The organism is Mycobacterium sp. Soil_C_30 (assembly GCF_057656995.1).
Window position 1 is genome coordinate 1 of record NZ_JBDGJH010000007.1, and the last position, 55,764, is coordinate 55,764.

The 55,764-nt window shown below is 66.4% G+C and carries 57 protein-coding genes and 2 pseudogenes (1 of these 59 only partly in view); 30 read left to right on the forward strand and 29 right to left on the reverse strand.

The window, feature by feature from the left end; all coding sequences use genetic code 11:
• From infB to AC3A6P_RS14750, 4 genes are all read left to right on the forward strand, one after another.
• Window positions 1-2,214: translation initiation factor IF-2 (gene infB / locus AC3A6P_RS14735; RefSeq protein WP_487692359.1), on the forward strand; the 2,214-nt coding region annotated here is incomplete at its 5' end.
• A complete protein-coding gene (gene rbfA, locus AC3A6P_RS14740; protein ID WP_487692360.1) occupies window positions 2,215-2,712 on the forward strand; it encodes a 30S ribosome-binding factor RbfA in 498 nt (165 codons plus the stop codon).
• Entirely contained in the window at window positions 2,687-3,688 is a 1,002-nt protein-coding gene (locus AC3A6P_RS14745; protein WP_487692361.1) for a DHH family phosphoesterase, read from the forward strand. The genes rbfA and AC3A6P_RS14745 overlap by 26 nt, the downstream gene beginning before the upstream one ends.
• Complete coding sequence (locus AC3A6P_RS14750) at window positions 3,681-5,006, forward strand: MATE family efflux transporter (RefSeq protein ID WP_487692362.1); 1,326 nt, start codon at window positions 3,681-3,683, stop codon at window positions 5,004-5,006. Before AC3A6P_RS14745 ends, AC3A6P_RS14750 begins: the two co-directional genes overlap by 8 nt.
• Here the strand turns inward: AC3A6P_RS14750 and AC3A6P_RS14755 are convergent.
• The 10 genes from AC3A6P_RS14755 to AC3A6P_RS14800 form a co-directional block, all read right to left on the reverse strand.
• On the reverse strand, window positions 5,003-5,827 hold the full coding sequence (locus tag AC3A6P_RS14755; RefSeq protein WP_487692363.1) for an HpcH/HpaI aldolase/citrate lyase family protein: 825 nt from the start codon (window positions 5,825-5,827) through the stop codon (window positions 5,003-5,005). The two genes, AC3A6P_RS14750 and AC3A6P_RS14755, sit on opposite strands and share 4 nt — an antisense overlap.
• Entirely contained in the window at window positions 5,824-6,684 is an 861-nt protein-coding gene (locus AC3A6P_RS14760) for an HTD2 family dehydratase (RefSeq protein WP_487692364.1), read from the reverse strand. Before AC3A6P_RS14760 ends, AC3A6P_RS14755 begins: the two co-directional genes overlap by 4 nt.
• A 4-nt stretch (window positions 6,685-6,688) precedes the next feature.
• Complete coding sequence (locus tag AC3A6P_RS14765; protein WP_487692366.1) at window positions 6,689-8,143, reverse strand: ester cyclase; 1,455 nt, start codon at window positions 8,141-8,143, stop codon at window positions 6,689-6,691.
• On the reverse strand, window positions 8,144-8,692 hold the full coding sequence (locus tag AC3A6P_RS14770) for an NAD(P)-binding domain-containing protein (protein ID WP_487692367.1): 549 nt from the start codon (window positions 8,690-8,692) through the stop codon (window positions 8,144-8,146).
• A 76-nt stretch (window positions 8,693-8,768) separates the two neighbouring features.
• Window positions 8,769-9,695, reverse strand: coding sequence for a DUF7064 domain-containing protein (locus AC3A6P_RS14775; protein ID WP_487692368.1), 927 nt, complete (start codon window positions 9,693-9,695; stop codon window positions 8,769-8,771).
• A complete protein-coding gene (locus AC3A6P_RS14780) occupies window positions 9,695-10,690 on the reverse strand; it encodes an ABC transporter permease (RefSeq protein ID WP_487692370.1) in 996 nt (331 codons plus the stop codon). Before AC3A6P_RS14780 ends, AC3A6P_RS14775 begins: the two co-directional genes overlap by 1 nt.
• Window positions 10,680-12,206 (reverse strand): sugar ABC transporter ATP-binding protein, encoded by a 1,527-nt coding sequence (locus tag AC3A6P_RS14785; RefSeq protein ID WP_487692371.1) that lies wholly within the window; start codon window positions 12,204-12,206, stop codon window positions 10,680-10,682. Before AC3A6P_RS14785 ends, AC3A6P_RS14780 begins: the two co-directional genes overlap by 11 nt.
• Window positions 12,203-12,799 carry a nucleoside/nucleotide kinase family protein gene (locus AC3A6P_RS14790; RefSeq protein WP_487692372.1) on the reverse strand — a complete coding sequence of 199 codons (597 nt, stop codon included), beginning with the start codon at window positions 12,797-12,799 and terminating at the stop codon, window positions 12,203-12,205. Before AC3A6P_RS14790 ends, AC3A6P_RS14785 begins: the two co-directional genes overlap by 4 nt.
• Complete coding sequence (locus AC3A6P_RS14795; RefSeq protein WP_487692373.1) at window positions 12,796-13,191, reverse strand: Rid family hydrolase; 396 nt, start codon at window positions 13,189-13,191, stop codon at window positions 12,796-12,798. Before AC3A6P_RS14795 ends, AC3A6P_RS14790 begins: the two co-directional genes overlap by 4 nt.
• A gap of 1 nt (window position 13,192) precedes the next feature.
• Window positions 13,193-14,200 (reverse strand): sugar ABC transporter substrate-binding protein, encoded by a 1,008-nt coding sequence (locus AC3A6P_RS14800; RefSeq protein WP_487692374.1) that lies wholly within the window; start codon window positions 14,198-14,200, stop codon window positions 13,193-13,195.
• A 123-nt stretch (window positions 14,201-14,323) separates the two neighbouring features.
• Here AC3A6P_RS14800 and AC3A6P_RS14805 point away from each other — a divergent pair, with 123 nt between their 5' ends.
• The gene (locus AC3A6P_RS14805) at window positions 14,324-14,938 is read left to right on the forward strand and encodes a TetR/AcrR family transcriptional regulator (RefSeq protein ID WP_487692375.1); all 615 of its coding nucleotides are present in this window, start codon (window positions 14,324-14,326) and stop codon (window positions 14,936-14,938) included.
• On the opposite strand, the gene AC3A6P_RS14810 is transcribed toward AC3A6P_RS14805, so the two are convergent.
• The 6 genes from AC3A6P_RS14810 to AC3A6P_RS14835 all read right to left on the reverse strand — a co-directional run bounded on the left by AC3A6P_RS14810 (window position 14,884) and on the right by AC3A6P_RS14835 (window position 20,058).
• On the reverse strand, window positions 14,884-15,246 hold the full coding sequence (locus AC3A6P_RS14810) for a putative quinol monooxygenase (protein ID WP_487692377.1): 363 nt from the start codon (window positions 15,244-15,246) through the stop codon (window positions 14,884-14,886). The two genes, AC3A6P_RS14805 and AC3A6P_RS14810, sit on opposite strands and share 55 nt — an antisense overlap.
• On the reverse strand, window positions 15,243-16,112 hold the full coding sequence (locus AC3A6P_RS14815) for an oxidoreductase (RefSeq protein WP_487692378.1): 870 nt from the start codon (window positions 16,110-16,112) through the stop codon (window positions 15,243-15,245). Before AC3A6P_RS14815 ends, AC3A6P_RS14810 begins: the two co-directional genes overlap by 4 nt.
• Window positions 16,109-16,414, reverse strand: coding sequence for a putative quinol monooxygenase (locus AC3A6P_RS14820; protein WP_487692380.1), 306 nt, complete (start codon window positions 16,412-16,414; stop codon window positions 16,109-16,111). Before AC3A6P_RS14820 ends, AC3A6P_RS14815 begins: the two co-directional genes overlap by 4 nt.
• A gap of 64 nt (window positions 16,415-16,478) precedes the next feature.
• Window positions 16,479-17,255: an SDR family oxidoreductase gene (locus AC3A6P_RS14825; RefSeq protein ID WP_487692381.1), complete on the reverse strand. Its 777-nt coding sequence runs from the start codon at window positions 17,253-17,255 to the stop codon at window positions 16,479-16,481.
• A gap of 155 nt (window positions 17,256-17,410) precedes the next feature.
• Complete coding sequence (locus AC3A6P_RS14830; RefSeq protein ID WP_487692382.1) at window positions 17,411-18,523, reverse strand: NDMA-dependent alcohol dehydrogenase; 1,113 nt, start codon at window positions 18,521-18,523, stop codon at window positions 17,411-17,413.
• A 38-nt stretch (window positions 18,524-18,561) separates the two neighbouring features.
• The gene (locus tag AC3A6P_RS14835; protein ID WP_487692383.1) at window positions 18,562-20,058 is read right to left on the reverse strand and encodes an aldehyde dehydrogenase family protein; all 1,497 of its coding nucleotides are present in this window, start codon (window positions 20,056-20,058) and stop codon (window positions 18,562-18,564) included.
• 324 nt (window positions 20,059-20,382) lie between these two features.
• Here AC3A6P_RS14835 and AC3A6P_RS14840 point away from each other — a divergent pair, with 324 nt between their 5' ends.
• On the forward strand, window positions 20,383-21,021 hold the full coding sequence (locus AC3A6P_RS14840; protein ID WP_487692384.1) for a GntR family transcriptional regulator: 639 nt from the start codon (window positions 20,383-20,385) through the stop codon (window positions 21,019-21,021).
• Between the two features lie 27 nt (window positions 21,022-21,048).
• Here the strand turns inward: AC3A6P_RS14840 and AC3A6P_RS14845 are convergent, their stop codons facing one another.
• Window positions 21,049-22,386: an MFS transporter gene (locus AC3A6P_RS14845; RefSeq protein ID WP_487692385.1), complete on the reverse strand. Its 1,338-nt coding sequence runs from the start codon at window positions 22,384-22,386 to the stop codon at window positions 21,049-21,051.
• 481 nt (window positions 22,387-22,867) lie between these two features.
• Here AC3A6P_RS14845 and AC3A6P_RS14850 point away from each other — a divergent pair, with 481 nt between their 5' ends.
• The 11 genes and pseudogenes from AC3A6P_RS14850 to AC3A6P_RS14900 all read left to right on the forward strand — a co-directional run bounded on the left by AC3A6P_RS14850 (window position 22,868) and on the right by AC3A6P_RS14900 (window position 32,133).
• On the forward strand, window positions 22,868-24,022 hold the full coding sequence (locus AC3A6P_RS14850) for a thiolase family protein (protein ID WP_487692387.1): 1,155 nt from the start codon (window positions 22,868-22,870) through the stop codon (window positions 24,020-24,022).
• Window positions 24,022-24,147, forward strand: a pseudogene (locus AC3A6P_RS14855) (zinc ribbon domain-containing protein); the annotation flags it as partial. The gene AC3A6P_RS14850 and the pseudogene AC3A6P_RS14855, both read left to right, overlap by 1 nt.
• Window positions 24,148-24,171: 24 nt before the next feature.
• On the forward strand, window positions 24,172-24,426 hold the full coding sequence (locus tag AC3A6P_RS14860) for a Zn-ribbon domain-containing OB-fold protein (RefSeq protein ID WP_487692728.1): 255 nt from the start codon (window positions 24,172-24,174) through the stop codon (window positions 24,424-24,426).
• Window positions 24,423-25,487 (forward strand): annotated as a pseudogene (locus AC3A6P_RS14865) (CaiB/BaiF CoA transferase family protein); the annotation flags it as partial. The gene AC3A6P_RS14860 and the pseudogene AC3A6P_RS14865, both read left to right, overlap by 4 nt.
• A gap of 99 nt (window positions 25,488-25,586) precedes the next feature.
• On the forward strand, window positions 25,587-26,501 hold the full coding sequence (locus tag AC3A6P_RS14870) for an SMP-30/gluconolactonase/LRE family protein (protein WP_487692729.1): 915 nt from the start codon (window positions 25,587-25,589) through the stop codon (window positions 26,499-26,501).
• Entirely contained in the window at window positions 26,498-28,186 is a 1,689-nt protein-coding gene (locus tag AC3A6P_RS14875) for an AMP-binding protein (protein ID WP_487692388.1), read from the forward strand. The genes AC3A6P_RS14870 and AC3A6P_RS14875 overlap by 4 nt, the downstream gene beginning before the upstream one ends.
• Window positions 28,183-29,340: an acyl-CoA dehydrogenase family protein gene (locus AC3A6P_RS14880; protein ID WP_487692389.1), complete on the forward strand. Its 1,158-nt coding sequence runs from the start codon at window positions 28,183-28,185 to the stop codon at window positions 29,338-29,340. The genes AC3A6P_RS14875 and AC3A6P_RS14880 overlap by 4 nt, the downstream gene beginning before the upstream one ends.
• 3 nt (window positions 29,341-29,343) lie before the next feature.
• Window positions 29,344-29,733: a Zn-ribbon domain-containing OB-fold protein gene (locus AC3A6P_RS14885; protein ID WP_487692390.1), complete on the forward strand. Its 390-nt coding sequence runs from the start codon at window positions 29,344-29,346 to the stop codon at window positions 29,731-29,733.
• Window positions 29,730-30,875 carry a thiolase family protein gene (locus AC3A6P_RS14890; protein ID WP_487692391.1) on the forward strand — a complete coding sequence of 382 codons (1,146 nt, stop codon included), beginning with the start codon at window positions 29,730-29,732 and terminating at the stop codon, window positions 30,873-30,875. Before AC3A6P_RS14885 ends, AC3A6P_RS14890 begins: the two co-directional genes overlap by 4 nt.
• Complete coding sequence (locus tag AC3A6P_RS14895; protein ID WP_487692392.1) at window positions 30,872-31,360, forward strand: hypothetical protein; 489 nt, start codon at window positions 30,872-30,874, stop codon at window positions 31,358-31,360. The genes AC3A6P_RS14890 and AC3A6P_RS14895 overlap by 4 nt, the downstream gene beginning before the upstream one ends.
• Complete coding sequence (locus AC3A6P_RS14900; protein WP_487692394.1) at window positions 31,357-32,133, forward strand: SDR family NAD(P)-dependent oxidoreductase; 777 nt, start codon at window positions 31,357-31,359, stop codon at window positions 32,131-32,133. Before AC3A6P_RS14895 ends, AC3A6P_RS14900 begins: the two co-directional genes overlap by 4 nt.
• Here AC3A6P_RS14900 and AC3A6P_RS14905 read toward each other — a convergent pair.
• Window positions 32,122-33,531 (reverse strand): amidohydrolase family protein, encoded by a 1,410-nt coding sequence (locus AC3A6P_RS14905; protein WP_487692396.1) that lies wholly within the window; start codon window positions 33,529-33,531, stop codon window positions 32,122-32,124. The two genes, AC3A6P_RS14900 and AC3A6P_RS14905, sit on opposite strands and share 12 nt — an antisense overlap.
• A gap of 6 nt (window positions 33,532-33,537) precedes the next feature.
• Window positions 33,538-33,801: an Atu4866 domain-containing protein gene (locus AC3A6P_RS14910; protein WP_487692397.1), complete on the reverse strand. Its 264-nt coding sequence runs from the start codon at window positions 33,799-33,801 to the stop codon at window positions 33,538-33,540.
• 120 nt (window positions 33,802-33,921) lie between these two features.
• On the opposite strand from AC3A6P_RS14910, the gene AC3A6P_RS14915 reads away from it, so the two are divergent.
• The gene (locus AC3A6P_RS14915) at window positions 33,922-34,797 is read left to right on the forward strand and encodes a helix-turn-helix transcriptional regulator (RefSeq protein WP_487692398.1); all 876 of its coding nucleotides are present in this window, start codon (window positions 33,922-33,924) and stop codon (window positions 34,795-34,797) included.
• Window positions 34,798-34,822: 25 nt separating this feature from the next.
• Here the strand turns inward: AC3A6P_RS14915 and AC3A6P_RS14920 are convergent, their stop codons facing one another.
• Window positions 34,823-35,389, reverse strand: coding sequence for an MmyB family transcriptional regulator (locus AC3A6P_RS14920; RefSeq protein ID WP_487692399.1), 567 nt, complete (start codon window positions 35,387-35,389; stop codon window positions 34,823-34,825).
• 184 nt (window positions 35,390-35,573) lie between these two features.
• A complete protein-coding gene (locus tag AC3A6P_RS14925; protein ID WP_487692400.1) occupies window positions 35,574-36,326 on the reverse strand; it encodes an enoyl-CoA hydratase in 753 nt (250 codons plus the stop codon).
• A 45-nt stretch (window positions 36,327-36,371) separates the two neighbouring features.
• Between AC3A6P_RS14925 and AC3A6P_RS14930 the strand changes: the two genes are divergently transcribed.
• Complete coding sequence (locus AC3A6P_RS14930) at window positions 36,372-36,644, forward strand: DUF2277 domain-containing protein (protein WP_487692401.1); 273 nt, start codon at window positions 36,372-36,374, stop codon at window positions 36,642-36,644.
• Window positions 36,641-37,198, forward strand: a complete 558-nt coding sequence (locus AC3A6P_RS14935) for a DUF1802 family protein (RefSeq protein ID WP_487692402.1) — start codon at window positions 36,641-36,643, stop codon at window positions 37,196-37,198. Before AC3A6P_RS14930 ends, AC3A6P_RS14935 begins: the two co-directional genes overlap by 4 nt.
• A 7-nt stretch (window positions 37,199-37,205) precedes the next feature.
• On the opposite strand, the gene AC3A6P_RS14940 is transcribed toward AC3A6P_RS14935, so the two are convergent.
• From AC3A6P_RS14940 to AC3A6P_RS14950, 3 genes are read right to left on the reverse strand one after another with little or no spacing between them, the layout of a single operon-like run.
• Window positions 37,206-37,562 (reverse strand): MmcQ/YjbR family DNA-binding protein, encoded by a 357-nt coding sequence (locus tag AC3A6P_RS14940; protein WP_487692403.1) that lies wholly within the window; start codon window positions 37,560-37,562, stop codon window positions 37,206-37,208.
• Between the two features lie 3 nt (window positions 37,563-37,565).
• Window positions 37,566-39,233: a CocE/NonD family hydrolase gene (locus AC3A6P_RS14945; protein WP_487692404.1), complete on the reverse strand. Its 1,668-nt coding sequence runs from the start codon at window positions 39,231-39,233 to the stop codon at window positions 37,566-37,568.
• A 37-nt stretch (window positions 39,234-39,270) separates the two neighbouring features.
• Window positions 39,271-39,852 (reverse strand): DUF3558 domain-containing protein, encoded by a 582-nt coding sequence (locus tag AC3A6P_RS14950; RefSeq protein WP_487692405.1) that lies wholly within the window; start codon window positions 39,850-39,852, stop codon window positions 39,271-39,273.
• A gap of 229 nt (window positions 39,853-40,081) precedes the next feature.
• Between AC3A6P_RS14950 and AC3A6P_RS14955 the strand changes: the two genes are divergently transcribed.
• From AC3A6P_RS14955 to truB, 3 genes are read left to right on the forward strand one after another with little or no spacing between them, the layout of a single operon-like run.
• Window positions 40,082-41,044: a metallophosphoesterase family protein gene (locus AC3A6P_RS14955; RefSeq protein ID WP_487692406.1), complete on the forward strand. Its 963-nt coding sequence runs from the start codon at window positions 40,082-40,084 to the stop codon at window positions 41,042-41,044.
• Window positions 41,041-41,727: a 4'-phosphopantetheinyl transferase PptT gene (pptT, locus tag AC3A6P_RS14960; protein WP_487692407.1), complete on the forward strand. Its 687-nt coding sequence runs from the start codon at window positions 41,041-41,043 to the stop codon at window positions 41,725-41,727. Before AC3A6P_RS14955 ends, pptT begins: the two co-directional genes overlap by 4 nt.
• Window positions 41,728-41,732: 5 nt before the next feature.
• Entirely contained in the window at window positions 41,733-42,611 is an 879-nt protein-coding gene (gene truB / locus AC3A6P_RS14965; protein ID WP_487692408.1) for a tRNA pseudouridine(55) synthase TruB, read from the forward strand.
• 83 nt (window positions 42,612-42,694) lie between these two features.
• Here truB and mntR read toward each other — a convergent pair whose 3' ends face one another.
• Window positions 42,695-43,366, reverse strand: a complete 672-nt coding sequence (mntR, locus tag AC3A6P_RS14970; RefSeq protein ID WP_487692730.1) for a manganese-binding transcriptional regulator MntR — start codon at window positions 43,364-43,366, stop codon at window positions 42,695-42,697.
• A gap of 128 nt (window positions 43,367-43,494) precedes the next feature.
• Between mntR and AC3A6P_RS14975 the strand changes: the two genes are divergently transcribed.
• The 5 genes from AC3A6P_RS14975 to bla all read left to right on the forward strand — a co-directional run bounded on the left by AC3A6P_RS14975 (window position 43,495) and on the right by bla (window position 49,687).
• A complete protein-coding gene (locus AC3A6P_RS14975) occupies window positions 43,495-44,472 on the forward strand; it encodes a bifunctional riboflavin kinase/FAD synthetase (protein WP_487692410.1) in 978 nt (325 codons plus the stop codon).
• A 104-nt stretch (window positions 44,473-44,576) separates the two neighbouring features.
• Window positions 44,577-44,846, forward strand: coding sequence for a 30S ribosomal protein S15 (rpsO, locus tag AC3A6P_RS14980; protein ID WP_060999682.1), 270 nt, complete (start codon window positions 44,577-44,579; stop codon window positions 44,844-44,846).
• Window positions 44,847-45,199: 353 nt separating this feature from the next.
• The gene (locus AC3A6P_RS14985) at window positions 45,200-47,476 is read left to right on the forward strand and encodes a polyribonucleotide nucleotidyltransferase (protein ID WP_487692411.1); all 2,277 of its coding nucleotides are present in this window, start codon (window positions 45,200-45,202) and stop codon (window positions 47,474-47,476) included.
• The gene (locus AC3A6P_RS14990) at window positions 47,454-48,782 is read left to right on the forward strand and encodes a M16 family metallopeptidase (RefSeq protein ID WP_487692412.1); all 1,329 of its coding nucleotides are present in this window, start codon (window positions 47,454-47,456) and stop codon (window positions 48,780-48,782) included. Before AC3A6P_RS14985 ends, AC3A6P_RS14990 begins: the two co-directional genes overlap by 23 nt.
• An 8-nt stretch (window positions 48,783-48,790) precedes the next feature.
• On the forward strand, window positions 48,791-49,687 hold the full coding sequence (bla, locus tag AC3A6P_RS14995; protein ID WP_487692414.1) for a class A beta-lactamase: 897 nt from the start codon (window positions 48,791-48,793) through the stop codon (window positions 49,685-49,687).
• A 10-nt stretch (window positions 49,688-49,697) separates the two neighbouring features.
• Here the strand turns inward: bla and AC3A6P_RS15000 are convergent, their stop codons facing one another.
• A complete protein-coding gene (locus AC3A6P_RS15000) occupies window positions 49,698-50,258 on the reverse strand; it encodes a DUF4334 domain-containing protein (protein WP_487692415.1) in 561 nt (186 codons plus the stop codon).
• A 109-nt stretch (window positions 50,259-50,367) separates the two neighbouring features.
• On the reverse strand, window positions 50,368-51,480 hold the full coding sequence (gene ald, locus AC3A6P_RS15005; RefSeq protein WP_487692416.1) for an alanine dehydrogenase: 1,113 nt from the start codon (window positions 51,478-51,480) through the stop codon (window positions 50,368-50,370).
• Between the two features lie 99 nt (window positions 51,481-51,579).
• Here ald and aldR point away from each other — a divergent pair, with 99 nt between their 5' ends.
• Window positions 51,580-52,095 carry an HTH-type transcriptional regulator AldR gene (gene aldR, locus AC3A6P_RS15010; protein WP_487692417.1) on the forward strand — a complete coding sequence of 172 codons (516 nt, stop codon included), beginning with the start codon at window positions 51,580-51,582 and terminating at the stop codon, window positions 52,093-52,095.
• The gene (locus AC3A6P_RS15015) at window positions 52,092-52,766 is read left to right on the forward strand and encodes a YoaK family protein (RefSeq protein ID WP_487692418.1); all 675 of its coding nucleotides are present in this window, start codon (window positions 52,092-52,094) and stop codon (window positions 52,764-52,766) included. Before aldR ends, AC3A6P_RS15015 begins: the two co-directional genes overlap by 4 nt.
• A gap of 4 nt (window positions 52,767-52,770) precedes the next feature.
• Here AC3A6P_RS15015 and AC3A6P_RS15020 read toward each other — a convergent pair whose 3' ends face one another.
• Complete coding sequence (locus AC3A6P_RS15020; RefSeq protein ID WP_487692419.1) at window positions 52,771-54,966, reverse strand: molybdopterin-containing oxidoreductase family protein; 2,196 nt, start codon at window positions 54,964-54,966, stop codon at window positions 52,771-52,773.
• A gap of 128 nt (window positions 54,967-55,094) precedes the next feature.
• Window positions 55,095-55,764, reverse strand: partial view of an HNH endonuclease gene (locus tag AC3A6P_RS15025; protein WP_487692420.1) — the 3' portion only. The gene runs 593 nt beyond the window's last position; 670 of the gene's 1,263 nt are visible here — the last part of the coding sequence; its start codon lies off the right edge, out of view — the gene reads right to left on this strand; it ends in the stop codon at window positions 55,095-55,097.

The following is a 55,764-nucleotide window of genomic DNA, read 5'->3' on the forward strand; positions in this document are numbered from 1 at the left end:
GGCCCCGGTGGTCCGCGTCCGGGTGGGACCCGTGCCACCCCGGGCAACATGCCGCCGCGTCCCGCCACCGGTGCACCCGGTGCGCGCGGTCCCCGTCCTGGTCCCCGTCCCGGTGGCGGTCCCCGCCCCGGTGCCGGTGGTGGCGGTCGTCCCGGCGGTGCCGGTGGCGGCGGTAACTACCGCGGTGGCGGCGCAGGTGCCGGTGCCGGTGCAGGTGCCGGTGGTGGCGCCGCAGGCGGTTTCCGCGGTCGTCCCGGTGGCGGTGGCGGCGGCGGTCGTCCCGGTCAGCGCGGTGGCGCTGCCGGTGCGTTCGGTCGTCCCGGTGGCGCCCCACGGCGCGGTCGCAAGTCGAAGCGCGCGAAAAGGGCCGAATACGAGAACATGCAGGCCCCGGTCGTCGGTGGCGTGCGGTTGCCGCACGGCAACGGTGAGACCATCCGGCTCGCCCGTGGCGCGTCGCTGAGCGATTTCGCCGAGAAGATCGATGCCAACCCGGCCGCGCTGGTGCAGGCACTGTTCAACCTCGGCGAGATGGTCACCGCCACCCAGTCGGTGGGCGATGACACCCTCGAACTGCTCGGCAGCGAGATGAACTTCAAGGTGCAGGTCGTGTCCCCGGAGGACGAGGACCGCGAACTGCTCGAGTCGTTCGACCTCACCTACGGCGAGGACGAGGGCGGCGAGGAAGACCTTCAGATCCGCCCGCCCGTCGTCACCGTCATGGGTCACGTCGACCACGGCAAGACGCGACTGCTGGACAGCATCCGTCAGGCCAACGTCCGCGAGGGCGAGGCCGGCGGCATCACCCAGCACATCGGCGCTTACCAGGTCGAGGTCGACCTGGACGGCAACGAGCGGCTGATCACCTTCATCGACACCCCCGGTCACGAGGCGTTCACCGCCATGCGTGCCCGCGGTGCGAAGGCCACCGACATCGCGATCCTTGTGGTGGCCGCCGATGACGGTGTGATGCCGCAGACGGTCGAGGCCATCAACCACGCGCAGGCGGCCGATGTGCCGATCGTGGTGGCGGTCAACAAGATCGACAAGGAAGGTGCCGACCCGGCGAAGATCCGCGGCCAGCTCACCGAATACGGGCTGGTGGCCGAGGACTTCGGCGGCGACACCATGTTCGTCGACATCTCGGCCAAGCAGGGCACCAACATCGACGCGCTGCTGGAAGCGGTCATCCTGACCGCCGACGCCGCACTCGATCTGCGCGCCAACCCGGACATGGAAGCTCAGGGTGTGGCCATCGAGGCGCACCTCGACCGTGGCCGCGGCCCGGTGGCGACCGTGCTCATCCAGCGCGGCACGCTGCGGGTGGGTGACTCGGTGGTGGCCGGCGACGCGTACGGACGTGTCCGGCGCATGGTCGACGAGCACGGCGAGGACGTCGAAGAGGCGCTGCCGTCCCGTCCGGTGCAGGTCATCGGCTTCACGTCGGTGCCAGGTGCCGGTGACAACCTCCTGGTTGTCGACGAAGACCGCATCGCCCGCCAGATCGCCGATCGGCGCAGCGCGCGCAAGCGCAACGCGCTGGCCGCACGCAGCCGCAAGCGCATCAGCCTGGACGACCTGGATGCCGCGCTGAAGGAAACCAGTCAGCTGAACCTGATCCTCAAGGGCGACAACTCGGGCACCGTGGAGGCGCTGGAAGAAGCCCTCCTGGGGATCGAGATCGACGACGAGGTGGAGCTGCGCGTCATCGACCGCGGCGTCGGTGGTGTCACCGAGACCAACGTCAACCTGGCGTCGGCCTCGGACGCGATCATCATCGGCTTCAACGTCCGCGCCGAGGGCAAGGCCACCGAGCTGGCCAACCGCGAAGGTGTGGACATCCGGTACTACTCGGTGATCTACCAGGCCATCGACGAGATCCAGAGTGCGCTCAAGGGCATGCTCAAGCCGGTCTACGAGGAGAAGGAACTCGGCCGCGCCGAGATCCGCGCCATCTTCCGGTCGTCCAAGGTCGGCAACATCGCCGGTTGCCTCGTGCAGTCGGGCATCATGCGCCGCAACGCCAAGGCCCGCCTGCTCCGCGACAACATCGTTGTCGCCGAGAACCTCACGGTGTCCTCGCTCAAGCGCGAGAAGGACGATGCCACCGAGGTGCGCGAAGGCTACGAGTGCGGTCTCACGCTGACCTACAGCGACATCAAGGAAGGCGACATCATCGAGACGTACGAACTCGTGGAAAAGGCGCGTACTTAAGTGGCTGACCCTGCACGGGCAAGGCGACTCGCCAAGCGCATCTCCACCATCGTCGCCTCGACGATCGAGTACGAGATCAAGGATCCCCGGTTGGCCTTCGTGACCGTCACGGACACGAAGGTCACCGGAGACCTGCACGACGCCACGGTGTACTACACGGTGCGCGGGCCGAGTCTCGACGACGAGCCCGATCTCGCCGGCGCCGCCGCGGCGCTGGAAAGTGCCAAAGGTGTGCTGCGCACGAAAGTCGGTGCCGGGACCGGTGTTCGGTACACCCCGACCCTGTCGTTCGTACTGGACACCGTGCCCGAGGCGGCGGCACACATGGAGGAACTCCTGGCTCGGGCGCGGGCGGCTGATGCCGACCTCGCGCGGGTACGGGAGGGTGCGACGCCGGCGGGGGACGCCGACCCGTACCGTGTACCTGGGGTGGAGGACCAGAGCGGGGGCTCAGAAGATACTGAGGACGCCAGTGACCGCTATCGACCCGAAGACTGAACAAGCTCTGGTAGGTCGGCGCGTGGACGCCGACGGCGCCATCGAGGTGCTGTCCCACGCTCATACGGTTGTCATCGTCTGTCACGTGTTTCCTGATGCCGACACCATCGGCGCCGGCTTGGCCATCGCACAGGTGCTCGACGACCTCGGCAAGGACGTGTCCGTCAGCTTCGCCGCGCCCGCCACGTTGCCGGACTCGTTGCGCACCCTGCCGGGTGGCCGGCTGCTGGTGAGGCCGCAGGACGTCGACCCGAAACCCGACCTGGTGGTGACGGTCGACATCCCGAGCCCGAACCGGCTCGGAGACCTGCAGCATCTCCTGGACAGCGGCGACACACCCGTGCTGGTGATCGACCACCACGCCTCCAACGAATTGTTCGGCACGGCCAACTACGTCGATCCCTCGGCCGACTCCACCACGATGCTGGTGGCCGACCTGCTCGACGCCTGGGGCCGACCGATCGACGGCCCGGTGGCGCACTGCCTTTATGCCGGGTTGATCACCGACACCGGCTCCTTCCGGTGGGCCAGTGCGCGGGCACACCGACTGGCGGCCCGGTTGGTGGACCTCGGCGTGGACAATGCCGGCATCAGCCGTGCGCTGCTGGACACCCATCCCTTTGCGTGGCTGCCGATGCTGTCGCGGGTTCTCGGCTCGGCGCAGATGTTTCCGGACGCGCTCGACGGCCGTGGCCTGGTGTTCGCCGTCGTCAACCATCGGGAGTGGGCTGCGGCCCGGCCCGAGGAGGTCGAGAGCATCGTCGACATCGTGCGCACCACGCAGCAGGCCGAAGTGGCCGCGGTGTTCAAGGAGATCGCGCCGCAGAGCTGGTCGGTGTCCATGCGGGCCAAGACCTACGATCTGACACCGGTGGCCACCGGGTTCGGTGGAGGCGGGCACCGGCAGGCCGCGGGATACTCCGCGTCCGGGTCCGTCGAGCACGTGATCGCCGAACTACGCGCCGCTGTTGGCTGAACTCGACAAACCGCCGACCAGCCGCACCATCGCGGGGCTGGCTCTGCCGGCCCTCGGCGTGCTGGCGGCGGAACCGCTGTATCTGCTGTTCGACATCGCGGTCGTCGGACGGCTGGGCGCACTCAGCCTGGCCGGCCTGGCCATCGGTGGCTTGGTGCTCGGGCTGGTGGCCTCGCAGGGCACGTTCCTGTCGTATGGAACCACTGCCCGCGCCGCCCGCTTCTACGGTGCCGGTGACCGCGCCGCCGCCGTCCGTGAGGGTGTGCAGGCGACGTGGCTGGCGATGGGTCTGGGGCTGCTGATCATCGCGGTCGTGGAGGCGGCGGCGGTGCCGATGGTGGCGGCGATCGCGGGTGACGCCGGTATCGCGGATGCGGCGCTGCCCTGGCTGCGGATCGCCATCCTCGGCGCGCCGGCGATCCTGATCTCGTTGGCGGGCAACGGCTGGATGCGTGGCGTGCAGGACACCGCCAAACCGTTGCGGTATGTGATCGCGGGTTTTGTGGTGTCGGCGATCCTGTGCCCGCTGCTGGTGTACGGCTGGCTTGGGTTGCCGCGGCTCGAGTTGGCCGGCTCGGCGGTGGCCAACCTGGTGGGGCAGTGGCTGGCGGCGCTGCTGTTCTGCCGCGCGCTGCTGGTCGAACGGGTGTCATTGCGGCTCGACGTCGCGGTGCTGCCGGCTCAGCTGGCGATGGGCCGCGATCTCCTGATCCGCAGCCTGGCTTTCCAGGCGTGTTTCGTGTCGGCGGCCGCGGTGGCCGCACGCTTCGGCGCCGCCGCGGTGGCTGCGCACCAGGTGGTGCTGCAGCTGTGGAGTTTTCTTGCGCTGGTGCTGGATTCGCTGGCCATCGCCGCGCAGTCCCTGGTGGGCGCCGCCCTCGGGGCCGGGCATCTGCCGCACGCGAAGACGGTGGCGTGGCGGGTGACGGTGTTCTCCACCGTGGCGGCCGCGGTGTTGGCCGGGCTGTTCGCGCTGGGGGCGACGGTGGTGCCGGCACTGTTCACCCATGACCGCGCGGTGCTTGACGAGATCAATGTGCCGTGGTGGTTCCTGGTGGCCCAACTGCCGGTCGCCGGAATCGTTTTCGCGCTGGACGGGGTGTTGCTCGGTGCCGGTGATGCGAAGTTCATGCGCAACGCGACGGTGGCCAGCGCGCTGGTCGGATTCCTGCCTCTGATCTGGCTGTCGATGGCGTTTGGTTGGGGACTGTTCGGCATCTGGTCGGGCCTGAGCCTGTTCATGGTGCTGCGGCTGGTGTTCGTCGGCTGGCGCACTCTGTCGGGCCGCTGGTTGGTTGCGGGCACCTCGACCGGCTAGAGCCGAGCGCCTCGACCCGCCGTCGCAAGGATGTTCTGGGCCCGGACCAGGACGGGTCGATCCACCATGTGTCCGTCCACGGTCGTGGCGCCGGCCGCCGGGTCCGAGGCGTTGACAACGGCCTGCGCCCAGTTGATTTCGTCGGCGGTGGGTGTCAGCGCCTGATGGACGGCCGCTACCTGGGTGGGGTGGATGCACAGCTTGGCCGTCATTCCCATCGATCGTGCATACCGAGTGTCGGCGGTGGTGCGGTTAGGGTCGGTCACGTCAGTGGTGACGCCGTCGATCGGCGGCGGCAGGCACGCTTGTGCCGAGGCCAGCACCATTGTGGACCGGGCGACCAGCAAGGCGTCGCGGTCGGCAGAGTCGACACCGAGTTGGGCGGCGAGGTCGATGCTGCCGAATGCCAGGCGGTGCACGGAAGACAGTGACCCCACCGCGGCGGCAGCGGCGACCCCAGCGGCTGTTTCCACGAGCGCGACCACCATGTTCGCGGAGAGGCCCGTGATCTGTTCGGGGCGTTCCGTTTTCGGGAGCATCACTCCCGCCGAAGGGAATTCGGCCATCAGGTCCGCGTCGCCGGGATGCCACTCGGTGTCGGTACCGTTGATCCTCACCATGGCGGGGTTGCCGCGGCCCAACCATTGCCGGGTGTGTTCGCGGGCAGTGGCTTTCGCCGAGGGTGCGACCGCATCCTCGAGGTCGATGACGACGATGTCGGGGCCGGCCGCGGCTGCCTTGTCGAAGCGGTCCGGACGATCACCCGGAACGAAGAGAAACGTTCGGGCGGACATGATCCGGTCGGGGGTGTAGCCGGTCATGCCAGTACCGCCTGTGCCGTGACGTGCACGTCGTCGGTGCCCGACACCACCGCGAGGCTGACGGTGCGGCCCTCCGGTCGGCCCTCGACCCTGAAGTGGTCGCCGACGAAGATAGGGCGGCGCAACGTGAACGCGAATTCGCCGACTGCGGCGCGGGCACGCACCAGTTCGGACAGGTAGATCGCCAGGAGCGGTCCGTGTACGACCAGCCCGGGGTAACCCTCGGTGCCCGTGGTGTAGGCCTCGTCGTAGTGGATGCGGTGGGCGTTTCCCGTCAGGGCGCTGAAGCGGAACAGAAGCACGGGGTCCGGCGCAGGAGCGGACCACCAGGGTGCCGTCGGGGGCTCCATGGGCTCGTCGGCGCGGTTGAACCTCGTGCTCGCTCCGGGGTCGGAGCGGTACACCAGGTCCTGTTCCTCGACCACGCGCACGGCACCGTCGTGCCGGTAGAGGTGCCGGACGGTGACGAAGAGCATCTCGCCGCTGCGCCCGTGTTTGATCTCGGTCGACACCACCGTCGATTCCCGCTCCACCGTGTCGCCGATTCGCAGCGGTTCGTCGACGGTGACACGGCCGCCGGCGAACATCCTGCGGCGGTGCGGGATCGGCGGCAGAAAGTGACCCTCCCGGGGGTGGCCGTCGGCTCCCAGCTCTGCGGTGGGCGGCCAGTCGAGGAAGAACACCCAGTGCCACAACAGGGGGAGCGGGTCACCGTCGCCGAACTGCTCCTGGATGTTTAAGGTGGCCGCCAACTGCTGCACCTGGTGCCGGGAAATGACGTCGGTTGTCCTGACGGGGGTGGGGGACCAGTCGGTGAGGTGTGTGGCGATGCCCCATCGGGCTGATGGGCTTGCCATCGTGTCAGACACCACCATTCGGTTCGGTGGGCAGTTGGTCGAGCTGCTGGAGCACCGAGTAGAGGTTGGCGACGCCCCAGTGGTCGGTGATCTTTCCGTCGCGGACGCGCATCGCGTCCACCGTTTCGAATGCAATGGACCTGCCGGTGCCTGCGATGCCGAGAAAATCACCCTGGTGGGTGCCGTGATACACCTTGTAGGTGGTGACGATGTCTCCGTCCACTGTCTGCCAACCGATCTCGGGTCGAAAGTCAGGGAAGGCCGCCCGCAGTCGTTTGTAGAGGACCAGTACCCCGGCCTTGTCCGCAGTGGTGCCGGGCTGGGGTGTGTGGTCGACGAAGTCCTCGGCGAAGAGCTCTTCGAAAAGGGCGAAATCGCCTTGTCCCTGGACCTGCTCGGTGTTGCGGCGGACCACGGCCTTGGCGGCCTCCGCCGCAGAGTCCGGCAAGCCTGCTTCTTCGCTGTTTTCGTAGTGTGACATTGGTGTGTTCACCTTCTGTGATGTGGAGTGAGTTGCCGAGGTGAGCTCGGACGACGACATGATCCGCAGGACACGTTTGCCCGTTACGCGCCGGGTCCCGACCTCGCGGTAGGCCCGCCGGACCTCGTCGGTGGTGAACCGGTACACCTCCGAGATCGGCACTGTGACGTCACCGCGTGCGACCAGGGCGGCCAGGGCGGACCACACCTGTGGTGTGTCGGCCTGTTCCTGGGCTTCGGAGTGGACTCCGAAGCGGCGTACCGCTTCATGGTCGATCAGGGTGTTGATCCGGTGGGGGAGAACTCCGAGATCGACTGCCATGGCGACGTTGCCGGCGCCGAAGGTGTCGATGAAGCCGTCGATGCCGTCGGGCGCGAGGTCGCGTAAACGCTGTGCCAGTTCCGGTCCGTACTGGACGGGGCGGATGCCCAGCCCGGCCAGCCGCTCGAAGTTGGCGACGCTGCAGGTTCCGATCACCTCGGCGCCGCGTAACCGGGCCAGTTGGGCGGCGTAGACACCGACACCGCCGGCTGCGGCCGACACCACGATGGTTTCCCCCGGTCGGGGATCGACAGCGGCCACCGACGCCCATGCAGTGGCGCCGGCGCCCGCGATGGTGGCGGCGGCCTCCCACGGCAGATCCGCGGGCTTGGGCGCGATCCGTTGTGTGCCAATGGCTACATACTGTGACTGCGCCCGGCGGGGAGCGAACCCGATCACCTCGTCACCGATCTCGAATTCCGTTGCGCCATGACTTTTTTCGACGATCCTACCGGCGAAGTCGTTGCCCTGTCCCTCCGGGAAGTGTGCAGGCCAGAAGGTGGCGTAGCGTCCTTCGCGGATGCCGATCTCACCGGGGTTGGTGGCCGCGGCCACCACCGCGACCAGTACCTCCCCGGCGGAGGGTGCCGGGCGGGGGACTTCGGTCACCTCGAGCACCTCGGGGCCACCGTAGTGGTTGAATCTGACTGCTTTCATTCAGAGTTGCCCGGGCTGTGCGTAGCGGTAGAAGAACGGCCCGAGCTGGGCGGCCAACGCCCGTGTCAGCCCGGCACTGTCCTCCAGCAGCCGAGCGCCCGGGTCCAGCGGACCGACGTACACCGGGGCGAAGCCGGCATCGGCGCTGAGCTGTTCGGCGAAGGGACGGGCATCGTCATCGGCGGCGTAAAGGTTACCGGGCGGGACCCGCTGCGTGCTGATCTCGGCATAGTTGCGAGCGAAGTTGGTGGAGAACGCTTTTGCGGTCGGCCCGCCGATGACCGACTGGATCTGATGCGACAGTGAGCGATCGGCGTCGTCACGGTCGGTGTAGATGTTGCAGGCGTCGATGGTCGGTTGGCCGGCCAGCCCGACGATGCCATCGAGTGCCTCCCGGAGGTGGGCGGCCGCGACCGCCACGACGATCACGTCGGCACCTGTGGCGTCACCGCCGTCACGTCCGAGCAGGCTCACCTGGTGACCACTGCTGCTCCACAGTCTACCGAGTCCGCTGCCGACGTTGCCTCGGCCGATCACCGTCACTCTCATTGACCATTCCTCTCTGTGGGGAACCCGTGGCGTGCACCGGCATCACCGGCGGGGGAGGGGACCGAGCGAAAGAGGTTCACCCGATGCTGCTTTCGTGCAACATGTCTTGGCAATCCCCGTAGCCTACTCGGCCGTCGGGCAGTGTCCAGCGCATGAAGGTGAGGTTGGCGTGCAGCATCGGCCAGTACGGCACAGGTAGGTTGTTCACCGCGGTGCCCTGCAGTTGCCAGATTTCGTCGTGGTCATCGCGCAGCTCGACGCTGATCGCCAGCGGGTGGTCGGGGAAGCCCTCGGCGTGGCGCGTGTGCTGGCGCACGGCCCGAATCGTCCGCAGCCGGCCGCCGACGGCGACGTAGCCCCAGTGCAGTGCCCGCGCGGACATCTCGGCGGTGTCCCCCGCGATGACGAGGAAAGCCAGGTCGTCACCGAAGATCGGGGCCGACCACGAATGCCGGGGAAATGGCGCCTCTTCGGCGCGGGTGACGCCGAAAGAGCGGTTCCGGGTGAAGTGGCCGGAGACGGTGTGGTCACGTCCGTTCAGCCGAAGTGAGCCGGATGTGCGCATCGGCTGGGTGAAGTTCCCGCCCCCGGGCTTGCCCGCCGGCGGCGCAACCGAATCCCACTGGATGCTGAACTCGACATCTGTTGTTGGCGAGCGGTATTCGGCAGTGATCCGGCGGAACGGCTCGATGACTCTGACGTGGACTCCGGTCGGGTAGCGGACGTCGTCCAGATTCGTCGGAGGAGACGGGAGGTAGTTGCGGTAGTCGAGGTGGTCCGCCTCGCCCATCCAGCGTGCGAACGTCGACCAGATCGCTACACCGCCACTGAGCAAGCCGAGGCGCGGGTGCATCCAGTGGTAGATCAGGCAGTCCAGGCCGGCCTCGGGAACGCAGAAACCGAGATAGGAGGTCTCGGTGGCCGTGTGCCCCTCGGCGCAGGAACCGACCAGTTCGGCATCGGGTGGAACCGGGGCGAAATCGGCAAGACGATCGGTGGTCATCAGCGTGCCGCCCGGCGGGTCCACGCATCGACACCGATGGCCAACAGCAGCACCACGCCAGTGGCGATCTGCTGATAGAGCGGTTCGACACCGAGCAGGTTGAAGCCGTTCTGCAGCAGGGCCAGCAGCGCCACGCCGGCCACCGTGCGCCAGACCGCACCTTCACCGCCGGACATGGAGTTGCCGCCGATGAGCATCGCGGTCCAGACGTTGTAGGCCATGGCGGCGCCCGACGACGTCCCGGCGCTCATGCTGCCACTGCTGACGAGCACCGCGCCTACTCCTGCGGTGAGCCCGGCGAACACGAAGGCGAACAGGCGAACCGGTCGGGTTCTGATCCCGGTGAGGCGTGTCGCCTCCTCGTTGCCGCCGGTGGCGTAGAGATACCGACCGATGGTCGTCCTGGTGAACAGGAACCATGTTGCCACCACGGTCAGCAGGAAACACCACACCGGAACGGTGAGACCCAGGGGTCTCGCCAGCGCGAAGGCGTAGCCGGGGTCGGTGGCGATCTGTACCGTTCCGCCGGTCACGGCGACGGCGGCACCGCTGAACACAATGGAGGTGGCCAGGGTGGCGACGAAGACGTTCATGCGCCCGTATGTTCCCAGGACGCCGTTGACCGCCCCCAGAACCGTGCCACTGACAATGCCGGCGACCACTCCCATCGGCACCGAGACCGCCTCGGCGACGGTGACTGCGGCGACACCGGCCACGACGTACATGGCGCCGGTGGACAGATCGAATCCGGCGGTCAGCAGGATCGCGGACGCACCGAGCGCCATGATGCCGACCGGAGCCCACTGGGTCGCGACGTTCATCAGGTTCGACAGGGACAGAAATGCCGGCGACGAGAGCGCCAACGCCAGGAACAGCACGACCACGGCGCCCAGCACACCGAGGTCCCGGACGCGTCCGAAGTTCAAGCGCGAGAGGCGTTTCCCGGGGTTCAGGGCCGGTTCCGCGCGGCTGTGTCGCAGCGCATCACTGGTCATCGGAGTTCTCCCTTGACTGTTGGCCGAATGCGGCGGTGAGTATCTGTTCGTGGGTCGGCGAGCTCAGTTCGGCGGCGATGCGGCCGCGGTTCATCACCAGGACCCGGTGTGAGATCCCGATGACTTCATCGAGATCGCTGGAGATCAACAGGATTGCGCAGCCATTTCGGGCCAGTTCGCAGAGGATGTCGTAGAGCGCGCGCCGTGATCCTACGTCCACTCCGCGTGTCGGCTCGTCGACGATGAGAACCGTGGGTCGGCGAGCGACCCAGCGACCGATGATCGCTTTCTGCTGGTTGCCGCCGGACAGATGACGGATGGATCGGGTGGGATCCGGCGGCTGAACGGCACACTGGGTCATCGAGAGCTCGACCAACGCGCGGGCCCGTTTGTGGTTGATGACCCCCCAGTGACTGAGGTTGCCCAACGATCCCAACGAGATATTGTCGGCGGTGCTCCACATCGGCAGGATTCCTTCGTCACGCCGGTTCTCGGAGACGAACGCCACCCCGGCGGTGACGGACGTTCGGATCGATCCCGGCCGGAGGACCCGGCCATCCACCCGGACGGTGCCACGGTCGGGGCGATCGGCGCCGAAGACGGCACGGGCGAGTTCGGTGCGGCCACTGCCGGCAAGGCCTGCCACACCTACGATTTCGCCGCTGTGCACCCGAAATGTGCAGTCGAGGACAGCGTTCGCGCGCGACAGGCCGGCCACCTCGAGAACCACGGGCGCCTGCGGCGAGGGGGGCACGCGTTCGGGGAATGCATGGTCGAGTGGACGTCCCAGCATGCCGGTGATCAGCGACTCCGCAGACTCGGCGGAGGTGGCGGAGGTCCGCACATGCCGTCCGTCGCGCAGGATCGTCACCGTATCCGCCACTTGCAGAACCTCATCGAGGAAGTGCGAGATGAACAGGATGGTCACCCCGCGCTCGCGCAGCGTGCCGAGCAACCGGTGGAACCGGGCGGTCTCCTCCAAGCCGAGGGCGGCGGTCGGCTCGTCGAAGATGATGAACTTAGATCCCCGGGCCAGTGCTCGCAGCACTTCCACCTTCTGTTGATCGGCCAGCGTCATCTCACCCACCCGTACCCGTTCCGGGACGTGGAGGCCGGCCTCGGAGACGAGCTGACCAAAGCGTGTGTGCAACGCCGCTCGACGGACAGCTCCCAGAAAGTGGACTTCCTGCCCCAGCATGACGTTCTCGATCGCCGTCATGGACGGCACCAGGGAGATCTCCTGGTGCACATAGGCGATGCCGTGGTCCAGACCGCCTCTCGGGGTCTTGTAGTGGACCTCGCTGCCGTTGACGGCGATGCGGCCCAGGTCCCGAGTGGTGGTACCCGCAAGGATCTTTGCGAGCGTGGACTTTCCGGCACCGTTCTCCCCGACAAGGGCGTGGATGGTGGCGGGCATGATGTCGAGATCCACGGCGTCGAGAACCTTCGTGGTGCCGAATGTCTTGGTCAGTCCGCGGATCGCGACATGAACGCCGGCCGCCCGGTCACCGGTCATCGGCTCAGCCGGTCATGGGTGATGGCCAACATCTCCGCGTCCTCGAACGTGCCGTCGAGCACGATGTCTGCATGTGAACCGGGTTCTTCGCGTGCGATGTAGTCCGACTCGTGCCTGATGCACTGCTGGCGGTAGGGCGCGTAGGTGGGCCAGTCCCGGCGTCGTTCCACCCTGTGCTGGCAGGTTGCCAGCGGCACCTCCACCCACACCGTGGAGGCGAGGTAGGGACGAACGTGGCGGGAACTTGCCCCGACACCTTCGATGACAAGGCGGTCAGTCCATGGGACGTCGCGGACAGCCTCGTACTCGAGTGTCTCCCAGTTCATCACCGGATACCGCCCGTCGAGTCCCCGCGCCAACTTCCCGAGCACACACTCGACGATCAGCTCGGGGCCCGGCTCCATGGCGTCCCACCCGGGCAACAGGTCGTCGAAGTGGATCAGCGGTGCGTCCGCCGCGATGGCGAGCCGCTCGCCGATCGTCGATTTACCGGAGCCGGACCGGCCGTCGACGGCCAGCACCCGAACTCCACCCGCCTGCTCGCCGGGCTGCCGGGTGAACAACCGGGCGGCCAGATCTGCAGACGAGATCATGCGATCGCCATGCCGGTCAGCTCCAACATCCATTCCGGTCGACCGAGAACCTCTGGGACGCAGAAGATCCCGGTGGGGCGAACACCCCACCTCTCGGTGCGGGCCAGGTAGATGTCCATGTGTGCGAAGTACTGCTCAGGCTGCGGTACATACCAATTCAGCTGAACGAGATGGTGGGGTAGGTAGCCTGCGACGTCCAGCAGCCGTTCGATCTTGTCGAGAACCAGGTTCAGCTGGCCCACCATGTCGTCGACGAAGAGCGCAGCACCGTCGTCGTCGGTCGCGACCTGGCCGCCGATGACCAGCATCCGGGAGAACGCGGTGATCTCGATTGCTTCGGAGACGCCGTAGGCGAGACCGGTGTTCCACGGGTTGATCACGTTGTGCGTCATGTCAGAACTCCGGCACGAACTTGTCGACATTCGCACGGGTGAGGACCAGTTCACCCGGACCAAGAGGACTGAATTCAGCCCAGGTCTCGACGACCGGGGCGCGGGATCGGCCGCCGATGGCCGCCAGCAGGAATTCGGTGGCCCGGACGCCTGCGGTGCGTGGGTACAGCACGATCGTCCCGAACTGGTCGCCTGACCTGATCGCGGCGACACTGGCTTCGGTGGCGCCGTTGCCGATGGTCGCCACCCGGCCCTGCAGCCCCTCGTCGATCACCCATCGGTTGATCCCCTGGAGGGTGACGTCGTCGTCGCCGATGACCACGTCGATGCCACCGTGGGCCTGGTAGGCGTCCTGCGCCGCTGCACGACCCTGCGCCGGGTTGTCGTATCCGCCGATGATTTCGCCCACTACCGAGATGTTGGGATGTGCGGCCAGCGCAGCGATGGTTGCGTCTTTCTGTTCGACCAGGATCTGCGCGGCGGGATCGGCGATCGAGTACACCACTTCACAGGGGTTGAGGTCACGGCACGCCATCGCGGCCATCTCGGCGCTCGCCTCTGCGAGATCGCCTGGACTCAGAACGAGTTGAGCAGCGATCCCGTCGACCTGGATCTCCGGCGACGAGGGGTCGGGCCCGATCGCCGACTCGATGACGGACACCTGGATGCCGGCTGCAGCGGCATTGGCGATACAGCCGGCCAGGGTCGCTCCGTCAACGGGTTCGATGACCAGCCCGTCGAATCGACCACTACTGATCGCATCCTGGCATTGGGCGACCTGCTTCTGGGGATCGCTGCCTGCGTCGAACGTCGTCACCTGATACCCGCCCGCAGTGGCGGCCTGCTCCACGCCGGCGCGGATCGCGTTCGTGTACGCCGCGGAGGCCAGCTGCAGGAAGCCGATGGCGGGCTGGGCGTCGGCGCCGTCGGTGTCGGCCGAGCAGCCGGCCATCACTGCGATCGCCGCAGCGCAGCTACCCAGCCGTATGCAGGTGCGCCAAGGGTTCATGAATTTCTCTCGTATAGTGAGCACTTAATAATAATCACATGCACTTATTACAACGGAATGAAATTCGGTGTCGGACGGGTTGCGAGCGCGTTAGTCACGCGGAGGTATTACTAAGCTGGGGCTGTGCCCAGACCCCGGCTGGATCCTGATCAACTCGCGCACATTTTGCGAGCTTCCGCGGCGGTGATCGCCGTCAAACGGAGCGACAACCTCCGCTTGGTCGACGTCGCGCGAGACGCCGGTGTGTCGACAGGCACGCTGCAGCACTACTTCGGCTCCCGCGAGGGCCTCATCGATGCGACATTCCACTGGGTCAGTTCCACCGAGCTGGCGCGCTGCCGTGAACTCGCCGCACACGAGAGCGATCCGGATAGAGGCCTCGAGGTGGTGACCGAGGCGCTGATCGGGACCGCCGACGACTGGGCGCTGTGGTCGGAACTGTGGGCGCTGCAATCCCGTTCCCCGGAACGCTTCGCCGGTGCTCCCGATATTTTCGACGCGTGGCTGGCCCTGCTGACCGAGGCGATCGTCCGCGCCACTGACGGCCGTTCGACGCCCGCGAGTGCCCCCGACGCCACCGCATTGTTCATCCTGCGTTACGTCGAGGGTCTCGGGGTTCAGATCCTGATGAACCGCATCAGCCGCACGGACGCGCTCGACCAGCTGCGCCGGCTTGTGGCCGATCAGATCTCTGCTCCGGCAACGTCACCGCGGTCCGGGGTGCCCGAGGACCGGTGACCTCGGTCCCGTGGGGTCGACACCATGCCGAACCGTCGCAGGTCCAGGTCACCGTCGACCAGCCGCGGAATCGCCGCGGCAAAGGCCTGCATGTGCGGCAAGGTGAAGTGCTGCGCGAGATCCTCTGCGGAGCTCCAGTTCTCGTACACGAACCACAGGTCGGGGTCGGCCTCGGACCGGTGCACGTCGTAGTTGATGCAGCCCGGTTCCTCGCGGGACGGTTCGACAAGCTCCAGAAGTCCACGGCCGAGCTCATCGCCGAGCCCGCTCCTGGCCCTGATGAACGCGATGTTGGTCACCTGTGTCATTGTCGGTTCTCTCCTTCGTCGCTGTAATTCCCGCCGGGAAAGTCGGCTCCCCGTGACACGTGTTCCCAGGCCGCGATATCGGCCTGCAGTGCCGCTGCTTTGGCAAGGGCGACATCGACGGCCTCGTTGCCCAGCAGCAGACGTTGTGGTGGCTGGGCGCTGGTGGCTGCCTCGTAGATGGCCGCGGCAGCCCGCGCCGGGTCCCCGGCCTGATTGCCGACGGACTGGTGGTAGGCGCGCCGGGCCTGCCCGGCGGTCTGGTCGTAGTCCTCGATCGTGGACTCGACCTCGTTGGAGGAGGCCGCCCAGTTGGTTCGGAATCCACTGGGCTCCACCACCATGACGTCGAGCCCCAGCGGCGCCACTTCGATCCGCAACGACTCGGACAGGCCTTCCACGGCGAACTTGCTGGCCGAGTAGTAGCCCACGGCAGCGAATCCGCTGAGGCCGCCGATCGAGGTGAGGTTGATGATCGTGCCGCGGCGACGAGATCGCATGATAGGCAGGACCGCGTGGATGGTGTTGGCAGTACCGAAGAAGTTGACGTCGAACAGGAGTCGGGCGACCTTGTCGTCGGTTTCTTCGACGGCGCCGAAGTAGCCGATGCCCGCGTTGTTGACCAGCACATCGACGGTACCGAAATGGTCCACCGCGGCTGTGACCACCTCGGTGCACTGCTCACGATTCACGACGTCGAGTGGCAGGAGCAGCGCGTCGCCCCGGTCGGCCAGGTCGGACACGGTGGAGATGTCGCGTGCCGTGGCGACGACCTTCTGTCCGTGGTCCAGGAGATGCTCGGCAAGACTGCGGCCGAAGCCGGTCGAGCATCCGGTGACCATCCAGACCTGTGATTGTGGGGCAGTCATAGGTTCCCTCCTGTGTCATCGGTGGTGGCGGAAACGTCTTGATATTCGCCGATTTCGATATCGCGGACGCACAGGGCAGGTACCTGCGCCAGGAATTCACGCACGTACGGGGCCTGCATGTGAGCGTCGAAATCAGATGGTGCACGCCATGATTCGAGAATCATCCACGATTGACGGTCCTGCACGGCGCGGTGGATCTCGTACCGCAGGCAGCCCGGTTCAGCGCGGGTCGGGGTGACCAGTTTCAGCAACTGGGCGCCCAGGGTTTCCGACATGCCGGGCTTGGCGGTCGCCAGGGCCACGTTGGTACGTCCGGGCCGGGTGGTCGACACCTGTTCCTCCTTCCTCGTGGTGGGCCGGGTCCGGTCAGATGGCCTGCGCCGTCGGGAGAATCGTGATCTCGGTGAGGTTCACATGCTTGGGCAGCGCGGCGACGAACGCCACCGTCTCGGCCACGTCCGCAGACTGCAGGACATCGATCTGCTCGATCAGATCGGCCATCAGCTTGGTGGCGTCCGGGTCGGTGACGTGGTCGGGCAGTTCGGTGTCCACCATGCCGGGTTCGACCGTGGCGACCCGGACGTTCTTGCGCCCCAGTTCGGTGCGCAGCAGTCGGGTGAGGTGGCTGATGAACGCCTTGGTGCCGGAGTACACCTGGAACTTCTCGAGCACCCTGGTGGCCGCGATCGACGAGGTGGTGATGAGGTCGGCCGGTCGGCCTTCGCTGCCCGCGGACTCGAGGGATCCGACAAACGCCTGAATGGTGTTCATCACGCCCTTGATGTTCAGATCGATCTGGGCGTCCCAGTCCTGCACCTTGAGGTCGCCGATCTCGGAGATCAGCTGAACCCCGGCGTTGGCGAAAACGAGGTCCACCGCGCCCAATTCGACGGCAATGTGCTCCGCGGCGGCAAGGACAGCGGCGCGGTCGGTCACGTCGGTGGGCACCACCAACGCAGTGCCGCCCTTCGTGGTGATCCGCTCGGCGATCCCGTCGAGCAGATCTTTCCGGCGCGCGACGAGTGCGACCTTGGCGCCGAGCTCGGCGAACCTCTCCGCGGTGGCTTCGCCGATGCCGCTGGACGCTCCGGTCACGACCGCGACCCGGCCGGCCAGGGGAGTGCCTTCGATGAGTGTGCTCATGATCTGCTCCTTCAACGTGACGAGAACCGTTGTGCCGGTCCGGTGCCTGGGAACTCCTGCTCCCGGGAACCACTATTGGTCAGTCGAAGGACCAGAAACAGGGTGGGAAACTCCTACCCTCGCCACTCCCGGTGAACGCGCCGCCGCCGCGCCTGTCAGAGCTCGAAATCGATTATGCCGCGGATGTTCTTGCCGTCCTCGAGGTCCCGGTATCCCTGGTTGATGTCCTCGAGCCGGTAGCGGGTGGTGATCAACTCGTCGAGCTTGAGTGTCCCGGAGTCATACATCCGGAGCATCTTCACGATGTCGTACTGCGGGTTGGAGGAGCCGAACAAGGTCCCTTTGATCGTCTTCTCCATGAACACCATCTCCTGGCCGGAGACGTGCACGGTGAGGTTGGCGGCATTCGACACACCAGTGACGACCACGGTCGAACCCTTTCCGATGATGCTGAACGCCGCCGAGATGGTCTCTTCGTCCATCCGGCCGATGAGCACCAGCGCCTGATCAGCGCCTTGGCCCCAGGTGAGTTCGCTGACCTTCTCCTGAGCCTCCGCGGCGGTCGCGAAGGTGTGTGTGGCGCCGAATTTGCTTGCCGTTTCCCGTTTGAATGCCACAGGGTCCACGCAGACGACGTATTTGGCCCCAGCTGCGACGGCACCCTGCACCGCATTGATCCCGAGGCCGCCGACCCCGTAGATCACCGTGGTGTCACCGGGACGGACGTTGCCGGCGTTTACGGCCGTGCCCCAACCGGTGGGTACGCCGCAACCGACGAGCACCGCGCTCTGCAGTGGTAGCCAGTTGTCGACCTTCACCACCGAAAGTTGCGAGACGGTCGCGTATTCGGAGAAGGCGCCGAGCATGCAGAATGCGCTGTAGTCCGTGCCGTCCCTGTGCAGTCGGAAGGTGCCGTCAGGCATGCACCCCTCGAGGATGGTCATCCCCGCGTCACACAGATTCTGGCGACCGGTAGAGCAGTAGCGGCACACCCCGCAGCTCGGAATGAAGCTGCACACCACATGATCGCCGACGTCGACCTTGGTCACGCCGGGGCCTACCTTCTCGACGACGCCGGCCGCCTCATGACCACCGACCATCGGATAGCGGACGTCGAGATCGCCTTCGAGCATGTGCAGGTCGGAATGACACAGGCCGGCTGCCGTGACCTTGAGCGTCACCTCGCCCGGGCCGGGATCGTCGATGTCGAGCTCCATGATCTCGAACGGAGCGTGTGGTGCTGTCAGAACTGCTGCGCGTGTTTTCATCGTGGTCCTCTCGATTGGTTCGGTGTGCAGTTGGTCGTTCAGTGGACGAATGTCCAGACGGATTTGGTCTCGAGGAAGCCGTCGAGGCTGTCCGGGCCGAGGTCGCGCCCGTATCCCGATTGTTTGAAACCACCGAACGGTGCGGCCGGGTCGGTGAGGCCCCATCCGTTGACATAGACAGTGCCGGCACGCAATCGGCTGGTGGCCTTCTGTGCGGTGTTGACGTTGGTGGTCCAGATGCCGGCGGCCAGACCGTAGTCGCCGCTGTTGGCTCGTTCGATCACCTCGTCGAGGTCGTCGAAGGGCAGGACCGTGACAACCGGGCCGAAGATCTCCTCGCGGACGCACTCCATGTCGTCGCCGGCGTGATCGATGATGGTGGGTGGGAAGAAGTGGCCGGTGAGCTCGTCGGGAACCGGCGCCGCCCGATGGACTGTGGCGCCGGCGGCTTCGGCGCGGTCGACATACCCGCGGACGCGGTCGAGTTGGCCGGCGGTCACCAGCGGGCCGAAATCGACGGCGGGGTCCAGGCCATGTCCGATCGTCAGGTCGGCTGCTTGGCGCCGCAGGCGTTCGACCACACGTTCGTGGACGTCGCGTTGCACGAACAGTCGTGATGGCGCGCTGCAGGTCTGGCCGGAGTGCCAGAAGATTCCCCCGGCGGAGCCGGCGATGGCCTGGTCGAGGTCGGCATCGGCGAAGATGATGTTCGCGCTCTTGCCGCCCAGCTCCAGCGTCACCCGCTTCACCTGCGCGGCGGCCTGTGCGGCGATCTGTTTTCCCACCATCGTCGAGCCGGTGAAGGTGATCTTGGCGATGTCGGGGTGGTTGACCAGGGCTTGTCCGGCGACCTCGCCGGTGCCCGGCACGACGTTCAGCACCCCGGGCGGCAGCCCCGCCTCGACAGCGAGTTCGGCGAGCCACAGGGCCGACAACGGGGTTTCCTCGGACGGTTTGAGCACCACGGTGCAGCCGGCAGCCAGGGCAGGAGCCAGCTTCCAACCACACAGCAGCAGGGGGAAGTTCCATGCGGTGACCGCGGCGACCGCACCGACAGGCTCACGTTCCGTGCGGATGTGGATGTCGGGGTGTGAGACGGGGACCGTGGACCCCACGATCTTGGTAGGCCAGCCAGCGAAATAGTGAAACGCCCGCGCCGCGAAGTCGACATCGATGGCCCGCGCCGCGCTGCGGACCTTGCCTGCATCAAGGACTTCCAGTTCCGCGAACTCGTCGGCATGGCGGTAGATCGCATCTCCGATGCGATGCAGGATGCGTCCCCGGTCCAGCGGGCTCATCTGCCGCCACGGCGAGGTCGGATGGAAGGCACGGGTGGCGGCGTCGACGGCGGCGTCGACGTCCTCGGTGCCGGCACAGGCGGCGGTGGCGATGCGCGCACCCGTGGCGGGATCGCAGACCGCGATGGTCTGTGCACTCGACGCGTCGACGCGACGGCCATCAATGAACAGATGGGGCTCGGCGTCCAACCGGCGTTGTACTGCCGCCGAATGAGGTGAGGCAAGCATCTGTGTCATGGCTTCTCCTATTGATATTTGATACATCAGGATGTGATCGAGGCTACACCCAGTCGAGCCTGCAGTCGAGGGGTTTACAGCGCTATGTTGCCGCAACACGTTGTCTTGCAACGATTTTTCACGTCAGCACAAGACGCGGGGGCCGCCGGTACCAATGGCGCATTCGCGACACGCCTAGGATGGGGAGCGTCTAAGATGCCGGATATTGATCAAAGGAGTGGATCGATGCCACGATCGTCAGAGAGCGCGTCGCCTCGTCGAGCCACGCCTGTACGGCCGGCCGCTGTATCCGGCCTCGTCAACACCCGCGTGCCTCGTCGCAACATGAGCGGCGAGGTCATCGATCGCATCCGAACGCTCATCTTCAACGGGACGCTCTCGCGTGGCCAACGGGTACCTCAGAACGACATCGCCGATGAACTGGGAGTGAGTCGGCTCCCGGTGCGCGAGGCTCTCATTGCGCTGGAGAGTGAGGGATTGATCGAGTCCGAACCTCACCGCGGCGCATTCGTGGTCCCGATTCACCGTGAGGACATCGACGATCACTACCGGATCTACGGAATGGTGCAGGGGCTCGCGACCAGGCGGGCCGCTTCACGGGTCACCGCTCCGACGCTGGCCCGGCTCGAGGAGCTGCACCAGCAGATGCAGGCCACCGAGGATTCTGCCCTGGCACATACCTTGAACTGGGAGTTCCACTCGTTGGTCAATCAGACCGGCGGTAGCCGGCGGCTGCTGTCCGTGTTGCGGCAGATGGCCCGCAACCTGCCCCGCGAGGTGTACGAGGCGCCGCCGGCGGCTGGTCCGGAGGCCGTTCGCGGTCATCAGCGGATTCTGGACGCGCTGCGCGCAGGCGACGGTGATGCCGCCGACGAGGCCTCCCGCCGCCACGTGCAAGCCGAAGGGGAGTACGTGATCGCCAAGCTCAAAGCAGACGGGGTGCTGGCTGACGACGGGTTCTGAAGCGGCGCGTGCCAAGCGGGCTGCCGGTCAGTGGATCTTCTCGGGATCGGCGACCGTACGGCGGGATCGGTTTGGACGTCCGTCGGCAGGACGGACATCGTCATCGGCGTCGTCAGCGAACTGCGAAGGACGACGGTTCAGCAGGACGGTCGCCACCGCGCCGGCAACACACCACAGCGCCAACCAGGAGCAGATGGGCCAGGTCGCGCCGGTCCAGTCGAAGAACAGGGTGGCCGCGAACGGCGCCGTTCCACCGATGACACTGACCGACAGTGCCTGACTCAGCGCGACACCGCTGAGGCGCACGTCGACACGAAACCGCTCCGCCAGAAATGCAGGCTGTGGGGCTTGCAGAGCGGCGTGCGCGAGTCCGAGCATCATTGCGATGGCCAGGAAAGCACTCCATCCCGACCGCGTGTCGAGCAAGGCGAACATCGCGAAGCCGCCGAATCCCGCGCACACACAACCCACCAAAAGCACTGCCGCGCGGGAGAATCGGTCACTGAGGAAGCCGGCGACGGGCAACGTCGCCAGATAGACCAGCGAGCCGTACAGCAGCGCATCGAGCATGCTGGTTCGACTCGTTCCCAGGATCGAGGTTCCGTAGGAAACCGTGTACGCCGAAACGAGATAGAACAGGATTCCGCCGGGTGCGATCACCGCGGCGGCCAGTGCTACGTCCCTCCACTGGTCACGTAGGAGCGTACGCACAGGTTGCTTCTGCTGCCCGGACGTATCGCGCAGGGCCGTGAAGTCCGGGGTCTCCTCGACACCGAGCCGCACGAACAACGACACCAAGAAGAGTGCTGCGCTGAACAGGAACGGAAGCCGCCAGCCCCAGGTCTCGAAGTCGGTGCCCGCGATTCGGTCGCTGATGGTGACCGCGGCAGTGGACAGCAGCAGGCCGCCCGGCACACCCATCTGGACGGTACTGCCGTAGAAACCACGCTGGCGAGCGGGTGCGTGTTCCACAAGTAGCAGCGCTGCGCCGCCCCACTCGCCACCCATCGCGATACCCTGAACAAACCGCAACAGGACCAGGAGAGCTGGTGCGGCCCAACCAATCTGGTGAAATGTGGGCAACGCGCCGATCGCTACGGTGGCGGCGCCCATCAGGGCCAGGGAAACCACCAGCGTCCTTCTTCGTCCGATCCGGTCGCCCATGCCACCGAAGATGATGCTGCCGAGCGGTCTGGCCAGGAATCCCACCGCGAAGGTGGCGAAGGAGGCGAGAGTGCCGGCCAACGGACTGTAGGACGGGAAGAAAAGCGGTCCGAAGACCAGTGCTGCAGCGGTGCCGTAGAGGAAGAAGTCGTAGTACTCCAGAGCCGTCCCGGTGAAGCCCGCCGCGACGACACGCGGCATCCTTGTTGGTGATGGTTCGGCAGACATAGCGCTGGTGGCCTTCCGTCGAGTGGCCTGGCGACGACAGATGACGTCGCCAGGCCGCGAGTGTGCAGCGGTGCACAAGGGTTTGTGGTCCGGACCACACAAGTGTGGCAACAGAAGGATCAAATATCAAGCCGAATCCTTATGTCTGGGGTGCGTATTGCCGGAGGGTGTCCGAGGCGCATTCCACGCTCCGCCCGCGGCGGGCAGCTTTCATAAACGTTGTACCGCAGCCTTATTGGGTCGATTTGGAAGACCGGGTGATTGATGCGGGCGGCATGACTTCCGAGTTCGAGAGGTTGACCTCAATGACGAAAGGGCCTACCGTATGTATCAAATATCAACAAAACGGGCGTTTTTGTAGGTAGGACGTGTGGCTGTCCACACCGCGTCGTACAGGCTTCACCGACCGTTGGGGGCAGGCGACAGCGCCGCCCCGTGTACGCAGGGGTTGAGAATGCAAGAGAAGCTTCAATCCGCGACAGCCGTCGTCGGCATCGGATCCACCGCCTTCGGCAGGCTGCCCGGGTTCTCGGCCGATGATCTGGGGTGTGCAGCACTCGACTCGGCGCTGCACGACGCGGGCCTGGACGCTGGCGATGTCGATGGTCTCATCACCATGCGGGTCAGCAGCTACGAAACAATCGCAGCCCGAATGGGCATGGAACCGCGATGGACGGCGCAACTACCCGCTGAAGGGCGCATGACCGGTGTCGCCATCCAATTGGCCGTCGCGGCCATCGCCACCGGATTGGCCTCCACGGTGGCGCTGGTCTATGGCAACAACGGCCGCAGCGGCGGCCACACCTACGGCGGGGGAGGACCCGCCGCCTCCGCCGCTGCGCAGGGATACGGCACCAATCCGTGCCTTACGCTGCCCTACGGCATCACCTCGCCCGGAGCCTTCTACGCTCTGATGTTCCAACGTTACTGCCAACACCATGCAACCTCACCCGAGCAGCTTGCCGCCGTCGCCCGTACGTTTCGGACACACGCGGGCCTGAACCCGGCTGCTGTTCTCACCGAACCGATCTCCATGGCGGACTATCTGGCCGGTCGCGAGATCGTCGCGCCGTTGCGCATCTACGACTACTGCCTGATCAATGACGGTGGAGTGGCGATGATCCTGACGAGCGGGGAGCGGGCCCGCGACTGCGCGCAACCACCGGTGGCGGTTCTCGGCTTCGCCCAGCAGGGGCAGCTTCGGGACTCGGACTTTCCGCCGGATGACTGTTGGCGCGGCGCCATTGCCGAGGTGGGGGAGCGTGCGTACCGGATGGCCGACTGCGACCGCTCCGACGTCGACGTGCTGATGGCGTACGACAACTTCAGTCCCAACGTGTTGTTCACGCTGGAAGGTCTGGGCTTCTGTGAGCCAGGGCAGGCGCCGGAATGGATTCAGGACGGCCGGATCGGCATCGGTGGCGACTTGCCGACGAACACCTCCGGCGGTCACCTGTCCGAGAGTTACATGCAGGGCTGGGGGCTCAATGTGGAGGCCGTTCGGCAGTTGCGCGGTGATTGCGGTAAACGGCAGGTCGCCGGCGCGGAGATCGCCCAATACCTTTGTGCCGCACCGGTGGTGACCTCCGTGGTGTACGGAGCGCGGTGATGCACACACCCCGCTACTCGTTACACGCACACACCGAGGGCCTGCAGCGCGGTGAGCTCCTCGTGAGTGCGTGTGCAGCCTGCGCGCGTCCCGAGTTCCCCCCACGGATGGAGTGTGGTGCATGCGGTGACACCGAACCACCAGCATGGGTGTCCAGCACCGGGTCCGGTCGCCTCTGGTCGTTCGCCGCCTTCCACAAGAGTTACTTGGACGACTTCCACCTGCCGACGCCCTATGTCGTCGCGGTGGTGGCCCTCGACGAAGGTGTGCGGCTGTACGCCAACGTGGTCGGTACCCCCATGTCAGAGCTGCGCGTGGACTCACTTGTGGACGCCCAGTTCACCACCGACCGATCCGGCGCTATCCACCTCACATTCACTTTGTCCGACAGGGGAGTTCGATGATTGACAGCGATCCCGCACCGCACGGTCCTCTCCGGGGCCTGCGCGTGATCGAAATCGCCGGGTTGGGGCCGGCACCGTTCGCGGCGATGATGCTCGCCGATTCCGGTGCCGAGGTGCTGCGAATCAACAGGCCCGGGCAGTCGACGACGGAGGCCGGCATTCTCGGTCGAAGCCGGGCAGCCTCGCTCACCCTGGACCTGAAGGATCCGGTTGACCGGACGACCGCGCAGGAAGCCATCGGGCGTGCCGATGTACTCGTCGAGGGGTTCCGGCCGGGCGTCATGGAGCGGCTCGGACTGGGGCCGGATGCCTGCTTGGCGGCCAACCCCGGCCTGATCTACGCGCGGGTCACCGGATGGGGCCGATCCGGCCCGCTGGCGCACTCCGCGGGCCATGACATCAACTACCTGGCGCTCACCGGAACACTGCGGTCCATCGCACGCGCGGGCGAGGCGCCGATCCCCCCGCTGAACCTGGTCGGAGATTACGGGGGTGGCGGAATGTTGCTGCTGAGCGGAATTCTGGCGGCCCTGTACGAGCGCAGCGGAAGTGGACGTGGACAGGTTGTTGATGCCGCGATGATCGACGGCGCGACCCTGCTCATGTCCGGTGTGTGGAACCGGGTCGATACCGGTGAGTGGGCGGGTGAACCCGGCACCAACAGCATCGACGGCGGGTCGCACTTCTACAACGTGTACCGGACTGCGGACGACGAGTTCATGGCGGTGGGCAGCATCGAGGCACCGTTCTACCGGCGGTTGTTGCAAGGGCTGGGGTGCGACCCCGAATCACTGCCGGATCAGCACGACCGTGCATCGTGGCCAGCGATGAAGCGCACTTTCGCCGACATCTTCGCCGGTCGCACGCGTGCTGAGTGGGTGAGTGTCTTCGCCGACCTGGATGCCTGCGTGAGCCCGGTGCTGAGTCTGGAGGAGGCGCAGCGGGATCCGCACCTACGATCGCGGGGGACGCTGCTCACCGGCGGGCGGGTGGAACCGGCCCCCGCGCCTCAGTACGGCAGAACCCCGGCGTCCGCGTGCCGCGCGGTTGATGATCCGGCCCACGCACGGAGGATCCTCGATGACTGGAGCCGGACGGTTACCAGTGATCACGCCGGCGCGTCGGCCCAGCGGTCCTCCGGCGATGGCTGCGCTGTCGCGGTGCGCGCCGTCACGCAGGCCAGGACCCTCGCGACCGGAATCGGGTTCACCGAGGGACCGGTCTGGACGCCGGACTGCCGTCTGTTCGTCACCAGTCTGAGCCGCGGCGCTGTGTTCGAGGTCTTCCTCGACGGGCGGCCACCGGCCGCGGTGGCTGACCCTGGCTCGGGGCCCAACGGAATGACGGTGGACGACGACGGGAGACTCTGGATCACCCAGAACGGGGGGACAGCGGTGCCCAGTCGGTCGCGGCGCCGGGTGCCGCCGTCGATCCAGGTGTGGGACCCCAGCGGGCACGAGGCCCCCAGGGTCATGCTGAGCGCCGAGGTCCGCGCGCCGTCGGACTGCGCGGTGGGTCCCGACGGGGCGTTGTGGTTCACCGACCCCACGGGGCACGAGTTCGGCCGCGACGCCGCGGCGGGCCGGGTCTGGCGTTTCGAACCCGCCACGGGGGCGGCAGCGATCATGCTCGACGACGTGTACTTCCCGAACGGAATTGCCTTCGGAGCGGACGCCACAGACGTCTACATCAGCGAAACGGCTCGTGACCGGGTGCGCCGCTACACCGTCACGCCGCATGGCGTCACTCGAGACCCGGACTCGCCCGAGCTGGCTGTCTCCACACCCGACGGGCTGGCCGTGGATGCGGCCGGCGGGATCTGGGTGGCGGGAAGCAGATCGGGGACGGTGTCCTACTTCGATGCCTCCGGCCGGTTGACGCAGCGCCTGGACATCGGTGAGCAAACCATGCCCACCAGCGTCTGTTTCGCCGGGACGGACCTCTCTATCCTCGTCGTCACGGTCGCCAAGGGCGGCCGGGTGCTGGCTTTCGACGTCGAGATCCCCGGCTTGCCCGTACCTCGGGTAGCTCCACGTCCGGCAGAGGTGGCCGCGACACGACAGGAGGCACGATGACCGTCACACCCCCAACCGCGAGCACCCTCGGTGGGCTGTTGCGCGAACTGGCGCGCCGCCACCCCGAACGTCCGGCGATCTCATTCGAAGGACAGGACCACTCGTTTGGCCACGTGGATCAGCATGTCGACCACTACGCCAAAGCCCTACTCGCCGTGGGGATCCGCCGCGGAGACTCGGTGGCCGTGCTGGCGGGAAACCGACCCAGCTGGCTGTACTCGGCCCTGGCCGCGGCGCGTATCGGCGCAGTCACCGTGCCGATCAACACGTGGTACAAGCAGGACGAACTGCAGTACGCGCTGGAGCATGGCGATGTCAAAGCCCTGCTGTTCCACGACCGCCTGCGCGATGTCGACTACGTACCGCTCGTGGCCGAGGTGATTCCGTGGGCGGCCGGCGGCCGCGCCGACCCGGCGGCCTCGCAGTTGCCGCTGTTAGGTCAGGTCATCGAACTCGGCGAACACCGGCTTGCCGGCGCGACGTCGCTGACGGAGTTCCTGAGCTTCGGTGCTGCGGTCAGCGACGCGGATCTGGCCGCCGCCGAATCGCTGGTCCGACCCGACGACCTGGCGTTCCTGATCTACACCAGCGGGAGCACCGCCAGGCCTAAATGTGTTGCACTGGAGCATCATCCGATGATCGTAAACACCTTCAACATCGGCGAACGGCAGGCCCTCGATGCCGACGACCGCTCGTTTGTTGCGACGCCACTGTTCTACGGACTGGGCGTGATCCAAGCACTGGGGGCGACGTGGACCCACGGCGCCTGCGTGGTGTTGATGGAAGCCTACGAGCCAGGCCAAGCCCTGCAGATCCTCGAACGGGAACGCTGCACCGTCTACTACGGGCTGGGGAACATGACCCGCAGCCTGGTGGGTCACCCCGACCACCGGAACCGGAAGCTGGTCCTGCGCAAAGGTGTGCTGGGGTTGAGTGCAGCCGATCGGAAACTGGCGCGCACCGAACTCGGTTTGGATCTCGGCACCAGCATCTACGGCCTGACGGAGTCCTATGGTCTGTGCGCGCTCACCGATGCACGTGATGAGGTGGAGCTCAGCGAGAACACCATAGGCACGGCGCTGCCCGGCTGGGACATCCGCATCGCTGATCCGGAGACCGACCTCCCGGTGCCGGCCCTGAGCGTCGGCCACATCCTCATCCGGGGCCACGTGATGCGCGGCTACCACAAGGATCCCGCGCGGACCCGAGGCGTCATGACCACTGACGGATACTTCAAGACCGGCGACCTCGGTTGGCTCGACGAACGAGGTTATCTGCACTTCCACTCCCGGCTCTCCGAACTCATGAAACCCGCCGGCATAAACGTCAGTCCGGTCGAGGTGGAGCTGTTGGCCGGGCAGGTCCCCGGTGTGCGGGAGGTTCATGCGGTCGGAATCCCCGACCCGGTGCGCGGAGAGGCGATCGTCGTGTTCGTCGACGCGGATCGCGATGGTGTCACGCCTGAGGACATTCGGCGCCACATCCGCGCTTCCGCCGCGAAATACAAGGCCCCCCACCATGTTCTGTACCGCGCCGGCAGCGAACTACCCCGCGTCGCCAGCGGCAAGGTGCCGAAAGCCGAGCTGCGCACCATTGCCCTTCGCGAACTCGGCCTGGACTCCAGCGGCATGCCCATTCCACTCCCGGCCACCTCCGGGGCAACAACAGGCAGTGAGGACCAATGAGTAAGGACGGCATCACCGAAGAAGAGCAGCTCCTGGTACGCGTCGTCGCCGAGTTCATCGATCGTGACGTCAAGCCGACGGTCAACGAGATGGAGCACCGCAACGAGTACCCCGAGAAGTTCATCGAGCAGATGAAGCAGATCGGTATCTACGGCCTCGCCGTCCCCGAGCGATTCGGCGGCACCCCGGTATCGATGCCCTGTTATGTGCAGATCACCGAGGAACTCGCCCGCGGCTGGATGAGCCTGGCAGGAGCCATGGGTGGTCACACCGTTGTCGCCAAGCTCCTCTCGGAGTTCGGAACCGACGAACAACAACAGAAGTACCTGCCGCGAATGGCCACCGGCGAGTTGCGCGCCACCATGGCACTGACCGAACCCGGCGGCGGGTCCGACCTACAGGCCATGCACACGACGGCGCGCCGGTCCGGCGACCACTACGTGGTCAACGGTTCGAAAACATGGATCAGCAATGCGCGGCGATCCGGCCTGATCGCACTGATGGTCAAGACCGACCCGCAAGCCGTTCCCCCGCACCGCGGAATCTCGATCCTGTTGGCCGAGCACGGCCCTGGTCTCACCGTGTCCCGCGATCTCCCCAAGCTTGGATACAAGGGGGTGGAGAGCTGCGAGATCTCCTTTGACTCCTACCGGGTCAGTACCACCGCCGTGCTGGGGGGAGTGGAGGGCCGGGGTTTTCCCCAGATGATGAAAGGCCTGGAAACGGGCCGTATCCAGGTCGCCGCGCGTGCGCTCGGAGTGGGCCGCGCCGCCCTCGATGACGCTCTGCGCTACGCCCAGGAGCGGGAGTCCTTCGGTAAGCCGATCTGGAAGCACCAGGCCGTCGGACACCAACTCGCCGAAATGGCGACCAAGCTGACGGCGGCGCGGCAGCTGACGTTGTTCGCCGCAGCCCGCTACGACGCCGGTGCTCGGTGCGACCTCGAGGCCGGCATGGCCAAGCTGTTCGCCTCCGAGACAGCGATGGAAGTCGCACTGTCGGCACTTCGGATACATGGCGGATACGGCTATTCCACCGAATACGACATCGAACGGTACTTCCGGGACGCCCCGCTGATGATCGTCGGGGAAGGGACCAACGAGATCCAGAAGAACGTGATCGCAAGCCAACTCGTCGAGCGAGGGGGGACCTAGACCATGAGCGATGCTGACCGTCCCATGCGAGCCGATGTGATCAGTCTCGACCCGCCCGGTCTGCGCGGACTGCTGTGCACATCCTGTGCGCAGCGCTCGTTCCCCTCGCGCGAGCTGTGCCCACACTGCGGCTCGGAGTTGGTCGAGCAGGTCGTGCTCTCGCAGGCGGGAACGGTGGTCAGCTGGACTGTCGTGCACCAGGCGCCGCCGCCGTGGGAGACGCCCTACACGCTGGTCACCGTGGACATCGACGGCGTCCGTCTCCTGGGCGCCGCCACCGGCCGGGTCGGCATCGGGGAACCCGTAAGCGTCGACCTGTTCCCACTGAAGTCCACCCCGTCCGGCGAATCCCTGTGGTGGTACCGATTTCGATCAGACGAGGAGAAGCGGTGACTGAGATCTACGTCGCCGGCGCGGGAATGGTCCGCTTCGGCAAGTATCCGGCTGACGTGACCCTGGAGAAGCTCGCCACCGGCGCGGCGCGGGCAGCAATGGCCGACGCCGAAGTGAGCGCACGCGACATCCAGGCTGTGTACATGGGACATGTGTTCGGAGGCCCAGTCGCGGGACAACGTGCGGCCGTCCAACTGGGCTTGGGTGGGCTGCCGGTCTCCAACCACGAAAACTACTGCGCCAGTGGAGCCACCGCGATCCGGGAGGCCTGGATCGCGATCAAGGCCGGCCTCTATGACACTGTTCTGGTGATCGGCGCCGAGAAGATGACCGACCGTGTCTCCGGCGGAGTGATGCCCGACCCCACCGACATCGACGCCATCAACGGTCTGGTCATGGCCGCCAACCACGGTATGAGTGCTCGTCGCTACATGGCCGACCACGGCGCCAGCCGCGAGCAGATCGCCGCGGTCGCGGTGAAGAACCATGCCCACTCCGTGCACAATCCCTTTGCGCAATATCAACATCCGCTGAGCCTGCAGCAGGTTCTCGATGCGCGGATCATCGCCGAACCACTCGGGCTGCTCGACTGCAGTCCGATCAGCGATGGCGCCGCCGCGGTGGTGTTGACCTCGGCCACCGGGCTGGCGAAACGGGAGCGCCCGTCCGCGCCCCGGATCGTCGGGTGCGCTCTGGTGAGCGGGGCCATCGTGACGCCCCAGTCCAGCATCAACGCCGAGGACGCCTCGCGCCGTGCCGGGCAACAGGCGTGGGAGATCAGCGGCATCGGCCCGGACGACATCGACCTGGTCGAGATGCACGATTGTTTCACCATCGCCGAGATCGTCCGCCTGGAGGGACTGGGGCTGGTACCGCTCGGTCAGGGGGCCGTCTGGACCGAGCACGGGCACACCGCAATCGGTGGCAAGCTGCCCGTCAACCCTAGCGGCGGCTTGCTCAGCCGCGGCCACCCAGTCGGCGCCACCGGTGTCGCGCAGGTCTGCGAACTCACCTGGCAGTTGAGCGACCGCGCGGGAGGCCGACAGGTGGACAACGCCGGCACCGGGCTGGCGTACTGCAAGGGCGGCACGGTCAGTGGCACCGACGGCGGGTCGGTCACCGTGGTGGTGATGTCACGATGACCGTCGCCCCCATGGTGACCATCGAGTTGACCGCCGAGCGGTCCACGCCGCCGTCGGAACCGCCGGCGCCGACGCTGGTCCTGGTCTACCGCGGAAGCGACGGGCGCCACACGCTGAACACCGAGATCCATGACTCAGCGACCGTCGAGCCATTGTTTTCCGCCTTCCAAGCGGCGCAGCATCATTGGCCGTCGGTTGTCGAGCATGCGGGCCGGATCATCGTCCTGGCGCCGGCGCTGGCCGCACTCGGTGATGCCGACAGACCACTGGACGCAGCGGTGACGGGCGGGCTGCTCAGCCTGGTCCGCTCCCTGGCCATCGAGCTGGAGCGGCACGGGGCCACCGCCAACACCATCCTGTTCGACGAGACACCGGAGGAGCCTGCGGTGCGGGTGATGATCACGGCTCTTCTCGACGAGCAGGCACGTTCAATCACCGGCCAGGAAATCTACGCAGGAGCCAGTCTCGGGAAGCTGCGCCCATGACCATCTCTGTCACTGAACTCAATGTGTGTCCCCGCCGCGCGTTGGTCACCGGAGCCGCCGGGGGGATCGGACAGGGCATTACGACGTACCTGGCCGAACTCGGTTACGCCCTCGCTCTGTCGGACATCTCGACCGATGCCCTCAGACCCCTTGCAGACCGGATCGCCTCCCACTCCGACACCGAGGTGGCGATCTTCGCGGCGAACCTGGCCGATGCTTCGTCTGCTGGACGCGCCGTGCGGGCCGCCGGTGACCGGTTGGGTGGGCTCGACGTCGTGGTCAACTGCGCCGGTGTCCTCGAGGACGCGCGTCTGGAGAAGATGTCCGCGGCTCAGTTCCGCCGGGTCCTCGAGGTCAACCTCGTCGGCATGCTGAACACCACCGCGGCGGCCCTGCCGGATCTGCGCGGGTCGGGCACAGGCCGGGTCATCTCCCTCACCTCCAGAGCGTGGCTGGGCAACTTCGGCTCCGCGAACTACGCCGCCTCCAAAGGTGCCATCGCCGGTGCCAGCCGAAGCCTCGCGCTACAGCTGGCTGCCGACGGCATCACGGTGAACTGCATCGCACCCGGTTTCGTGGAGACGCCGATGTCAAAATCACTGCCGGACAACATCATCGAGAGAATAATGCAGTCCATTCCGGTCGGAAGGGTCGGCCGACCCGACGATATCGCCCGCACGGTCGGCTACCTTGCCGCGCCGGAGGCCGGCTATGTCACCGGGCAGACCATCACCGTGTGCGGCGGCCGCAGCATCAGTGGATCACTGCGATGAGTGATCGGACCGCTCGTGTGCTGCCAGGAGACGATCCCGCGATGCGGTCACCTCGTCTCTGAGTTGCGCGAGGTCGACACCGACGAGCGCTCGGTCCCACTTCACGACCTGACCTGCGACCACAACGGCCTCGATGTTTCGCGGGTCAGCGCCGAGAACGACAGTGCCCACCGCGTCGTTGAGCGGCATGTTGTTGACGTCCGCCGCCGCGACGATCAACAGGTCGGCTTGCTTGCCCGGGGTGAGGGAACCGGTGACGTCCCCGAGGCCGTTGGCGTGCGCGCCCTGCAGTGTCGCGAAGTCGAGCACGTCGCGGGTGGTGATGCGCTGCGGTTCGGTGGTGCTGCCGTACACCGAATTGACCGCGAGCATGCGCTGGATCGCCAGGAGTGTGCGCATCTGGGTGAACATGTCACTGGGCAGCGCCACCTCGACGTCGATACTCAACCCGGGGCGGATGCCTGCCCGCAGCGCCTCGTCGACGGCGGGAACGGCGGACTCCAGACCGATCTGGGCGTCCGAGGACGGTGCCAGAGACACACTGGTACCCGCCGCGCCGATCGCGGCCCACGCCTCGTCGGTCAGGCCGGTGCAGTGGATCAGTGTCAGCCGGTCATCGAGGATGCCGGCGTCGTGCCAGTCCAGGATGGCCGCCGAGGACGCGGCACCGAACACCGCGTCGATGCTGACCCACAGGTCCAGCTCTTGTGCTATCCGGGCGAGCTCTGCGCCGAAGGCGAGCTCGGGGCCGGCGACCTCATCGGTGGCAAGGGCGGCCAGTCGTAGCGTCAGCAGTTGATTCTCGGACGAGAAGTACTGTTCCCGAAGACGTTTCACATCCGCGGGCCATTGATGGTCCCACTGCCCGAAGTGCGGGCCCATGGACGCGTGCACACCGCGTATCCGCGCGTCGGCAAGGGCCGCGATGGCGGCATCGGAGTGCTCGGCGGTGCGCGAATTGTGCGAGAAATCCAGCATGCAGGTCACCCCGCTGTCCAGCGCAGTGAGGGCGGCGAGTCTGGTGCCGGTGTAGATGTCGGCGGGTTCATAGCGCGGGGCCAGGCCGCTGAGCGTGCTCATGACGTATTCGCCGAGGTCGTTGACGTCGGGCATGATGCGGCGCAACTGTGTCTCCCACGCGTGTCGATGGGTGTCGACGAACCCCGGGCACACGACGGCCGAGGAGGTGTCGACGACGATCGCGTCGGTCGCGGCGCCGGCGGCGCGCAGATCGGCGCCGACGTCGATGATCTTGGATCCTTCGATCAGGACGTCACCTCGGGAGAGGTCACCGATCTCGGGGTCCATCGTGACGACGGCCCCTCCGGTCAGCAGGATCCGCCGCAGGGGATCACCTGCGGTGGCTGCGAGGGTGTCACCGATGGCTGAGGTGTGCATCGCCGATCAGATCCTCTCTTCGCGGTACAACACCAGGTGCTCGTGATAGAGCACACCGTCGCGGATGTCTCCCGTTGCAGTGAAGCCGGTGTCGTCGAGGTAATCCAGGTGCGAGCCGGTCACGGTATAGGTCCCGGTGTAGGCGCTCGCCCTGTGGCCGCGTGCCTCGTCGTAGCGGCCGTTCGGCAGCAGTTCCTGGCGGATGTAGCCGTCTGCTGTGACCCACATTCCGACTACGTCGGAAGGTGCGGTGGAGGTGTTGTTGCTCACGCTGTGGTCCGATCTGGTCGACGTGGTGATCTCGGGTCGAGCTGAGATTAGAAAGAATCCGGTCGCACAGCGTGGGTGCAGGACACCCACGTTGGCACGGCTCGGATCGTGAGCTGCACTGTGCGGCAGGATGGTCGGTATTCTCAGGGAATGGCTGATGACAACCTCGGGGCATTCCTGCGGGCGCGTCGCAATGCTGCTGCGGCGGACACCTATCCTTTTGCCACGCTGACCGCCCGTCGTGTGCCGGGCCTCCGTCGTGAGGAGGTCGCCGAGCTCGCCGGGCTCAGCACGGACTACTACGTGCGTCTGGAGCAAGGCCGCGAGAAGCACCCGTCCGAGCAGGTTGTCGAGGCGTTGGCCGCCGCACTGAAACTGAACCGGCACCAGGACGATCACCTGCGTCTGCTCGCCGGGCTTGCGCCGCAAGCGGTTCCGTCGAAGGACTCCGTGGACCCGACGTTGAGGAACATGCTCGATGCATGGGACGGTGCTGCGGCATTCATCCTGGACCCGCTACTGAACTTCACACAGCTCAATCCGCTTGCGACAGAACTCTTCAGCTCGTTCGGCGATCACAGGAACCTCGTCCGCAACGTGTTCCTGGACCCGGCGGGCAAGCGCTTCTTCGTCGACTGGACGCGTGCCGCTGAATCCTCTGTCGGGTCGCTGCGGGCGACGATGCGTCAGCATCACAACGCGCACGAGCGTGACGCCCTGATCGCGGAACTTCGCGCGGACGACGAATTCGAGCGGATGTGGCAGAAGTACGACATCAGCCCCAAGACGCAGGAGACAAAGCTGCTCAGGCATGAACGTGTCGGCGACATCGTGATCAACTTCCACGCTTTCCAGGTGATGAGCGCACCCGGGCAGCAGCTCGTGGTGTACCAACCAGAACCCGGCAGCATCAGTGAAACGCGGCTGCTGTCCCTGCGGGAGCAGCTTCGCCGCGGCAGCGCCCAGCACTCTGCTGGTGCCGAGGTGGTTTCCTGACCCGGGCCGTCAACTCCGGACCCGGTCACACGGACGCGCGCAACGATCCGAGGATCCGCAGCGCATGGTCACTGGACGATCCCGGTGCCGCAACGTAGACCAGGACGTTCCTGCCGGGTTCGGCGGCGCTGGCCAGTAACACTTCATCGACCATTAGCGCACCCACGTCGCGGTGGTGAAAGACTCGCGTTGTCCGACCGTCGGCGGTCCATTCCCGCCGTAGCCACATCCTCCTGAAGGGCGCGCTGAGCCGAAGCAGCTCGCTCACCAGGGCACTCGTGGCGCTGTGCGACGGTGCCTGCTGGTAGGCCCGGCGCAGTGTTGCGAGCACGTCGCGTGCCTGGTCGCGCCAGGCCGGCGTGTCCAACCCTGCGGCTGGATCGAGGAACATCATCCGAACCAGGTTGTCGCGAATGGTGTATTCGGAGAACAACTCCCGGGCCAGTACGTTGGCGTCGAGAATGTCGCCGATGTCGTTGACCACGATGGCGGGGGTGTTGGGTAGGCAGTCGACCAGCACCGCCAGGGTCAGGACAAAACCCGGTCGGCCGGGCACCGACGACCGGGGCCGGGCCGGCTCGTCAGCCTCCATCGGGCACACCGAGAACAACGAATCCACACCGCGGTGCCTGACGTGGCGCCTCGGACGCGGGGGGAGCTGTGTCATACCGTCCACGATCCCGCGGCCGGCGATGCCCCACGTGGTTGTGTCACACCCACCCTGTGTGAAGCACCGACCCCGAACCCGCCCGGGCCACACTCCCGGGCCCGGAAGGTCAGTGCACCTGGGAGCGGCCGCGCTCGATCACCGCAGATCGGCTGGCGGCGATGTCGTCGCCACTGGTCGAACGCATCCAGGCCCGTGCCGACTCCGCCTCGATCCACAGCGCGCCGTCGGTCTGCGCGCCGTCGATCCGGTGGTAGGAGTGCAACAGGGCCCGCACGGCCTGCTGGTTGTTGCCGACGATCGAAGCTGCCACCGCACGCGCGGCATCCAACAGCTGGGCGTGCGGCACCACCTCGGTGACCAGCCCAGCGCGCAGCGCGTCCGCGGCAGACAGGTAGTCGCCGGTCAAGCTCATCCGACGCGCCAACCCCACGCCGACCTTCTGCGGCAGTCGTACGCTCAGCCCCCACGTCGGCAGCAGTCCCACCCGGGCGTGGGTGTCGGCGAAGCGCGCCTGATCGGAGGCGATCAGGATGTCGCAGTACAGCGCCAGCTCCAGGCCACCGGTGACCGCCGCGCCGTTGATGGCCCCGATCACCGGCTTGCGCATCGCCGGCCACTTCGGCGAGATGTCGGGCAGTTCGGTGGTGTCACCGAGCTCTTTGAGGTCCAGCCCGGCACAGAACACCGGATCGGCGCCGGTGACGATCACGACGTCGACGGCCTCGTCGGCTTCCGCGTCGGCCAGGGCGCCGAAGAATTCGCGCCGCAACTGCGAGGACAGCGCATTGCGGGCCTGCGGGCGGTTCAACGTCAGGGTGCGCACCCGGTCTGCGGTATCGATCAGCAAGACGTCAGTCATCGCTTCACCGTAGCGGTGAGCAGAATCGCACCTATCGTGGATGGCATGTGCCGGAACATCACCGAGCTTCGCGGGCTCGAACCCGCGGCCACACCCGAGGAAGTCGAAGCGGCGGCCCGCCAGTATGTGCGCAAGGTCAGCGGCATCACCCGCCCGTCGGAGGCCAACGTCGAGGCCTTCGAGGCGGCGGTCGCCGAAGTCACGGCCACCACCACCCGGTTGCTGGACTCCCTGCCGGCGCGGCGGCAGCCACCGAAGACGGTTCCACCGTTGCGCCGCCCGGAAGTGCAGGCCCGCATAGCGGCCAGGGCCAGGTGAACGCCGACCTCACCGACGGCCTCAAGGAATGGGCGGCGGCCATTCGTGCCCTGCTCGACGGCCGCCAGACGATTCTGTTGCGCAAAGGCGGGATCCACGAGAAACGGTTCACCGTCGCCGCGCAGGAGTTCCTGCTGTTTCCGACGGTGGCGCACAGCCACGCCGAACGTGTCCGCCCCGAGCACCGCGATTTGTTGGATCCCGCCGCGGCCGACAGCACCGAAGACCAGGTGACCGTGCGTGGCGCGGCGAGAGTCTTCGAAGCGGTTCAGGTCGAGACTCCGGATCGCCTGGACGAGATCGCCGATCTGCATATTTGGACTAACACGTCGGTACGCGCCGACCGAGTGGACTTCCGGCCCAAACATCGGTTGACAATCCTTGTGGCGCAAGTGTTTCCGTTGGTCGCGCCGGTGCGGCTGCCGCGCGTTCCGGAGTACGGCGGCTGCACCAGCTGGGTGACGCTGCCACCGGCGGCCCACCAGGAGGAGCCGGTGCACGACGACGATGAGCTGGCCGCGATCGCTGAACGCGTCCGCGCCGCGGTGGGTTAGGTCTCGGTCAGGTCGGCAGCCGGTCCGCGCGGGCTGCCACCAACGTCTCCGACGCGGTGAGCCGCCAGGCCTCGAACGTCAGCTCGGCAAGCTCGTCCCGCGTGATCCGTTCGAGGTGCACCACCACCCAGCCGAAATCGCCGGAGGTGAATTGCACCTCGAACACCGACGGCCGTTCCGCGACGAGCGCGAGCTGTTCGGCGATCGTCTGTCGCAACCCCACCGTGCTGGTCTCCGGCCACAGGTATCCGAGAGTCCTCGATGACACCTGGAACTTCGTGTGGTGCTGGAAGTCCGTCCGCACCACCTCGTCCAGCTGATCGATCAACTCGACGAAATCGTCGATGCCGCAGTAGGTCGGCATCGGTCAGTCCGGCCGGCCCACCGGCAGCAGCAGCTGCGATCCGGCGTGGGTGATCACGTGGGTGGCGGCCACCGCGCGGGCGCCGTCGAGTACGGACTCACCGGTCCCGAGATTGCGCGCGAACCGCGGAAAAGAGCCCCCGGCGATGAGCAGCCGGATTCGCGAACCGGCCGCGAAGCGATGCGCGATCGCATCGAGCTCCACTCGCTGCGGCCCCGCGTCACGGCCGGGCCGAAGCCGCAGGTACCCGTCGCTGACATTGCGTGAGCGACCCCTGGCATCCACCTCGCTGATCCGGACGAACAGGTCGGCATGCGCAGGCTCGGCGTGGTGTGCCAGTACCACCGCGGGCGTGCCGTACACATGCAGATCCGTCGGCAGCGCGTCGGTGGTGAAGCTCAGTACGTCGCCGCGGCGGGCCAACCGGTCATCGCGGCGGCGGCCGCTGCTCGGCGACAACAGCCGCCCACCGACCGTCGGCGTCGGATCATGAGGATCGAAGACGAACGTCGAGCTGGTGGCTCCCGGGGCAGGGCTGTCGGTCAGCCGTCCCGACTCGCCCAGATGCAACGCGGTTTCGGTGGTCACCGGCGGCCAGTCCGCCAGCTCCAGCCAACCGCCGCCACCCGTCACCGACGCACGTACCCGGCTGCGAGGGGGCGCCGACTGCCCGGCGACGTGCCGGCCCAGCCATCGCAGCGATTCCCGCAAGACGGTCGGAGCAGCTTTGCCCATCATGTGCGAATGGGTCCACGGGCCGATGGTCAGCGCCACGTCCACGTCGCGGTCACGCAACGCGCGGTACTGCTCGAGGGTCTGCTCGAGAAAGAGGTCCTGCCAGCCGCCGATCAGCAGTACCGGTACATGGGACTGTTCGAGTGCGCGCGGGAAGCGGTAGCGATCCCAGAACGGGTCGGCCGTGTCGGGGTGGCCGACCCACGATTCCCACCACGGGGCCCCTGCGCCGAGGAGCCGGCGTCCTGCGGCGCCAACCGGCAGATCGGCAGCCGCTCGCGCGACGACGCGTCTGGAGTTGAGTTGGCGCAGCAGCGCGCGCAGCTTGCCGGGATCCTCCTGGTGGGCCACCATGTTGCTCCAGCCCAGGAAGTCGTTGACCGAGAAGGAGCCGGTGCCCCAGGTGGTGGCCGCAAAATCGTGTGGTCCGACGATGATGACGGCGGCCGCCAGTTCCGGCGGCGGATCCTGCAGCAACGCCCACTGCGTGGCGCCGAGATAGGACAACCCGACGGTGCCGAACGATCCGGTGAACCACGGCTGGTCGCGTAGCCAGGCGGCGGTGTCGGCGCCGTCGGCCGCTTCGTTGACGGTGGGATCGAAGTCGCCACCGGAACCGAAGGTGCCGCGCACACTCTGCAGGATCACGTGATAGCCGCGCGCGGCGTACACGCTCGCGTACATCGCCGAGAACGGCCAGCGCCGGCCGTACGGGCCCCGCACCAGCAGGGTGCCCACGGGGGCGTCGCCGTCGGGCCAGTAGTGATCGGCCAGTAGCTCCACACCATCGCGCATCGGAATCCGCACGCGGCGGTGCACCTGGAACGTGGTGGTCGGTGCCGGGGTGCCCGTCAGCCGGCTCACAACTGTGCCCGCGGTGCGGGCGGCCTTCTTCCGAAGCGGCGCGGGCGTGGTGCGGTCAGAGATCGCTGTCACGGGGCCCAGGCTAGCGAGAGCTCAGTGGAGTGTGCTGTCAGTAGATGTAGTGCGGTGCCAGTTCGTTGGCGCGTCGTAGGTTCTCCGCCATGCAATCGACATCGGGTTCGGAGTAGATGGGGGAGTAGAACAGTGACTGCTGGATCAGGCCGTAGCTGGTCTTGAAGGCGACCATGCAGGTGAACCACCAGCGGTTGTTCCAGTCGGTGGGCTTCATGATCCAGTACTGCGCGGCGCGGTGGCCGGCGATGTCGAATTCCACCGCATCCGGGGGCAGTGTCTGTTCGAAGCTGCGCCACACCACCGCTTCGACGGCCATCTGGTAGTTCCCGGCGTCGAGCTTGCACCGGTTGATGGTCTCGACCTCGGGCGGGGTGAAGCCGAGGCCGATGTTGTTGATGACGTCGATGGGCAGGTCGCGGCACGGATCGAACGGCGACGGATCGGTGGTCTCGAGCACGGGCCATTTGATGGTGGTGGTGGCCAGCGGCAGTGGCGCTCCGGTGCCACGGAGTTCGACCTGCGGAGACATGGGCGCCGGCGACGGTGACTGCACCATCACGACCACGGCCGCCAGCACCGCTCCCAGCGCTGCGAGCAACCGCATCCTGGTGAGCATCAACACCCCTTCGTGTCCGGCGACCGTTCCCTGGCGGAGTCTACAAGTCGCTATGAGAACCTGTTCTAGTTTCGCGCTGCGAGGTGGTGACCTTACTTCAGTAGGTCGGGCGAGGGACGAGCCCGGGGAGTGAGGGCCGGCCCCGCGATAACCGGGACGGTCGACGATGCGGGCGAGGGACGAGCCCGGGGAGAGAGGGCCGGCCCCGCGATAACTAGGCTGACGTGTTGTGGCGACCCATGAACCGCAGAGCCGCACCCGGCCGACCCTCTGGGCGATCAGCGATCTGCATATCGGACATACCGGCAACAAGCCGGTGACGGAGTCGCTGTACCCGTCGACTCCCGACGACTGGCTGATCGTCGCCGGCGACGTCGCCGAGCGCACCGACGAGATCCGCTGGTCACTCGATCTGCTTCGAAAACGCTTCGCAAAGGTCATCTGGGTGCCCGGCAACCACGAGCTGTGGACCACCGGCAAAGACCCCATGCAGGTGTTCGGCCGGTCGCGGTATGACTATCTGGTCACGATGTGCGACGAGATGGGCATCGTGACTCCCGAACACCCGTATCCGGTGTGGACCGGCGAAGGCGGCGCGGCCACCATCGTGCCGATGTTCCTGTTGTACGACTACACGTTCCTGCCGGCGGGTGCGGCCACCAAGAGTGAAGGCCTGGCCATCGCCAAGGAGAACAACGTGGTGGCCACCGACGAGTTCCTACTGTCCAGCGAACCGTATGCCACCAAGGACGCGTGGTGCCGAGACAGGTTGGCCCACACCAGGAAACGCCTGGAAGACCTGGACTGGATGACTCCGACGGTCTTGGTGAACCACTTCCCGCTGGTGCGCGAACCCTGCGATGTGCTGTTCTACCCGGAGTTCTCGCTGTGGTGCGGCACCGTGGAGACCAAGGATTGGCACACCCGCTACAACGCAGTGTGCTCGGTGTACGGCCATCTGCACATCCCGCGCACCACCTGGTATGACGATGTGCGTTTCGAAGAGGTGTCGGTGGGTTATCCGCGGGAATGGCGGCGCCGCAAGCCCTATCGCTGGCTGCGCCAGATCCTGCCGGACCCGCGGTACGCACCGGGTTATCTCAATGATTTCGGCGGGCACTTCGTCATCACCCCGGAGATGAGGGCACAGTCCGAGCAGTTCCGGCAGCGGCTTCGCAGCAGGCGGTCATGACCAAGCTCCTGGACGCCGTTCTCGACGTCGCGGTACCCGATTCCGTCCGCTCGGCCGAGGTGTACTCCGACCCGCCGGATCTGGAGCCGTTACCCGAAGAGGCGCCGTTGGTGGCCAAGTCCGTGGCCAAGCGGCGCAACGAGTTCGTCACGGTGCGGCACTGCGCGCGGTTGGCGCTCGCTGAGCTGGGGGAGCCGGCGGTGCCGATCCTCAAGGGCGACAAGGGGGAACCGTGCTGGCCGGCCGGGGTGGTGGGCAGCCTGACGCACTGCGCGGGTTACCGCGGCGCGGTGGTGGCGCACCGAACGCACGTGCGCTCGATCGGAATCGACGCCGAACCCCATGATGTGCTGCCCGACGGTGTGCTCGGCGCCGTCAGCCTGCCTGTCGAACGCGCCGAGATCGCTGAGCTGCCCGACGGGCTGCACTGGGATCGAATCCTGTTCTGCGCCAAGGAGGCCACCTACAAGGCATGGTTCCCGCTGACGCACCGCTGGCTGGGGTTCGAAGACGCACACATCTCCTTCAGCGTCGACGGCGGCGGTGACGGCGCCGGCGCCACCGGCACGTTCGAGTCGAAGATCCTGATCGACCCGGCCGCGGAGTTCGGCCCGCCCCTGACCACCCTGAGCGGGCGGTGGTCGGTGGCCGACGGGCTGGCGCTGACGGCGATCGTCCTGTGAAAGACGTGCAACCCGGAATCGTTGTGGTCGACAAACCGGACGGGATGACCAGCCATGACGTGGTCGGCCGGTGCCGCCGCATCTTCGGCACCCGCAAAGTGGGTCACGCCGGCACGCTGGACCCGATGGCCACCGGGGTGCTGGTGATCGGTGTCGAGCGGGCCACCAAGATCCTGGGCTTGATCGCCGGTACCTCGAAGACCTACCTCGGCACCATCCGCCTGGGCCAGTCGACCACCACCGATGACGCCGAAGGTGAACTGCTGCAGCAGCTTTCGGCTGATCAGGTCAGCGACGAGCAGATCGAGGCCGCCGCCGGAGCGCTCCGCGGCCAGATCGAGCAGGTGCCGTCGGCGGTCAGTGCCATCAAGGTCGCCGGCAAGCGGGCCTACCAGTTGGCGCGTGAAGGTGAGACGCCCGTGCTGGCCGCGCGCAGTGTCCGCATCGAACGGTTCGACGTGCTGGCGATCCGCCGCACGCCGGGCCTGGTTGATGTCGACGTCCTGGTGGACTGTTCGTCGGGCACCTACATCCGGGCGCTGGCCCGCGATGTGGGAGCCGCGCTGGAGGTGGGTGGGCATCTGACCGCCTTGCGCCGCACCAGGGTCGGCGGGTTCGGCCTCAACCAGGCGCACACCCTGGAAGCGCTGGCCGAACAACCTCAGCTGAGCTACACCCTGGACCAGGCGTGTCTGCAGGCGTTCCCCCGGTACGAGCTCAGCGAGGACGACGCGGTGGCGGTGAGTCACGGAAAACCCCTGCCGGCAGCGGGAATCGACGGCATCTACGCCGCCGTGGCCCCCGACGGGCGGGTGATGGCGCTGCTCGAGGACAGTGGCCGTCGCACCAAGTCGGTGGTGGTGATCCGGCCGTCTACTTTGTGACCGGAGCTCTGTCGACTGCTCGTACGCCCCCTCGCTTCGCTGGAGGAACCCCCGCGCAGCCTCAGACTCCGGCCGTCGACGCTCTAACCGTTGCAGGGCACGATGAAGATCGACTGGGCGGCAGGGTTACCGAGTTCCACGGTCCTGGCGCCGTCATCGTGGTCCTCGCCGATGGAGACCGACACCGTGCCGGCGAAATCGCGGCGGGCCAGCACCGTCACGTGTGAATCGAGCGCGATGCCGACGTCATCGAAGTAGCGCAGCATCTCGGGATCGGCGTCGCTGATCCTGGCCACCGCCCCGTGATCGCCGTCGTTGCATTCCGAGAGTGGCTGAGCCGGCGGTGTCGGCACCTGGCCGTCGAGATCGGGAATCGGGTCACCGTGCGGGTCACGTTGCGGGTAGCCGAGCTTGGCGTCGATCCGGGCCATCATCAGATCCGAGACCGCGTGCTCCAGAACCTCGGCCTCGTCGTGTACCTCGTCCCACGAATACCCGAGCTCGCTGACCAAGAAGGTCTCCAGCAGCCGGTGGCGGCGCACCACCGACACCGCCGCGCGCCGGCCTCGCTCGGTCAAGGTGACCGCGCCGTACTTCTCGTGATCCACCAGGCCTTGGTCGGCGAGCTTGCGGATGGACTCCGACGCCGTGCTGGCCGAAACACCGATTCGTTCGGCCAGCATCTTCGTGCTGACCTTCTCATGTGACCATTCCTGCGCCGTCCAGATGGTCTTGAGGTAGTCCTGGGCGACCATGGACAAATCGCGGAGGTCGCCTACCTCAGGGCTTACATCTGGCGTCACACCTGAAAGTTTAGGCAATCGTCACCTCATCCGGGGATCTAGAGACGCTAATGAATCTCTGGGGCCGTAGGCTTGGGCGCGTGCAGCGGTGGCGGGGACAAGACGAAATTCCCTCGGACTGGGGCAGGTGCGTACTCACCATCGGCGTGTTCGACGGTGTGCACCGCGGCCATGCGGAGCTGATCGCCCGCGCGGTCAAGGCGGCGCGGTCGCGCGGCATCCCAGCGGTGTTGATGACATTCGACCCGCATCCGATGGAAGTGGTGTTTCCCGGCAGCCATCCCGCGCAGCTGACCACGCTGACCCGGCGTGCCGAGCTGGCCGAGCAACTCGGCATCGACGTGTTCCTGGTGATGCCGTTCACCACCGATTTCATGAAGCTCACCCCTGAGCGCTACATCCACGAACTGTTGGTCGAACGGCTGCACGTGGTGGAGGTCGTGGTGGGGGAGAACTTCACCTTCGGTAAGAAGGCCGCCGGTGATGTGAATCAGTTGCGCAAGACCGGGGAGCGGCTCGGGTTCGCCGTCGAGGCCATGTCGCTGGTGGCCGAGCAGCACTCCACCGAGACCGTGACGTTCTCGTCGACCTACATCCGGTCGTGTGTGGACGCCGGAGATGTGGTGGCTGCGGCGGAGGCGCTGGGTCGTCCGCATCGGGTCGAGGGTGTGGTGGTCCGCGGCGACGGGCGCGGCAAGGTGCTCGGTTTCCCGACGGCCAATGTGGCACCGCCGATGTATTCGGCCATCCCGGCCGACGGTGTGTACGCGGCGTGGTTCACGGTGCTGGGACACGGCCCGGTGATGGGCACCGTCATCCCGGGAGAGCGGTACGAAGCGGCGGTGTCGGTGGGCACCAACCCGACGTTCTCCGGGCGCACCCGCACCGTCGAGGCGTTTGTCCTCGATACGGCGGCCGACCTGTACGGCCAGCATGTGGCGGTGGACTTCGTGTCGCGGATCCGGGGTCAGGAGAAGTTCGACCAGATCGAGGATCTGGTGAAGGCCATGGAACGTGATGTCGACAAGGCCCGGGCGATACTTCGCGATTCTTTCTGAGGGCAGGGTCGCTGTTAGACTCTTCGGCGGCATCGACCCGTGCTGCAGTTCGCGGCGGCCGGGTTCGGCTTCAGATCCGCGGACCGATAGAAAAGAGTGAATTCGTGGCGCTTACCGCCGAGCAGAAAAAAGAGATCCTGGGTCAGTACGGCCTGCACGACACCGACACCGGGTCGCCCGAAGCGCAGGTCGCGTTGTTGACCAAGCGCATCTCGGACCTGACCGAGCACCTCAAGCAGCACAAGCATGATCACCATTCGCGGCGCGGTCTGCTGCTGCTCGTGGGTCGTCGTCGTCGGCTGCTGAAGTACGTGGCCCAGGTCGACGTCGCGCGTTACCGCTCGCTGATCGAGCGTCTCGGCCTGCGTCGCTGACGCGGACACCCGTAACACAGCCCGCCACCGCCACGCGGTGGCGGGCTGTGTGCTGCCTGCACAGATCCCAGAACCCCGCAACCCGGGGTGTAGAGTAGGGCTGTTCTGCGCCGGTCAGCCGGAGGCGGAACAGCAGCAACAAACGCTGAGACAACAGGTGCGGTGCGCACAACCGCGCATCCGTTCCGGCGCGTCATGACGAACCAGTCTCACGTGGGCGGTCTTCGGTAGTGGCTGTCGGGCTCCCTGGTAGCGGGGACGGCCCGGCCGCTTCGATCGACGGCCGTAGCCACCGAGGTTCGCGCATGACGACGCGAAACAAAAGTGAACCAGAGAGGCCCTGACGGACATCTATGTCTGTAGCTGAAATTGATGAAGGCGTGTTCGAATCCACCGCCGTCCTCGACAACGGGAGCTTCGGCACCCGCACCATTCGTTTCGAAACCGGCCGGCTGGCCCAGCAGGCCGCCGGCGCCGTCGTCGCCTACCTCGACGACGAGACCATGCTGCTGAGCGCCACCACCGCCAGCAAGACCCCCAAAGACCACTTCGACTTCTTCCCCTTGACCATCGACGTCGAGGAGCGGATGTACGCCGCGGGTCGCATCCCCGGGTCGTTCTTCCGTCGTGAGGGCCGGCCCTCCACCGACGCCATCCTGACCTGCCGCCTGATCGACCGGCCGCTGCGTCCGACGTTCGTGTCGGGTCTGCGCAACGAGATCCAGGTCGTCGTCACCGTGCTGAGCCTGAACCCGCAGGACCTGTACGACGTGCTGGCCATCAATGCCGCGTCGGCGTCCACCCAGATCTCCGGTCTGCCGTTCTCCGGCCCGGTCGGCGGTGTGCGTGTCGCCTTGATCGACGGCCAGTGGGTCGCGTTCCCCACCGTCGAGCAGCTCGAAGGTGCTGTCTTCGACATGGTGGTCGCCGGCCGTAAGGTGTCGGCCGATGGCCAAGAAGATGTGGCCATCATGATGGTCGAGGCCGAGGCCACCGACAAGGTCATCGAACTGGTCGCCGGTGGCGCCCAGGCTCCCACCGAGGCCATCGTGGCCGAGGGCCTCGAAGCCGCCAAGCCGTTCATCGCCGCCCTGTGCACCGCGCAGGAAGAGCTGAACAACGCGGCCGGCAAGGAGACCGCCGAGTACCCGGTGTTCCCGGACTACGGCGACGACGTCTACTACTCGGTCGCCTCGGTGGCCACCGACGAGCTCGCCAAGGCGCTGACCATTGCGGGCAAGAACGAGCGCAACGACCGCACCGACGAGATCAAGGTCGAGGTGCTCGAGCGGCTGTCCGAGCAGTACGCCGGTCGCGAGAAGGAGATCGGCGCTGCCTACCGGTCGCTGACCAAGAAGCTGGTGCGCCAGCGCATCCTGACCGACCACTTCCGCATCGACGGCCGCGGCATCACCGATATCCGTGCACTGTCGGCCGAGGTCGCCGTCATCCCGCGCGCACACGGCAGCGCGCTGTTCGAGCGCGGCGAAACCCAGATCATGGGTGTCACCACGCTGGACATGATGAAGATGGCCCAGCAGATCGACTCGCTGGGGCCGGAGACCACCAAGCGCTACCTGCACCACTACAACTTCCCGCCGTACTCCACCGGTGAAACCGGCCGCGTCGGTTCGCCCAAGCGCCGCGAAATCGGTCACGGCGCGCTGGCCGAGCGGGCCCTGGTGCCGGTGCTGCCGAGCGTCGAGGAGTTCCCCTACGCCATCCGCCAGGTGTCGGAAGCGTTGGGCTCCAACGGTTCTACGTCCATGGGCTCGGTGTGTGCCTCCACCCTGTCGCTGCTGAACGCCGGTGTGCCGCTGAAGGCCCCGGTGGCGGGTATCGCCATGGGTCTGGTGTCGGACGATGTTGAGGTCGACGGCAAGACGGAGCGCCGCTTCGTCGCGCTGACCGACATCCTCGGCGCCGAAGACGCCTTCGGTGACATGGACTTCAAGGTCGCCGGCACGAAGGACTTCGTGACCGCGCTGCAGTTGGACACCAAGCTCGACGGCATCCCGTCGCAGGTGCTCGCGGGTGCGCTCGCGCAGGCCAAGGACGCCCGGACCACCATCCTCGAGGTGATGGCCGAAGCCATCGACGCGCCGGACGAGATGAGCCCCTACGCGCCGCGGATCACCACCATCAAGGTGCCCGTCGACAAGATCGGTGAGGTCATCGGGCCCAAGGGCAAGATGATCAACTCGATCACCGAGGAGACCGGCGCGCAGATCTCCATCGAGGACGACGGCACGGTGTTCGTCGGTGCCGCGGACGGCCCGTCGGCGCAGGCGGCGATCGACAAGATCAACGCGATCGCCAATCCGCAGCTGCCCAAGGTGGGCGAGCGCTTCCTCGGCACGGTCGTCAAGACCACCGATTTCGGCGCATTCGTCTCGTTGCTCCCGGGTCGCGACGGGCTGGTCCACATCTCCAAGCTCGGCCGCGGCAAGCGCATCGCCAAGGTGGAGGACGTGGTGAAGGTCGGCGACAAGCTGCGCGTCGAGATCGCCGATATCGACAACCGCGGCAAGATCTCGTTGATCCTGGTCGCCGAGGAGGAAGCTGCGGACGCAACGGATTCAGCTGCAACTGATTCCGCGCCTGCCGATGTTGCGACCTCCAGCTCGTAGTACGCAGGAGTCCGCCGCTGAGGCCTCCCGGGTCAGGCGTACCACGCTGCCTGGGGGGCTTCGCGTCGTCACCGAGTTCGTACCGTCGGTGCGCTCGGCGTCGGTCGGTGTCTGGGTCGGAGTCGGCTCTCGTGATGAGGGGCCGACGGTGGCCGGCGCGGCGCACTTCCTCGAACACCTGCTGTTCAAGTCGACGCCGACGCGCTCGGCGGTGGACATCGCCCAGTCGGTGGACGCCGTCGGCGGTGAGCTGAACGCGTTCACTGCCAAGGAGCACACCTGCTACTACGCCCACGTACTGGACAACGACCTCGGGCTGGCCATCGATCTGGTGTCCGACGTCGTCCTCAACGGCCGTTGTGCCACAGAGGATGTCGAGCTCGAGCGTGACGTGGTGCTCGAAGAGATCGCCATGCACGACGACGATCCCGAAGACGCGCTGGGGGATGTGTTCCTGTCGGCGATGTTCGGTCAGCATCCGGTGGGCCGGCCGGTCATCGGCAGCGTCGACTCGATCGAGGCGATGACGCGCGCGCAGCTGCATTCCTTTCATGTGCGCCGCTACACACCGGAACGCATGGTGGTGGCGGTTGCCGGCAACATCGACCATGACGAGGTGCTCGCGCTGGTGCGCGAACATTTCGGTCCCCATCTGCGCGCCGGTAAGCAACCCCAGCAGCCGCGCAAGGGCACCGGCCGGGTGACGGGGACTCCCGCACTGCAGGTGGTGCAGCGTGACTCCGAACAGACGCATGTGCTGTTGGGTGTGCGTTCACCGGGCCGGCACTGGGAACACCGGTGGGCGTTGACCGTGCTCAACACCGCCCTCGGTGGAGGTCTCAGTTCCCGTCTGTTCCAACAGATCCGGGAATCCCGCGGTCTGGCCTACTCGGTGTACTCGTCGGTGGACACCTTCTCCGACAGCGGAGCGTTGTCGGTTTATGCAGCCTGCCTGCCGGAGCGGTTCGATGACGTGATCACGGTGACCACCGATGTATTGGAAGCGGTGGCCCGCGACGGCATCACCGAGAACGAATGCCGGATCGCCAAAGGTTCGCTGCGGGGCGGAATGGTGCTGGGGCTGGAGGATTCGGCCTCGCGGATGCACCGGATCGGTCGCAGCGAGCTCAACTACGGGCGGCACCGCAGCCTGTCGGAGAGCCTGGACCAGATCGAAGCGGTAACCCTGGACGAGGTCAATGCCGTGGCGCGTACGCTGTTGAACAAGCAGTACGGTGCCGCTGTACTCGGCCCTGGTGTCACCAAAAGGTCACTACCGCAACCACTTCGGAGAATCGTCAGATAGGGAGGCGCATGACGGTGCGGGTAACCAGACGAAACGTCCTGGCTGGTGGAGCGGCCCTCACCGCCTTGGCCGCCCTGGGAACGCGGCCGGCGCTGGCCGAACCCTCCTCGCTCACGGACAGCATCGTCGCACTGGAGCACCGGCACACCGCGCGCATCGGCATCTTCGCTGTTGACCTGCGATCCGGGCGCACCGTCGCGCACCGCGATCTGGAGCGCTTCGCAATGTGTTCGACGTTCAAGGCATACCTGGCCGCCCGGATCCTGCAGCGCTCGGAACGGGGCGAGTTGGCCTTGAGCGATACGGTGACTGTGCAGGAGGCGGACCTGCTGCCGAACTCGCCGATCACGGAAACGCGGGTCGGGCAGCGGGTCACGCTGTCGGAGCTGTGTGCAGCAGCGCTGCAGCGCAGTGACAACGCCGCCTCGAACTATCTCCTCCAGGTCATCGGCGGCCCGCAGGCCATCACCGATTTCGCCCGCAGTATCGGCGATCAGGAGAGCCGGCTGGATCGCTGGGAGACCGAACTCAACGCCGCGGTGCCCGGCGATCTCCGTGACACCAGCACCCCGCAGGCACTGGGCAATGGGTTCCGCGACCTGATCACCGGTACGGCTCTGGGGCCGCAGGCTCGCACGCAACTCGTGGACTGGATGACCACGAACGCGACCTCGAGCCTGCGACCGGGACTGCCCCCGGGGTGGACCTTCGCGGACAAGACCGGCAGTGGCGACTACGGCACCACCAACGACGTCGGTGTGGCTTGGGGTCCCCCGGAGGGCCCCGCGCGACCCGTGGTGTTGTCGGTGATGGTGCGGTCGGCGAGCGACGACTCCGAGGCTGAGGGCTTCCGGCCGGTCATGCCGGAGATCGCCGCGCTGGTGCTGCCCGCGCTGATCGGCTAGCGCTCCTCGGTCAGAGGACGGGCAGCGAGTTGTCGCGGCGCAGCACGAAGAAGTACGGGCGGTTCGAGCCGCGCAAGTCCATCGCGCCGATCACCGCGTCGTCGGACAGCTGCCGGAACACGTCGTTGATCGGCAGCTGGTCGTAGATCATCGTCGCGGTATCGGTGCCGCGGTAGCGGGTGGTCCGCAACCGGGCCTTGGGGGCGCGGGTCTGCAGTACCGATCGCAGGGCGGAGATCGGGCGCTCGAACGACCTCTTCTTCACGCCCGGAAGTTTGGCCGCCACCCCCAAGCCACCGAACGCCAGCACCGGATTGAGCGCCCACAGCCCGGAGCCGTCGGCGGTCGGGAACAGCAGCGGGTGCACCGTCTCGGCGTCCACGAACTGTTTGCCCCACCATCCACTGGCCGCCAGGAAGCCGTCGAGGGGATGCCCCGTCGGCAGTTCGGCCCCGTGCCAGGTACCGATCATGAATTCGGGGGCGACGGCAGGTGCCGCGTCGAACACGGTGCACGCCTCGGCGGTGGTGGTGGGTGCGCTGGGAAGAACGTCTCTGAGAACACTGCTCACGATCACCCCTCCACCATACTTGACACCTGTCAAAGGATGGTGCCCCGGAAAGGTCATCGCCCGGCCGGGCATGGCAGCCGGCCGGGCGATGTGAAGGGAAGTCGTATGGTCAGAGCACCGACGCGGGATCGGTGAACGGCAGTCCCAGGTCGGTGGCCACCTGCTCGGACAGCAGGCCGCCCTCGTGAGTGGACAGGCCCTTGGCCAGCGCGGCGTCGCTCTGGCACGCGGCCCGCCAGCCCTTGTCGGCCAGTTTGAGCACGTACGGCATGGTGGCGTTGGTCAGCGCGTAGGTCGAGGTGCGCGGCACCGAGCCCGGCATGTTGGCCACGCAGTAGAACACCGTGTCGTGCACCGCGAACGTCGGGTCGTCATGGGTGGTGGGCCGGGAATCCTCGAAGCAACCGCCCTGATCGATGGCGATGTCGACCAAGACCGCGCCCGGTTTCATCTGTGCGACAGTCGAATTCGTCACCAGTTTGGGTGCCTTGGCGCCTGGGACCAGCACCGCGCCGATCACCAGGTCGGCATCCTTGACCGCGGTCTCGAGGTCGAGGGCGGAGGAGTAGCGCGTCTCGATCTGGCCGCCGCTTTCGTTGTCGATCTTGCGGAGGGTGTTGATGTTCAGATCGAAGACGGTGACTCGCGCACCCATGCCCTTGGCGATACGGGCGGCGTTGTAGCCGGCCATGCCACCGCCGATCACCACGACGTTGGCGGGGGCCACGCCGGGGACGCCGCCCATCAACACACCGCGTCCGCCCTGGGTGCGCATCAGGTGATAGGCGCCCACCTGGGCGGAGAGTCGGCCGGCCACCTCGCTCATCGGGGCCAAGAGAGGAAGCGCACCGTCTGCGGTCTGCACCGTCTCGTAGGCGATCGACGTCGTTCCCGAGGCCAGCAGTGCATCGGTGCACGGCCGCGAGGCGGCCAGATGCAGGTAGGTGAACAGCGTCTGGCCCTGGCGCATCCGGCTGTACTCGGACTCGATCGGCTCTTTGACCTTGAGCAGCAGGTCGGCCTCGGCCCACACCTGGTCGGCGGTGGCGACGATCTCGGCGCCGGCGGCCTTGAAGTCGGTATCGGAGATCGCCGAGCCGTCGCCCGCGCCTGCCTGGATGGCGACATCATGGCCGCGACGGACCAGTTCGGCCACGCCGGCCGGGGTGATGGCGACGCGGTATTCGTTGTTCTTGATCTCGGTCGGGATGCCGACTCGCATGATCGCTCCTGGGTTGAGGCCTGCTGATATTGACCTCAAGTGTGAAGAAACAACAACTAGATGGCAATAAGATCGATGAAGATTCGGTAAGGTCGCACTATGCCAGAAGAATCCCCAGGATCGTCGACCCGTCGACCTCCGCAACCGAAGGATGTTCGGCCCGCTGAGCTCGATGACGTGGACCGGCGGATTCTCACCACGTTGCACGCGGACGCCCGGATCTCCAATAGCGCGTTGGCGGAGGCGGCGGGTATCGCGGCGTCCACCTGCCACGGCCGGGTGCGTCGGCTGCAGGAGATGGGAGTGATCCGCGGCTTCTACACCGACATCGATCCGTCGGCGATCGGCTTGTCGCTGCAGGCGATGATCTCGGTGAGCCTGCAGTCGAACGCCCGCGGCAAGATCCGCAACTTCATTGCGCAGATCCGGAGCAAGCCGCAGGTGATGGACGTCTACTTCCTGGCCGGCGCCGACGACTTCATCTTGCACGTCGCCGCGCGTGACACCGATGATCTGCGTGCGTTCGTGGTCGAGAACCTCAACGCCGATGCGGACGTGGCCGGCACCCAGACGTCGCTGATCTTCGAACATCTACGTGGGGCCGCGCCGTTGTGACCGGCCCGGACAGTGCGCGCACGCGCACGTTGTGGTTTGCACTGCTGCTCACTCTGGCCAACGGCTTCCTGGATGCCTACACCTACGTGGCGCGCGGCGGTGTGTTCGCGAACGTGCAGACCGGCAACGTGATCCTGTTCGCCATCGACGTCTCCCAGGCCAAGATTGCCGCCGCGTTCGCCCACGTCTGGCCGCTGCTGGCGTTCATCGCCGGGGTGGCGTTGGCGGCCCACATCAAGTCCGGCCGTGCGGATGTGGTCGTCCCGCACCCGCTTCGCTGGACCATGGCGGTGCAGGCCGTGGTGTTGGCGGTGATCGGCTTCGTGCCCGAATCGGTCCCGCACAGCTATGTGACGGTACCCATCTCTTTTCTGGCCGCCGTGCAGATAGGTCTGTTCCGCAATATCGGCGACCTGGCCTACCTGCCGGTGGCGACCACCGGCAACCTGATGCGATTCGTCGAAGCCGGCTACGACGGTGTCGTCGAGAAGCGCCAGGAGGGGCGACGGGCATTCGGTGTGTACGGCGCCCTGATCGTCGCGTTCTCCGGTGGCGCGGTGGTCGGAGCCGTCATCTCCTCGGCTTGGGGAGTGCACGCCATCTGGGTGCCCGCGGTGATCCTCGCTGTGACCCTGTTGTTGTTCGTCATCGATGAGAGCCGACTGCGCTGACCTCTCAGACGGCGATCGCCTGATCGACGACCTTCTCCACTTCCACCAGGTTGTCTCCGTACACCCCGGCGTTGCCGAACTCACAGTGGCGGTCGGAGGTGATGACATTGACCGTGGTGCCCGACGGTTTGTCCTGCCAGTAACCCACATTCGACATGACCAACCCGACCATCAGGCCGGTGTCGAGCACTGCCGGCACCTCGAAAGCGCCGCGGTCGTTGAACACCCGCACCAAATCCCCGTCGGCGATCCCGCGCTCGGTGGCATCGGCCGGATGGATGAACAGCCGGAACTCGCCCTGGGCGGCCTGCTTGTCCGGTGCGTTGCCGTATTGACTGTTGAGGAAGGCGTGCGGTTTGGGCGAGATGATGTTGAGTGGAAAGCGCTCGGCCAGTTCGGGATTGGAGTGTCGAGATTCGAACGGCGGGACGTAGTCGGGTACCGGGTCGATGTAACCACCCGGCTGCATCGCTTCGTACATCGAGCGCCAGACCGGCACCACAAAATTGCCGCCCTCGGCCAGGCTGGACCGGAATTCGCATTTGCCGGACGGAGTCGGGAAGTTGCCCTCGGCGTGTGGCGCCCTGGTGTCGGGAGCGCCGACGTTCAGCCGCATCCACCCCACCTCCTCCAGCTTCTCGAACGTGATGCCTTGCAGAGCGGGGGCGTCCCAGTCGTGGAAGTCGATCAGCATCTCGCGGTCGGTGCGTTTCCAGTAGTCCTCATCGAAACCCATCGTGGCCGCCAGCCTGCGGAATAGTTCCACATTCGGTACACACTCGCCGGGCGTGGCGATGGCCGGCTGGTTCAAGGAGATGTACAGGTGGCCCCAGGTCACCATGATGTCGAGTTGCTCGGCCTGCATGGTGGCCGGCAATACGATATCGGCGAATTTCGCTGTGTCGGTGATGAAGTGCTCACTGACGACGGTGAACAGGTCGTCGCGCATCAGGCCGTCCATCAGCTTCTGCTGAGCGGGGCCTTGTGACACCGGATTCGAGTTGTAGACGAACAGCGATTTGATGGGCGGATCCAGTTCCAGTTCGCCGGTCAATGCCTTACCGAGATCGAGTTCGTTGACCACCCGAGTGCCCTCGGGGATCCACTGCGGCATACAGATCTTGTCGAACTGAGTGGGGAACTCCCAGATGGGCATCTCCATGGTGCCGCCGCCCACGTGGCGCCAGGCACCCACCAACGCGGGCAGGCAGGTGATCGCCCGAATCGCCTGCCCGCCACCACGACTGCGTTCCAGCGCAACACCTTGACGGATGGCCGAGGGCTGGCTGGTGGCGTACTCGCGGGCCAGGGTGCGGACGTCATCGGCGGGAATGCCGGTGATCTCTTCCACCCGTTCGGGCGGGAAGCTCTGGGCGCGGGCGGCCAACTCGTCGTAGCCGACGGTGTACTTCTCGACATAATCGGTGTCGACGAGGCCCTGGGCGATGATCTCGTGGATCATGCCCAGCGCCAGTGCGCCGTCGGTGCCCGGCCGGATGGGGATGTGCCAGTCGGCTTGGCGGGCCGTGCGGTTGTGCACCGGATCGATGACAACGATCTTGGCGCCGTGGCGTTTTCGCGCCTCGAGTAGGAACGGCCACCCGTGCAGGTTCGTGCTGGTCATGTTCATGCCCCAGACGATGATGTATTTCGAATGCGCCATTGATTCCACATCGAGTCCGCCCGACCCGCCCACAGTCATGTGCCACGCGGTCGACGAGCCGGACTCGCAGTACGTTTTCTCGGCAACCGTGGATCCCAGCCGGTTGAAGAACGCGTCCCCGGCGGTCAGACCGTTGAGCACCCCTTGGTGGCCGAGGTAGGCGTGCGGCATGATCGCCTGGCTGCCATAGGTGTCGATGATCTCCGTCCAGCGCTGCTTGATTTCGCCGAGCGCCTCATTCCAGGTGATCCGCTCGAATTCCCCTGCGCCCTTGGCGCCGACACGCCGCATCGGATACAACAAGCGATCCGATTGATAGTGATGCTCGTGGAAGTTCTTCACCTTCACGCACAGGCCGCCGCGGGTCATCGGATGGTCCGGGTCGCCTTTGACGCCGACAAGAGTGCCGTCTTCGACGTGATAGAGCATGGCGCACGTATCGGGGCAGTCGTGTGGGCACGCGCCCCGCACGATGGTCAGGTTCTTGCCTGCGAGCGATTCCGATTCGGCCGCTGGGGTTTCGGCAGCAAGGGTCATGGCGATTTCTCCTGTGGGCTGGCGGAGTTTTCGTGCTTCCCAGTAACCCTCAGGAGTGTGGCTACGCAATTGCCTTGGCATTAAGGTGCTGTGACACACACCGCTGCCCCTCACATCGGACCCCCTGCTCAGGCTGCGTGCAGGTTGTAGAGGGTGATGCGGGCGTGGGTTTCGATGTCGCTGTAGTCGAATCTTCGGCGGCCGGGCAGGATCGGTGGGGCCAGGCTGTGGTGTCGTTGGCCGGTGGGGGTGGTCAGGTCGGTGGTGTGCCGGCCCACCACGTCGGCGCCGGTTTCGGCTTTCCAGTGGGCGAGTTCTTTGACGTAGTTGCAGTGTTCACACAACCCCTGGCCGTTGTCGGCGGAGGTGGGTCCGCCCCGGGCGCGACTGGTGATGTGATCAAGGTGGCGGATCGGAGCATCGCAGTACGGGGTACGGCAGCGCTGGTCCCGCAACCGGATGAACCGCGCCAGTCCTTTCGGGAACCGCCGCGCGGTGGAGTCCATCGCCACCAACGCCGCGCTGTCGGGCCGGGCATACAACCGCCGCAGGGTGGCCTTGGAGTCCGCGTCGGTGACCGCCCGCTCGATCAACCTGCACGCGATCTCCGCCGGAACGGGCCCGTAGTCACTGAGGACGGCCGGCTCGTCCCCACCCATCAGGGTGTCATCGGAGAGCACCAGGTTGACCGCCACCGGCACCGCGGTGCCCGCCGCCCGCCCGGTCACCCGCGCCACCAGGGTGTCGGCCATGACGTTTCCGCGGCTACGCCCATCGGCGCTGACATCGGCTTCGTGC

What these genes read in the sequence shown, in the direction of transcription:
- AC3A6P_RS14755 (WP_487692363.1), bottom strand. Translation starts at nt 5,827, where the DNA reads ATGACCGGCTACACCCCCGACCGGATCATGTCCGCCCGAACGTTTCTC.
- AC3A6P_RS14760 (WP_487692364.1), bottom strand. Translation starts at nt 6,684, where the DNA reads ATGGCAAGCCCATCAGCCCGATGGGGCATCGCCACACACCTCACCGAC.
- AC3A6P_RS14765 (WP_487692366.1), bottom strand. Translation starts at nt 8,143, where the DNA reads ATGAAAGCAGTCAGATTCAACCACTACGGTGGCCCCGAGGTGCTCGAG.
- AC3A6P_RS14770 (WP_487692367.1), bottom strand. Translation starts at nt 8,692, where the DNA reads ATGAGAGTGACGGTGATCGGCCGAGGCAACGTCGGCAGCGGACTCGGT.
- AC3A6P_RS14775 (WP_487692368.1), bottom strand. Translation starts at nt 9,695, where the DNA reads ATGACCACCGATCGTCTTGCCGATTTCGCCCCGGTTCCACCCGATGCC.
- AC3A6P_RS14780 (WP_487692370.1), bottom strand. Translation starts at nt 10,690, where the DNA reads ATGACCAGTGATGCGCTGCGACACAGCCGCGCGGAACCGGCCCTGAAC.
- AC3A6P_RS14785 (WP_487692371.1), bottom strand. Translation starts at nt 12,206, where the DNA reads ATGACCGGTGACCGGGCGGCCGGCGTTCATGTCGCGATCCGCGGACTG.
- AC3A6P_RS14790 (WP_487692372.1), bottom strand. Translation starts at nt 12,799, where the DNA reads ATGATCTCGTCTGCAGATCTGGCCGCCCGGTTGTTCACCCGGCAGCCC.
- AC3A6P_RS14795 (WP_487692373.1), bottom strand. Translation starts at nt 13,191, where the DNA reads ATGACGCACAACGTGATCAACCCGTGGAACACCGGTCTCGCCTACGGC.
- AC3A6P_RS14800 (WP_487692374.1), bottom strand. Translation starts at nt 14,200, where the DNA reads ATGAACCCTTGGCGCACCTGCATACGGCTGGGTAGCTGCGCTGCGGCG.
- AC3A6P_RS14810 (WP_487692377.1), bottom strand. Translation starts at nt 15,246, where the DNA reads ATGACACAGGTGACCAACATCGCGTTCATCAGGGCCAGGAGCGGGCTC.
- AC3A6P_RS14815 (WP_487692378.1), bottom strand. Translation starts at nt 16,112, where the DNA reads ATGACTGCCCCACAATCACAGGTCTGGATGGTCACCGGATGCTCGACC.
- AC3A6P_RS14825 (WP_487692381.1), bottom strand. Translation starts at nt 17,255, where the DNA reads ATGAGCACACTCATCGAAGGCACTCCCCTGGCCGGCCGGGTCGCGGTC.
- AC3A6P_RS14830 (WP_487692382.1), bottom strand. Translation starts at nt 18,523, where the DNA reads ATGAAAACACGCGCAGCAGTTCTGACAGCACCACACGCTCCGTTCGAG.
- AC3A6P_RS14835 (WP_487692383.1), bottom strand. Translation starts at nt 20,058, where the DNA reads ATGACACAGATGCTTGCCTCACCTCATTCGGCGGCAGTACAACGCCGG.
- AC3A6P_RS14840 (WP_487692384.1), top strand. Translation starts at nt 20,383, where the DNA reads ATGAGCGGCGAGGTCATCGATCGCATCCGAACGCTCATCTTCAACGGG.
- AC3A6P_RS14845 (WP_487692385.1), bottom strand. Translation starts at nt 22,386, where the DNA reads ATGCCGCGTGTCGTCGCGGCGGGCTTCACCGGGACGGCTCTGGAGTAC.
- AC3A6P_RS14850 (WP_487692387.1), top strand. Translation starts at nt 22,868, where the DNA reads ATGCAAGAGAAGCTTCAATCCGCGACAGCCGTCGTCGGCATCGGATCC.
- AC3A6P_RS14875 (WP_487692388.1), top strand. Translation starts at nt 26,498, where the DNA reads ATGACCGTCACACCCCCAACCGCGAGCACCCTCGGTGGGCTGTTGCGC.
- AC3A6P_RS14880 (WP_487692389.1), top strand. Translation starts at nt 28,183, where the DNA reads ATGAGTAAGGACGGCATCACCGAAGAAGAGCAGCTCCTGGTACGCGTC.
- AC3A6P_RS14885 (WP_487692390.1), top strand. Translation starts at nt 29,344, where the DNA reads ATGAGCGATGCTGACCGTCCCATGCGAGCCGATGTGATCAGTCTCGAC.
- AC3A6P_RS14895 (WP_487692392.1), top strand. Translation starts at nt 30,872, where the DNA reads ATGACCGTCGCCCCCATGGTGACCATCGAGTTGACCGCCGAGCGGTCC.
- AC3A6P_RS14900 (WP_487692394.1), top strand. Translation starts at nt 31,357, where the DNA reads ATGACCATCTCTGTCACTGAACTCAATGTGTGTCCCCGCCGCGCGTTG.
- AC3A6P_RS14905 (WP_487692396.1), bottom strand. Translation starts at nt 33,531, where the DNA reads ATGCACACCTCAGCCATCGGTGACACCCTCGCAGCCACCGCAGGTGAT.
- AC3A6P_RS14920 (WP_487692399.1), bottom strand. Translation starts at nt 35,389, where the DNA reads ATGGAGGCTGACGAGCCGGCCCGGCCCCGGTCGTCGGTGCCCGGCCGA.
- AC3A6P_RS14925 (WP_487692400.1), bottom strand. Translation starts at nt 36,326, where the DNA reads ATGACTGACGTCTTGCTGATCGATACCGCAGACCGGGTGCGCACCCTG.
- AC3A6P_RS14930 (WP_487692401.1), top strand. Translation starts at nt 36,372, where the DNA reads ATGTGCCGGAACATCACCGAGCTTCGCGGGCTCGAACCCGCGGCCACA.
- AC3A6P_RS14940 (WP_487692403.1), bottom strand. Translation starts at nt 37,562, where the DNA reads ATGCCGACCTACTGCGGCATCGACGATTTCGTCGAGTTGATCGATCAG.
- AC3A6P_RS14950 (WP_487692405.1), bottom strand. Translation starts at nt 39,852, where the DNA reads ATGCTCACCAGGATGCGGTTGCTCGCAGCGCTGGGAGCGGTGCTGGCG.
- pptT (WP_487692407.1), top strand. Translation starts at nt 41,041, where the DNA reads ATGACCAAGCTCCTGGACGCCGTTCTCGACGTCGCGGTACCCGATTCC.
- mntR (WP_487692730.1), bottom strand. Translation starts at nt 43,366, where the DNA reads ATGGTCGCCCAGGACTACCTCAAGACCATCTGGACGGCGCAGGAATGG.
- AC3A6P_RS14985 (WP_487692411.1), top strand. Translation starts at nt 45,200, where the DNA reads ATGTCTGTAGCTGAAATTGATGAAGGCGTGTTCGAATCCACCGCCGTC.
- AC3A6P_RS14990 (WP_487692412.1), top strand. Translation starts at nt 47,454, where the DNA reads ATGTTGCGACCTCCAGCTCGTAGTACGCAGGAGTCCGCCGCTGAGGCC.
- bla (WP_487692414.1), top strand. Translation starts at nt 48,791, where the DNA reads ATGACGGTGCGGGTAACCAGACGAAACGTCCTGGCTGGTGGAGCGGCC.
- ald (WP_487692416.1), bottom strand. Translation starts at nt 51,480, where the DNA reads ATGCGAGTCGGCATCCCGACCGAGATCAAGAACAACGAATACCGCGTC.
- aldR (WP_487692417.1), top strand. Translation starts at nt 51,580, where the DNA reads ATGCCAGAAGAATCCCCAGGATCGTCGACCCGTCGACCTCCGCAACCG.
- AC3A6P_RS15020 (WP_487692419.1), bottom strand. Translation starts at nt 54,966, where the DNA reads ATGACCCTTGCTGCCGAAACCCCAGCGGCCGAATCGGAATCGCTCGCA.